The organism is Sedimenticola sp., assembly GCF_050289425.1.
Classification (GTDB): Bacteria; Pseudomonadota; Gammaproteobacteria; order Chromatiales; family Chromatiaceae; genus Sedimenticola.
Map to the genome: position 1 here is coordinate 1 of NZ_JBNKFS010000014.1, position 57,671 is coordinate 57,671.

The 57,671-nt window shown below is 53.5% G+C and carries 51 protein-coding genes (1 of these 51 running past the window's edge); 12 read left to right on the forward strand and 39 right to left on the reverse strand.

What is annotated here, in order from left to right:
- Nucleotides 1–510: 510 nt before the first annotated feature.
- Genes ACQY5R_RS11030 through ACQY5R_RS11040 form a run of 3 tightly spaced genes read left to right on the forward strand, consistent with a single transcriptional unit; the run spans nucleotide 511 to nucleotide 3,965 of the window.
- A complete protein-coding gene (locus ACQY5R_RS11030; protein WP_428608197.1) occupies nucleotides 511–1,686 on the forward strand; it encodes an ATP-binding protein in 1,176 nt (391 codons plus the stop codon).
- Nucleotides 1,683–2,705 carry a YecA family protein gene (locus ACQY5R_RS11035; protein ID WP_428608200.1) on the forward strand — a complete coding sequence of 341 codons (1,023 nt, stop codon included), beginning with the start codon at nucleotides 1,683–1,685 and terminating at the stop codon, nucleotides 2,703–2,705. The genes ACQY5R_RS11030 and ACQY5R_RS11035 overlap by 4 nt, the downstream gene beginning before the upstream one ends.
- A gap of 6 nt (nucleotides 2,706–2,711) precedes the next feature.
- Nucleotides 2,712–3,965, forward strand: a complete 1,254-nt coding sequence (locus tag ACQY5R_RS11040) for a hypothetical protein (protein ID WP_428608202.1) — start codon at nucleotides 2,712–2,714, stop codon at nucleotides 3,963–3,965.
- 447 nt (nucleotides 3,966–4,412) lie between these two features.
- Here the strand turns inward: ACQY5R_RS11040 and ACQY5R_RS11045 are convergent, their stop codons facing one another.
- Together ACQY5R_RS11045 and ACQY5R_RS11050 are read right to left on the reverse strand one after the other, a co-directional pair.
- Complete coding sequence (locus tag ACQY5R_RS11045; RefSeq protein WP_428608205.1) at nucleotides 4,413–4,616, reverse strand: hypothetical protein; 204 nt, start codon at nucleotides 4,614–4,616, stop codon at nucleotides 4,413–4,415.
- Between the two features lie 77 nt (nucleotides 4,617–4,693).
- Entirely contained in the window at nucleotides 4,694–5,098 is a 405-nt protein-coding gene (locus ACQY5R_RS11050) for a winged helix-turn-helix transcriptional regulator (RefSeq protein ID WP_428608207.1), read from the reverse strand.
- Nucleotides 5,099–5,230: 132 nt separating this feature from the next.
- On the opposite strand from ACQY5R_RS11050, the gene ACQY5R_RS11055 reads away from it, so the two are divergent.
- Both ACQY5R_RS11055 and ACQY5R_RS11060 read left to right on the forward strand, forming a co-directional pair.
- On the forward strand, nucleotides 5,231–5,845 hold the full coding sequence (locus ACQY5R_RS11055) for a glutathione S-transferase family protein (protein ID WP_428608210.1): 615 nt from the start codon (nucleotides 5,231–5,233) through the stop codon (nucleotides 5,843–5,845).
- Between the two features lie 17 nt (nucleotides 5,846–5,862).
- On the forward strand, nucleotides 5,863–6,405 hold the full coding sequence (locus tag ACQY5R_RS11060) for an SRPBCC family protein (protein ID WP_428608213.1): 543 nt from the start codon (nucleotides 5,863–5,865) through the stop codon (nucleotides 6,403–6,405).
- 173 nt (nucleotides 6,406–6,578) lie between these two features.
- Here the strand turns inward: ACQY5R_RS11060 and ACQY5R_RS11065 are convergent, their stop codons facing one another.
- Nucleotides 6,579–7,037, reverse strand: coding sequence for a cyclic GMP-AMP synthase DncV-like nucleotidyltransferase (locus ACQY5R_RS11065; RefSeq protein ID WP_428608216.1), 459 nt, complete (start codon nucleotides 7,035–7,037; stop codon nucleotides 6,579–6,581).
- 602 nt (nucleotides 7,038–7,639) lie between these two features.
- On the opposite strand from ACQY5R_RS11065, the gene ACQY5R_RS11070 reads away from it, so the two are divergent.
- On the forward strand, nucleotides 7,640–8,536 hold the full coding sequence (locus ACQY5R_RS11070; protein WP_428608219.1) for a helix-turn-helix domain-containing protein: 897 nt from the start codon (nucleotides 7,640–7,642) through the stop codon (nucleotides 8,534–8,536).
- 85 nt (nucleotides 8,537–8,621) lie between these two features.
- The gene (locus tag ACQY5R_RS11075; protein ID WP_428608221.1) at nucleotides 8,622–9,401 is read left to right on the forward strand and encodes an SDR family NAD(P)-dependent oxidoreductase; all 780 of its coding nucleotides are present in this window, start codon (nucleotides 8,622–8,624) and stop codon (nucleotides 9,399–9,401) included.
- A gap of 109 nt (nucleotides 9,402–9,510) precedes the next feature.
- Here ACQY5R_RS11075 and ACQY5R_RS11080 read toward each other — a convergent pair whose 3' ends face one another.
- The 10 genes from ACQY5R_RS11080 to guaB all read right to left on the reverse strand — a co-directional run bounded on the left by ACQY5R_RS11080 (nucleotide 9,511) and on the right by guaB (nucleotide 20,790).
- Nucleotides 9,511–10,095, reverse strand: a complete 585-nt coding sequence (locus tag ACQY5R_RS11080) for a LysR substrate-binding domain-containing protein (RefSeq protein WP_428608223.1) — start codon at nucleotides 10,093–10,095, stop codon at nucleotides 9,511–9,513.
- A gap of 25 nt (nucleotides 10,096–10,120) precedes the next feature.
- Nucleotides 10,121–10,513, reverse strand: a complete 393-nt coding sequence (locus ACQY5R_RS11085) for a sigma factor-like helix-turn-helix DNA-binding protein (RefSeq protein WP_428608226.1) — start codon at nucleotides 10,511–10,513, stop codon at nucleotides 10,121–10,123.
- 468 nt (nucleotides 10,514–10,981) lie between these two features.
- On the reverse strand, nucleotides 10,982–12,538 hold the full coding sequence (locus ACQY5R_RS11090; RefSeq protein ID WP_428608228.1) for a DUF6883 domain-containing protein: 1,557 nt from the start codon (nucleotides 12,536–12,538) through the stop codon (nucleotides 10,982–10,984).
- Complete coding sequence (locus tag ACQY5R_RS11095) at nucleotides 12,529–14,556, reverse strand: UvrD-helicase domain-containing protein (RefSeq protein WP_428608229.1); 2,028 nt, start codon at nucleotides 14,554–14,556, stop codon at nucleotides 12,529–12,531. Before ACQY5R_RS11095 ends, ACQY5R_RS11090 begins: the two co-directional genes overlap by 10 nt.
- 306 nt (nucleotides 14,557–14,862) lie before the next feature.
- Nucleotides 14,863–15,999: an ATP-dependent nuclease gene (locus ACQY5R_RS11100; protein WP_428608232.1), complete on the reverse strand. Its 1,137-nt coding sequence runs from the start codon at nucleotides 15,997–15,999 to the stop codon at nucleotides 14,863–14,865.
- A gap of 368 nt (nucleotides 16,000–16,367) precedes the next feature.
- A complete protein-coding gene (locus ACQY5R_RS11105) occupies nucleotides 16,368–16,571 on the reverse strand; it encodes an AAA family ATPase (RefSeq protein WP_428608234.1) in 204 nt (67 codons plus the stop codon).
- Nucleotides 16,572–16,634: 63 nt separating this feature from the next.
- A complete protein-coding gene (locus tag ACQY5R_RS11110) occupies nucleotides 16,635–16,916 on the reverse strand; it encodes a helix-turn-helix domain-containing protein (protein ID WP_428608237.1) in 282 nt (93 codons plus the stop codon).
- 1 nt (nucleotide 16,917) lies between these two features.
- The gene (locus ACQY5R_RS11115; RefSeq protein ID WP_428608239.1) at nucleotides 16,918–17,250 is read right to left on the reverse strand and encodes a type II toxin-antitoxin system RelE/ParE family toxin; all 333 of its coding nucleotides are present in this window, start codon (nucleotides 17,248–17,250) and stop codon (nucleotides 16,918–16,920) included.
- Nucleotides 17,251–17,643: 393 nt separating this feature from the next.
- Nucleotides 17,644–19,227 (reverse strand): glutamine-hydrolyzing GMP synthase, encoded by a 1,584-nt coding sequence (gene guaA / locus ACQY5R_RS11120; RefSeq protein ID WP_428608241.1) that lies wholly within the window; start codon nucleotides 19,225–19,227, stop codon nucleotides 17,644–17,646.
- 96 nt (nucleotides 19,228–19,323) lie between these two features.
- Nucleotides 19,324–20,790 (reverse strand): IMP dehydrogenase, encoded by a 1,467-nt coding sequence (gene guaB, locus ACQY5R_RS11125; protein WP_428608244.1) that lies wholly within the window; start codon nucleotides 20,788–20,790, stop codon nucleotides 19,324–19,326.
- Nucleotides 20,791–20,910: 120 nt separating this feature from the next.
- Here guaB and xseA point away from each other — a divergent pair, with 120 nt between their 5' ends.
- Both xseA and ACQY5R_RS11135 read left to right on the forward strand, forming a co-directional pair.
- The gene (gene xseA, locus ACQY5R_RS11130; RefSeq protein WP_428608246.1) at nucleotides 20,911–22,278 is read left to right on the forward strand and encodes an exodeoxyribonuclease VII large subunit; all 1,368 of its coding nucleotides are present in this window, start codon (nucleotides 20,911–20,913) and stop codon (nucleotides 22,276–22,278) included.
- Between the two features lie 140 nt (nucleotides 22,279–22,418).
- Nucleotides 22,419–23,654: a Bcr/CflA family multidrug efflux MFS transporter gene (locus tag ACQY5R_RS11135; protein WP_428608249.1), complete on the forward strand. Its 1,236-nt coding sequence runs from the start codon at nucleotides 22,419–22,421 to the stop codon at nucleotides 23,652–23,654.
- 125 nt (nucleotides 23,655–23,779) lie between these two features.
- Here ACQY5R_RS11135 and der read toward each other — a convergent pair whose 3' ends face one another.
- From der to ACQY5R_RS11205, 14 genes are all read right to left on the reverse strand, one after another.
- On the reverse strand, nucleotides 23,780–25,168 hold the full coding sequence (gene der, locus ACQY5R_RS11140) for a ribosome biogenesis GTPase Der (RefSeq protein WP_428608252.1): 1,389 nt from the start codon (nucleotides 25,166–25,168) through the stop codon (nucleotides 23,780–23,782).
- Between the two features lie 24 nt (nucleotides 25,169–25,192).
- Nucleotides 25,193–26,368: an outer membrane protein assembly factor BamB gene (bamB, locus tag ACQY5R_RS11145; RefSeq protein WP_428608254.1), complete on the reverse strand. Its 1,176-nt coding sequence runs from the start codon at nucleotides 26,366–26,368 to the stop codon at nucleotides 25,193–25,195.
- 15 nt (nucleotides 26,369–26,383) lie between these two features.
- Nucleotides 26,384–27,010, reverse strand: coding sequence for a YfgM family protein (locus ACQY5R_RS11150; protein WP_428608256.1), 627 nt, complete (start codon nucleotides 27,008–27,010; stop codon nucleotides 26,384–26,386).
- 69 nt (nucleotides 27,011–27,079) lie between these two features.
- Nucleotides 27,080–28,348 (reverse strand): histidine--tRNA ligase, encoded by a 1,269-nt coding sequence (gene hisS / locus ACQY5R_RS11155; RefSeq protein ID WP_428608259.1) that lies wholly within the window; start codon nucleotides 28,346–28,348, stop codon nucleotides 27,080–27,082.
- 96 nt (nucleotides 28,349–28,444) lie between these two features.
- Nucleotides 28,445–29,491 carry a RodZ domain-containing protein gene (locus ACQY5R_RS11160; protein ID WP_428608262.1) on the reverse strand — a complete coding sequence of 349 codons (1,047 nt, stop codon included), beginning with the start codon at nucleotides 29,489–29,491 and terminating at the stop codon, nucleotides 28,445–28,447.
- Nucleotides 29,491–30,291 (reverse strand): type IV pilus biogenesis/stability protein PilW, encoded by an 801-nt coding sequence (gene pilW, locus ACQY5R_RS11165; RefSeq protein ID WP_428608265.1) that lies wholly within the window; start codon nucleotides 30,289–30,291, stop codon nucleotides 29,491–29,493. The genes ACQY5R_RS11160 and pilW overlap by 1 nt, the downstream gene beginning before the upstream one ends.
- Complete coding sequence (gene rlmN, locus ACQY5R_RS11170) at nucleotides 30,288–31,370, reverse strand: 23S rRNA (adenine(2503)-C(2))-methyltransferase RlmN (RefSeq protein ID WP_428608267.1); 1,083 nt, start codon at nucleotides 31,368–31,370, stop codon at nucleotides 30,288–30,290. Before rlmN ends, pilW begins: the two co-directional genes overlap by 4 nt.
- A gap of 112 nt (nucleotides 31,371–31,482) precedes the next feature.
- Nucleotides 31,483–31,911: a nucleoside-diphosphate kinase gene (gene ndk / locus ACQY5R_RS11175; protein WP_428608269.1), complete on the reverse strand. Its 429-nt coding sequence runs from the start codon at nucleotides 31,909–31,911 to the stop codon at nucleotides 31,483–31,485.
- A 267-nt stretch (nucleotides 31,912–32,178) separates the two neighbouring features.
- Nucleotides 32,179–34,401, reverse strand: a complete 2,223-nt coding sequence (relA, locus tag ACQY5R_RS11180; RefSeq protein WP_428608272.1) for a GTP diphosphokinase — start codon at nucleotides 34,399–34,401, stop codon at nucleotides 32,179–32,181.
- A 573-nt stretch (nucleotides 34,402–34,974) separates the two neighbouring features.
- Complete coding sequence (locus ACQY5R_RS11185) at nucleotides 34,975–36,414, reverse strand: TolC family outer membrane protein (RefSeq protein ID WP_428608274.1); 1,440 nt, start codon at nucleotides 36,412–36,414, stop codon at nucleotides 34,975–34,977.
- A gap of 246 nt (nucleotides 36,415–36,660) precedes the next feature.
- On the reverse strand, nucleotides 36,661–41,295 hold the full coding sequence (locus ACQY5R_RS11190; protein WP_428608276.1) for a retention module-containing protein: 4,635 nt from the start codon (nucleotides 41,293–41,295) through the stop codon (nucleotides 36,661–36,663).
- Nucleotides 41,296–41,519: 224 nt separating this feature from the next.
- A complete protein-coding gene (locus tag ACQY5R_RS11195; protein ID WP_428608278.1) occupies nucleotides 41,520–42,176 on the reverse strand; it encodes a LuxR C-terminal-related transcriptional regulator in 657 nt (218 codons plus the stop codon).
- Nucleotides 42,166–43,548, reverse strand: a complete 1,383-nt coding sequence (locus ACQY5R_RS11200; protein ID WP_428608280.1) for an HlyD family type I secretion periplasmic adaptor subunit — start codon at nucleotides 43,546–43,548, stop codon at nucleotides 42,166–42,168. Before ACQY5R_RS11200 ends, ACQY5R_RS11195 begins: the two co-directional genes overlap by 11 nt.
- Nucleotides 43,549–43,584: 36 nt before the next feature.
- Complete coding sequence (locus tag ACQY5R_RS11205; protein ID WP_428608282.1) at nucleotides 43,585–45,762, reverse strand: type I secretion system permease/ATPase; 2,178 nt, start codon at nucleotides 45,760–45,762, stop codon at nucleotides 43,585–43,587.
- A gap of 107 nt (nucleotides 45,763–45,869) precedes the next feature.
- Between ACQY5R_RS11205 and ACQY5R_RS11210 the strand changes: the two genes are divergently transcribed.
- The gene (locus tag ACQY5R_RS11210; protein WP_428608285.1) at nucleotides 45,870–46,211 is read left to right on the forward strand and encodes a tryptophan synthase subunit beta like protein; all 342 of its coding nucleotides are present in this window, start codon (nucleotides 45,870–45,872) and stop codon (nucleotides 46,209–46,211) included.
- 227 nt (nucleotides 46,212–46,438) lie between these two features.
- Here the strand turns inward: ACQY5R_RS11210 and ACQY5R_RS11215 are convergent, their stop codons facing one another.
- The 11 genes from ACQY5R_RS11215 to ACQY5R_RS11265 form a co-directional block, all read right to left on the reverse strand.
- On the reverse strand, nucleotides 46,439–47,677 hold the full coding sequence (locus ACQY5R_RS11215; protein ID WP_428608287.1) for a DUF1015 domain-containing protein: 1,239 nt from the start codon (nucleotides 47,675–47,677) through the stop codon (nucleotides 46,439–46,441).
- A gap of 291 nt (nucleotides 47,678–47,968) precedes the next feature.
- Nucleotides 47,969–48,163 (reverse strand): Fe-S cluster assembly protein IscX, encoded by a 195-nt coding sequence (gene iscX / locus ACQY5R_RS11220; protein WP_428608427.1) that lies wholly within the window; start codon nucleotides 48,161–48,163, stop codon nucleotides 47,969–47,971.
- 20 nt (nucleotides 48,164–48,183) lie between these two features.
- Nucleotides 48,184–48,522 (reverse strand): ISC system 2Fe-2S type ferredoxin, encoded by a 339-nt coding sequence (gene fdx, locus ACQY5R_RS11225; protein WP_428608290.1) that lies wholly within the window; start codon nucleotides 48,520–48,522, stop codon nucleotides 48,184–48,186.
- 24 nt (nucleotides 48,523–48,546) lie between these two features.
- Nucleotides 48,547–50,418, reverse strand: coding sequence for a Fe-S protein assembly chaperone HscA (gene hscA / locus ACQY5R_RS11230; protein WP_428608292.1), 1,872 nt, complete (start codon nucleotides 50,416–50,418; stop codon nucleotides 48,547–48,549).
- Between the two features lie 60 nt (nucleotides 50,419–50,478).
- The gene (gene hscB / locus ACQY5R_RS11235; RefSeq protein ID WP_428608295.1) at nucleotides 50,479–51,024 is read right to left on the reverse strand and encodes a co-chaperone HscB; all 546 of its coding nucleotides are present in this window, start codon (nucleotides 51,022–51,024) and stop codon (nucleotides 50,479–50,481) included.
- A gap of 59 nt (nucleotides 51,025–51,083) precedes the next feature.
- Nucleotides 51,084–51,407: an iron-sulfur cluster assembly protein IscA gene (gene iscA, locus ACQY5R_RS11240; protein ID WP_428608297.1), complete on the reverse strand. Its 324-nt coding sequence runs from the start codon at nucleotides 51,405–51,407 to the stop codon at nucleotides 51,084–51,086.
- Between the two features lie 72 nt (nucleotides 51,408–51,479).
- The gene (iscU, locus tag ACQY5R_RS11245) at nucleotides 51,480–51,866 is read right to left on the reverse strand and encodes a Fe-S cluster assembly scaffold IscU (protein WP_428608300.1); all 387 of its coding nucleotides are present in this window, start codon (nucleotides 51,864–51,866) and stop codon (nucleotides 51,480–51,482) included.
- A 94-nt stretch (nucleotides 51,867–51,960) separates the two neighbouring features.
- Entirely contained in the window at nucleotides 51,961–53,175 is a 1,215-nt protein-coding gene (locus ACQY5R_RS11250; protein WP_428608302.1) for an IscS subfamily cysteine desulfurase, read from the reverse strand.
- Nucleotides 53,176–53,203: 28 nt separating this feature from the next.
- Nucleotides 53,204–53,722, reverse strand: coding sequence for a Fe-S cluster assembly transcriptional regulator IscR (gene iscR / locus ACQY5R_RS11255; protein WP_428608305.1), 519 nt, complete (start codon nucleotides 53,720–53,722; stop codon nucleotides 53,204–53,206).
- A gap of 60 nt (nucleotides 53,723–53,782) precedes the next feature.
- Nucleotides 53,783–54,610, reverse strand: coding sequence for a serine O-acetyltransferase (gene cysE / locus ACQY5R_RS11260; protein WP_428608308.1), 828 nt, complete (start codon nucleotides 54,608–54,610; stop codon nucleotides 53,783–53,785).
- Nucleotides 54,611–54,754: 144 nt separating this feature from the next.
- The gene (locus ACQY5R_RS11265; protein ID WP_428608311.1) at nucleotides 54,755–55,483 is read right to left on the reverse strand and encodes an RNA methyltransferase; all 729 of its coding nucleotides are present in this window, start codon (nucleotides 55,481–55,483) and stop codon (nucleotides 54,755–54,757) included.
- Between the two features lie 127 nt (nucleotides 55,484–55,610).
- On the opposite strand from ACQY5R_RS11265, the gene ACQY5R_RS11270 reads away from it, so the two are divergent.
- Both ACQY5R_RS11270 and ACQY5R_RS11275 read left to right on the forward strand, forming a co-directional pair.
- Entirely contained in the window at nucleotides 55,611–56,408 is a 798-nt protein-coding gene (locus ACQY5R_RS11270; RefSeq protein ID WP_428608313.1) for an inositol monophosphatase family protein, read from the forward strand.
- Between the two features lie 159 nt (nucleotides 56,409–56,567).
- On the forward strand, nucleotides 56,568–56,813 hold the full coding sequence (locus tag ACQY5R_RS11275; RefSeq protein WP_428608316.1) for a hypothetical protein: 246 nt from the start codon (nucleotides 56,568–56,570) through the stop codon (nucleotides 56,811–56,813).
- A 61-nt stretch (nucleotides 56,814–56,874) separates the two neighbouring features.
- On the opposite strand, the gene secF is transcribed toward ACQY5R_RS11275, so the two are convergent.
- Nucleotides 56,875–57,671 carry the 3' portion of a protein translocase subunit SecF gene (gene secF / locus ACQY5R_RS11280; protein ID WP_428608319.1) on the reverse strand. Its footprint extends 142 nt past the window's final position, so only the last 797 of its 939 coding nucleotides appear in the window; its start codon lies beyond the right edge, outside the window; it ends in the stop codon at nucleotides 56,875–56,877.

Genomic DNA, 57,671 nt, shown 5'->3' on the forward strand with positions numbered 1-57,671 from the left:
TACCAGTTTCTGATTGCTGTAGAGCGCCTATTGATCAAGCTCCCCGATACCATGCCAAGCTCAATTTCTATCTCATGGTATCGATGTCCGCTGCCTTGCTACACGCAAGATACACTATGAAAAATACCATTGATGATTCAGATTATATTATCAATTAGATTGTTTTTATTATTTATTTTCAATAGGTTACAAATTCTAGTCACTCCCACTCTATCATTAATAAGCCTTTTTTATCATTTATATTCAATGGCTTATTTTCCTGCTAAACGGTAATACCATGAAAAATACCATGTTCAGAAAATCCTTCAAAATACTCGAAAAATATTGCCGATTGAGCGTCATCACACAGCACCCTAGGCTACCTTCAGGACTTTGACTTCCAGCTGTACTCCATTACTCCTGCAGGTAATGGATCACCGCAAACAGGCCCTATTTGGCTAATTGTTAATTACATTGACAATTAGCCATTATTCCGCATAATGTGGGCATGTAACGCAACCAGAAACCACCGTGACCTACATCCCCCGAAACGCAGAATCCAGACTTAAGCACTTTGCCAACGGCTATCCGGTGCTTGTCGTCACGGGTCCTCGCCAATCCGGCAAGTCTACCCTGGTGCGGCATGCCTTTCCCGAACACCGCTATGTTTCGCTTGAGGATCTCGACCAGAGGGAGTTTGCCGAAACCGACCCTAGGGGGTTTTTAAACCGGTTTACCGAGGGAGCCATCTTGGATGAGGCGCAACGCTGCCCTGCCCTTTTTTCCTATCTTCAGACACGCGTCGATGAAAGGCAACAACCCGGCGAATTTATCCTAACGGATTCCCAGCAATTTGGCCTATTGTCAGGCATTACACAAAGTCTGGCAGGCAGAGCCGCATTGCTGACGCTGTTACCCCTGACCTACGACGAGTTACAGAGCGCAGAAAAAGTTGGCCGGAACCTCGATAAGATACTTTTTGATGGTGCTTTCCCCCCCATCTTCGACCGCAAACTTGAACCACATCCCTGGCAAGGAAACTATGTGCGCACATACCTGGAACGAGACGTCCGGCAATTAATTAAGGTACAGGATCTGAGCACCTTTCAACGCTTTCTGAAATTGTGCGCCGGACGAACTGGACAACTCCTCAATCTTTCCTCCCTCGCCAACGACTGTGGCATTACGCATAACACAGTCAAAGCCTGGATATCCGTATTGGAAGCCAGTTACATCGTGTATCTGTTGCCACCGCATCACCAGAATTTCAACAAGCGCCTGGTCAAAACGCCCAAACTCTATTTTCTGGATACCGGTCTTGCGACATGGCTACTCGGCATCCAAAACAGCGAACAACTGGCTACCCATGTTCAGCGAGGCGCATTATTCGAAACCTGGGTCATCAGTGAATTGCTTAAGGCCCGCTATAACTCGGGTGAAACCTCGAATCTTTACTTTTGGCGTGATCGTTCGGGACACGAAGTTGATCTGTTGATTGACAATGGAACTCATTTATCACCGTTGGAAATCAAATCTGGGCAAACCATCAACAAAGATTACTTCAAGGGACTTGAGTTCTGGCAAAAGCTCGCCGGTGATACTGCAGGAAAAGCATGGCTGGTTTATGGCGGTGACACCCGGCAGATACGTTCCGATGTCACTATTCTGCCGTGGCATGAGATCAATTCCGAGCAGATTGTGAAATGAAAACACCGGCCATCGGTCGTAATGACCCCTGCCCCTGCGGCAGCGGAAAAAAATTCAAGCACTGCTGCCTGGGCAAGGAGAACGGCAAGGCATCCAGCCATGGCACGGCGAGCATGTCCGAACGCTTGCGCGAAGCGCTCAAAGGCAGGCAATTCAACTCGCTGAAATCAGCGCAAGAATTTCTCGACCAGATTACCCAACAGCAAAACCGTCGGCGGCTGGACGAATTCCACGGTCTATCGCCCGAGCAGATGCATCAGATGCTGAATTTCCCGTTCGCATCGCCGGGACTGGCTCGCTTTTCGGAGGTGCTGGATGCCACTCCAGCCGCACCGATACTAACCCTGTTCCAGCAATTGACGGGCGCCATCGGCAATCAGGGACTCAAACCGACCGCCAAGGGCAATCTGCCACGCAACTTCTGCCGCGAAGCTGCGCTGGCCTATTGGGGTGAGCAGCGATATCAGGAAAAAACCCGTTATGGCGGCATCAATGGGGAAGAGGGTTTCGTGGATCTGCATATCACCCGTCTGGTGGCCGAACTGGCGGGGCTGATCCGTAAATACAAGGGGCGATTCATCCTCAGCCGCGACTGCCGCCGCCTGTTGGCCGATGACGGCTTGGCAGCGATCTATCCCAGGCTGTTCAGGGCCTATGTCGAGCAGTTCAACTGGGCGTACAGGGACGGCTATCCCGAACTGCGATTCATACAGAGCGCCTTCCTGTTCACGCTTTACCTGCTCATGCGCTACGGTGGCATTTCGCGGCCGCAGGTGTTTTATGAAGACGCCTTCTTACGCGCCTTTCCGATGCTGTTGGATGAAGTGCCCCCGAGCGAGGTAATTTCACCCGATGAGGCAGTGCGCCGCAGTTACACCTGGCGTGCGCTGGTGCATTTCGCGGGGTTCCTGGGACTGGCGACGGTGGAACCGGCTTCCGGCGAACTCCTGTGTCAGGAGTACCAAGTAAAAACCCTGCCATTGCTGGGCCAATTCGTTCAATTTCAGCTTCTCAAGTAAAGGTTCGTGGCGAGAAAAGGCAAACAGGATGATCCGTTGGCCGCTCTGCTGGAGACCGCGCCGAAAGCAAAGCTGGTCGATCTGATCGTAAGCGTGGCTGCCTCGCACCCCGCTGTCCGGCGTGAATGCCTCGCCTACCTGAACAGGCACATAGTTCTGTCACCCAACCAAAAGAAACAGTCCGAGGGCGAAAAACTGCTGGCCCTGTGGGCCGAACTCGCTCCTGACCTGGACGAACTGGATGCATACGGCGGTGGCGATTATGACGCCGACTCCCATGTTTCGAGCCTGCTGCAGGAGATCGCACAGGCGCTTTCCCGGAAAAAGACCCCAGCAGCCTACCGGCAACAACTTCTCGATAATGTCCTGCCCTATATCGAGAGTGGCAATGCCGGCCTTGACGACAATCTCTACGATGTGGCTTATGCGGCTTGTTATACAGACGACGATTGGGGGGCACTGGCGGAAGCTTTCGAGACCATGGGTGAAGACTGGAAACTCGACCATGCCCGCCGCATTTATCGCAAACTCGGTAACCGGGAAAAATATCTCGAACTACGCCAGCGCAAACTGGACACCGGCGCCGATTATTATGACCTAGCGGACTTCCACTGGAAGGCCGGTGAAAGGCAGAAGGCCATGGAGGTCGCGGAGGAAGGGCTACACCGGGGAAAGGGCCGCATGGATGAATTGCGCCAGTTCGTTGCCAAGCGGGCCAAATCCGCCGGCAATCGCGAACGCTACCTGGCACTACAGTTCGATCAGGCGATCGATCATCTGACCTGTGACAAGTACAAGGCGTTTCGGAAATTGTGCACGGCCGCCGAATGGAAGCATTACGAAGCGAAAATCCTTGCGCAGCTGGCGAACGCCCGGGACACGGAGCAACTCCGCATCCGCATGCACCGCAAGGAGTACGAGGACGCGGTGGCCGTGCTGACCCGATGCCGCCATCCCCTCTACGCTTGGGACAGCGCCTATGAGCTGCAGACCGCCAGGCGCCTCGAAAGCAGATATCCCGAAGCGATTCTTAAATACTATTTATCAGGACTGGGCAACCTCAAGAACAACGCCCCACGCAAGGAATACACCCGCAAGGCACAGGTGATGAAGAAGGTCCACCACGTGTTGGTTGACGTACTGCACGATGCGCCGCGCTGGCGTGATTTCGCCATCAAAGTCAAACAGAACAACATCAAACGTCCGGCTTTTCAAGAAGAGTTCGCCAAAGCCGTGCCGGGTTGGCGAGCATTGAAATAATACAACGAGAGGGGTTTCGGAACAGGATATGTAACTATCTCAACCACACCCATCAGAATAATCACGCCACGCTCGTTCGAGAAGCGAAACTTTGAACACCGTTAATACCATGGCAGCACCAGTTTACCACCCATGGTATCACCACTTTTTGCCCTGCTGTGCGCAACAAATACCATGAAAAATACCATTGGTGATGCAGTTTATATCATCAATAGATTAATTTAATCTTTATAAATCAATGCGTTAAAAATTCCAGTCACTCCCACTCTATTATCAATAGGTCATTTTTTACCTTTATATTCAATGGTATATTTTTTGCTAAAGCAGCTATCCATTCCACCCCTTATTGCTCGGGCTGTGTTTCCGAACGTACTGATTGCGACTATTTGATCGCTTTCAGTGATATTGATCCCAGTCACGGTCACCAGCTGTCCAAGTACCTGGGTCTTATAATGGAACGACAAAATTATCTTCGATCAAAGAAAAGAATCCACTAACCTGTTCCGATTCATTGTAGGCATCGGTGGTCGCCGCTTCGATGGGTTTATCAGGTATTTCGCGGTAAACTTCGCTGCCTTCTTCGGCTTTACTTCCTTCATTACGAGGATTTCTGCCAGAGACCCGCCTCAACGAGACACCGAACCAAGGCACCGCGTTCCCTATATCGGGCCAAAAACTTACCCAGCCTGCGGTCGAAGGCGGCTCGGGTCGCACACAACTTCAGCCATTCAATCAGTGTTAGAGATAGCAGGTATCTTTTGAGTCAAAAAACGATCAGATGGTGTCCATAGGCCTTGAACATGTTGGTGGCTCCACTTGGCAAGTGTCTGTAATACCGGTAAAAAGTCGGCGCCAGCCTGGGTAAGTAGATATTCAAACCGGGGCGGTCTCTCCTCATATTGGCGTCGTTGAATCAGGTCGAGCGCCACAAGGCGCTTTAAGCGTTCGTTAAGGATGTTTTTCTTGATGCCCTCCGGTGATTCAAGAAACTCCGAAAACTTCGATTTACCGCCAAGCATGTCCCGGATGATCACCAGGGTCCATTTATCACCCACGATATCCAGTGCTGTAGCAATTGGACAGAGGGATCGTGGCGGCTCATAGTTGATAGTCATCGTTGTCGGTTGGGTCATTTGATCGGTATTTTCAGTTTATCAAAATAGTATGTTGCAAAAAAGGACCTACTAAAGTATAAATAGTATGTCCTTTTTTGCAACATACTAAATTGAACTCAGTAAATTCAGTAGAACAATAGGAAATTAACCATGATTACACTGTATTGGCACCCTATGTCCCCCAACTCTAAACGTATTTTGGTGGCGGCAAAAGAATTAAACATAGAACTGGATACCCGGATGATTGATCTGCCTGGCGGTGAACAGCACACCGATGACTTCCTGAGTAAAAACCCCTACGGCAGGGTGCCGGTTATCGAGATTGACGGGGATTATTTGTGGGAATCCCCCGCCATTTTGTATCGCCTTGCCAGCGAATACCGGGAAGCTCAGCTCCTTCTGCCCGATTCCGAGGCCGAAGTCGCGGAAATGCTCAAGTGGATGTTCTGGCATGCCAACCACCAGGAGCCAGCAATCAACGCCATCGTTTTTGAGAAGCTTTATCGCAAACCACTCACCGGAAAAGAGCCCGTTCAGGAGAAAATCGATGAAAATATGCCCCTGTTCGAGCGTTGTACCAAGGTGCTCGACGATCACCTTCAAAACAAGCAATGGTTGATGGGCGATATGTTCACCATCGCGGATATTTGCGTGGGAACCTCGATGGAGATGGCGCAAAATGCCGGAATCTCCTTTGATGCGCTCCCTGGAATTAGGCAGTGGTTACAGCGGCTTACCAATCGACCCGGTTGGAATGTTAATTAGTTTTATCTGAGGTGAATATGAGTAAAGTAAAGAAAGGTATTGCCGTCGTAGCAGTTTTTCTGGTTGCACTTGTTTTCCTGTCATTCATAGGAGGCGGTATGACAACACTAGAACATCAAATTACGGTGAAAGCTCCCAAGGAAAAAGTCTTTGAAACATTGGCCGATCTCGAACAGGTGCAGCACTATAATCCCACCGTGCGGAGTGCCAAATATATTACCGATAAACATCGTGGCGAAGGTGCTGCACGCGAATGTGATCTCGGCAAGGACGGCACTGTCCGGGAACGGGTCATTGACTACAAAGAAGGTCAGTGGATAAAAATGGAGTTATATGAGCATAACTGGCCGATAGAAAAAATGGAATGGACTACCCGACTGCAATCTGTGGATGAGAAAACCACCCACATAAGCCAAACGATGACGTATCAGATGAAATTTGGCCTGCTCGGGGGTTTATTGAACAAACTTGTTATGAAAAATAAACTGGACAATACATTGACAAATGTTTTTGAATCAATGAAAACTTATGTGGAAGCTGATGCGTCCCGCACAGAATAAGGGCGTGTAGGTTTTCACAATTAGTCGAGCCTTACAAATCGACCCTGCTCAGAAGAAGACATTGAGATAACTCCTAAATTGATGAAATATACCCACAGCGTTTGAGATTTCGGTGTTCAGAGTGCGCCAAAATCTCAATCGCTTTGGGTATATAATTGTGGTAGGAACGCCGGTCACCCAGCGCCCCACACACAGATCCCCGCATGAAGTTTTCCCTCACGGGGCTCCTCAGTCATACTCGCTTCCGCGCCAGCTACGTTCACCATGAATAGCTCGACCTTTGCTTCCGGTCTATTTAAAACATACCACTCAAGTATATTTCGATTTAGCTGCTTTACTTCCAGTGCAGATAGTCCCTCATCTTCTGCGTTACACAAAACATATAACCCCACATCAATATCAAATTCATCACCCTTTTGTATAGGTCTAATAAGAGTGTGATTTTTATACGATCCTTGGAGCCAATGCTTAACCGGGGCATCTAGCGATGAGGCAAGTTCAGGTTTGATTAACTTGAGAAGCTTATCTTTCTTTGTTTTAGCATCTTCTAACTGTTCAGGCGTCAGTGAAATACATCTAAAAAGCGTTTCATTTTCATCATTGTCAAAAAAAAGTTTGGCACTTAAACCCATAAATTTATTTCCATATGCATACACCTATGCACCGGATAGTTAACAGTACATCATGTAAGTATTTGGGCCAAATAATATTAATCGGGTCGCAAGATAACGTGTAAACCCAGTAAGGGTGACCAGACTTATTTTGTTGATTTTTAATATAAAATTTCATATTTTTTAAATTGTGTATTTCTAATAAGTAGGCTGTCGGCCTGCTTATTTAAAATCTATCTGTTAATGGTGAGCGAGTCGATTAATAAAAATAAATAAAATATAAAGCCGTGTCTGCTTTATATTTTATTGTATGGCTAATGTTGCGAAGAACCTATCCATAATAGAGCACCAAAAAAATCAAGGAGTTTGTCTACTTGATTCTTGCTTTTACTCGTCATGCCGGAAGCACCCCGGGCTGGAACCAGAGCATTATCCGGTATCTCGATAAGTCTTTGATTATTTAGATTCTGGATATTGCTGTCGCTTGGCCTGTGTTGACAACGTTATGTTTTTAAGAGAGTGCAATGAAATTAGCTATTTACCAAATTGATGCATTTGAAGAAGAACAATTTGATAAGGTATCTTAAATCATATGTCCGTGCTTAGCAGAGAAGATCATAATCATGATTAAGTTACATCATCAGACATTGCAGGATTTCTACCGCTGGCATCAACGAGAGGAATCAGAGCATGATATCAACCCCGTTGCGGTTTACCGGCGAGAGGAGTTTTCGTGTAGTCGAAGCTTGGAAAGTGGGCGCTATAAGTTCTATAAGGTCTCACTCTGTGTGCAAGGTTCGGGTCGCCTGGGTTACGCGGATTGCGGCGTTGATATTACCCGAAGTGCACTGGCCTTTTCCGATCCTCATATTCCTTATTCCTGGGAGCCCTATTCGGCAGAACAGACCGGCTATTTCTGTTTGTTTACCGAAGACTTTCTCTCCCGGCGTAAACGCCACGGTGTGTTGCCGAGTTCACCGTTTTTTCAACTGGATGGTGATCCAGTCCGGTTTCCTGACGAAGAGCAAACCAGGCTGATTAGTTACTTTTTTGAGCGTATGTTGCTGGAGCAAAATAGTAATTATCCAGGCAAATATGCCGTTATCCATAATTACCTCGATCTGATCATTCACGAAGCACTGAAAATGCAGCCCAGCCATCTGTTGTTTCGCAATACTGCAGCGTTTCGGCTTTGTTCACAATTTATGATATTGCTCGATCAGCATTTTTCTGAACAGGGCGACTGGCGTAAGCCTGCGGATTTTGCCGGGCAACTTTATGTGCATGTGAACCACCTTAATCGCTCGGTCAGGGAGGTTACCGGCAAAACCACTACCACCCTGATTGCCGAGCGGGCTGTTCTGGAAGCGAAGCACCTGCTGTTGCAGCCCAGCCATACTATTGCGGAAATAGCCTATCGACTGGGTTTTAACCACCCCGGCAACTTCAATATTTTTTTTAAGAAACACACGGGGCTGACACCCACTGAATTTCGCCGCCAGACGGTTTGTTCCTCATAATCATTACTTTGATCGGCATAAGTCAGCGCACCGCCGCTTACGGCTTTCTTCGTTAGAATAGCCCTAATCTGAATGAGGGGCTCTTATGAAAAATGCAATTTTTACAGATAAAGTGGCATTGGTGACCGGTGGTTCCACCGGTATTGGTTTTGCGGCCGCAGAACTGTTTTTGCGGCGCGGTGCCAATGTGGTGATCGCCGGTCGGCGCGCTGATATGGGGCGACAGGCATTGGAGCGATTAAAACCCGCTGGCGGCCGGGTGCATTTTGTTCAGGCCGATGTCTCACAGACTGAATCCGTAAAGGCTTTACTGGAGGAGACAGTGCAACACTTTGGGCGCCTCGATATTGCTTTTAATAATGCCGGTATCGAGGGCAGTTTCGCGCCAGTGGGCGAAATTGAGGACGCCTCCATGCATGAGACAATCGATATCAATCTCAAAGGGGTCTGGCTATGTTGCAAATATGAGATGGCTTGTTTTGTCGAGCAACAGCGCCCTGGTGTGATCGTCAATACCTCGTCGTGGCTGGCCAAGGGCGTGCTTGTCGGCACTAGTGTTTATTCTGCCAGTAAAGCGGGACTCGACGGTATGACACATGCACTTGCCGTAGAAGGTGCGGAGCATGGTATTCGCGTCAATAATGTTTGTCCGGGCTATATCGACACACCCATGTTTCGCCGTTTTTTCGATCCAGAAAGTGAGGAGGCGGCACCTTTTAAAAAGCATGCTCCTCTCCAGCGTTTCGGTACGCCTGGTGAGGTGGCGGAATTAGTGGCATGGTTGAGCAGCGACAGCGCGTCCTTTGTGACGGGTGAGTGTATTGGTGTGGATGGTGGCCTTGCTATTGGTGGACAGCGATTATGATCACGATGCCGTCTTTGGCAATAGCAGATCAATATGGGCCGTAATATCCAGCACTTCCAGGTTCTGCATGGTTAAAGTGTCATGGTTTAACATCTGGAAAAACCGCAGATCACCCCGAAAGAACACCAGGCACTTGCTGAATCAAAAATTCCATTAGCGCTTTAACCGCAGGCATTACCCCATACCGTGAAGGCATCAGAATACTGAGTTCAGCATCGCCGGCTGTCCAATCGGGCAGTATTCGATGCAAAAATCCTGAGGCAATTTCCGTTCGGCATATATAGGCCGGCAACGCCACAATGCCTAGCCCCTGAATAGCGGCGTGCTTAAGCGTTTCCATATCATCACTACACAAGCGCGGACTAAAGGGTATCGATGCCTGCATGTCGCCAAACATCTCCTTGACGCACTGTGTCATCACGTCAAGTAACGACTGATCATAATCGACAACATGGGTTGTAATTTTCGCAACCTGGTTTGGTTTCGCACCGACAGCGTCAAGTGCCACACCCAGGTTCGTATAGGCCTGCCTTACCTGATCTTTGAATTGTGGCGACAACGCGCCCGTCCGGTCTTCACCGCCCTGCCCGGCAATAAAAGCGATTCGTACACCACCTTCGGCGACGACTGCATGGCTGTAGCCGTTTGGTACGGGGTCATAGAGACTGTCAGGGTTAACGATAGTCAATTGCATGGTAATGATCCTGTGGGTTGGTGTTTCACACGAAATAGCGCAATTTATCAGGGTTACGTATGGCGTAAATTTTGCCGATCAGACCCTGGTCGGCATCGAAGCTAAAGGCTGTAACAGGGTTTTGTTTCAGTGATAGTACATAGCCGGGAACGCCATTGAACCAGGTGCGGGTTAAATCCATGTCACCTTGCCTGATGGCATCGAAGAAGGCCGAGGACAATTGCTCCAACTCCCGCCTGTCGGCACTATTCGGCTGGGTTTTGCGTTGGATGTTGTCGCGGGCACGGCTCGCCAGTTTGCGGCAGGCCGGAGCGGACTTATCCAGCATCTGACCTATCTCGTCAAAGCCGTACCGGAATACATCGTGCAGGATAAATGCCGCTCGTTCGGCTGGTGAAAGCCGTTCCAGCGTCAACATGAGTGCAATTGAAATACTTTGGTCCAACTCGTACCGGCTATCCGGGCTTTCGCTTTTTTCGATGTAGGGTTCAGGAAGCCAGGGACCGACGTAGTGTTCGCGCTGATTTCTGGCGCTCTTCAGGTAGTCCAGCGCCAGATTGGTCGTAACCTTGGTTAGCCAGGCCGGAGGCGTGTCGATACGCTTGTGTATGGAAATAGCTGCTTGCCGATGCCCGCCAGTGCCAGATGTTGCCAGACAGAATTGCAGGTAAGTTATTGGATATGTGTGCTTACTGTGTCTTGATGCCTGCAGTTGCCAGTCTGTGCCAGATCCGGTCTACTCCCACTCTATTGTCAACAACCCATTTTTGTCTTTTATATTCAGTGGCTTATTTTCCTGCTAAACGGTAATACCATGAAAAATACCATGCTCAGAAAATCCTTCAAAATGTTCGAAAAATCACCGATTAAGCTCCCGGAAAACTAGTCAAGTGTAATAGATCTCGGACCTACAGGCGATGCCGTTGCGGCGCAGGACGCGCGCAAAGGCATCAGCATATGCCTCGGCGGATTCGGCGGACTGGCCGATGCGTTCAGCAGAAATCGCGTATCCGGATTTGTAGTGACGGTGGCCCCGCCCGTTCTTGCACAACCAGCGTGCGAGCGATGTGCGCCCGTCTTCTATAACGACGACTGCACCACCGCAATCACCCTCCATATAGACCTGGTTTTCGACCACTAGTGGCTTGGGCACACAGGCGTTCATGGCCTCCAGACCCACCGCATGTGCAAGGTCATACAGCGTCTGCCAGCGCTCATCACCTTTCAAACTGTCGGAGACGAGCTGCGGCGGTCTAGCCTGCTCTTCAAGTGCAGCGTCCTTCTTGCCTGGATAAGCGGTAATAAGTGAGGCACGCTCGCCGGGCCGCACAATCCAGCCTGTCTCGATTGTCGCGGTCTCCCCGTTCTTCCCGGTGACAGGCAGATTGGCCATAAAGCGGACGCCATAGTCATCAATGCGCACATTCTCATAGGTGACATGACCAAGGGCATCTACAAGTTGGCCGCGAAGATAGGTAGAGTCTGATTTTGTAATACCAAGATGCTCCGAAAAGAATTTCGCCTTGCCCTTGTTGTCCTTGTGGTCAGGATTGAGCAGATAGTCCGCAATTTTGGTTGCCTGTACATTGACCTCTTCCGGCGCATCCGGGAGCTGGGAAAGGTCCCATTCAAAGTCACGATCCAGATCGCGTAGTGACCGGCTGAAACTCAAATCACGCATGACCTTCTGATGAACATCGAGTGCCATGCGACGTTCCATACGCATTTCGCTGACGAGGCCATGGGCGCTTAGCTCTGCGGAAAGAACAAGTGGCGGCGCGACATTATCAAACTGATCGTAGGGCACGACCCCTATTCCAGCAGAAGAAAATGTGTCGGCGCCGATGAAAGAAGGATCGTCCGTACCCGGCATACCAGCGCGAATATACACGCGCCCACCACTAACAAAGGCGTCCTTGAACATCACCTCAATAAACAGGTAGCGGTGAAGCGGATTGCCCAGATCGGGCGAAACGGCTCCTATATAAAGCGGATGAGAACGCAACTCCTTGTCCATCCGCACGGCAATATCCGGCGCGAGAGTCGACACGAACGTGGCATCGAGTGAGCGACGACCGACATTTTCCCAAAAGATCGTCCGGTCTACCGTATGCCATCGCTCAAGACTTGACTCCACGAAATCTCCGACAAGCGTGGCATAGAGACCGCGATCTGAATGCTCGGTCCGGCTTGTCTGGTAGGTGACGGGGCCATCGGGTTTGCGGCGCTTTGCCGGTACAGCTTTGACAACTGCAGTCTTATAGGAAAGCTGCGCCAACAGGACGCCACCACGATAAATGCGTGTCTCCACTGTACCGTCTGGATCGGCAACTTTCAGTGCACGAAGAAATGCCTTGTCCAGCCACTCTCCTATTTCTTCAGGTCTGAGAGGAGCGACGAACAGGAAAGCAACAGGTATGGTTTCAGGTGAATCTACAGCCATGCTATACCACCGTCTTGCTGTGCTCGCCCTACACGCCAGTTTCTACCCTTAAGAACTTCGATATCTTGGACACTAAGATTGTCTCGCATCGCAATTGCCAGCAAGTGTGTTGGCCGTGTAAAAGCAACATAGTGCTGCTTGAGACGAGATTGCATGCGAGCACCTTCAGTGCCTTGGCCAACCTTCTGGCCTAACAGCCAAGGTCGGAGAGCATTTAAATGGTGGTCGTGGAAGTAAGTATCGAGAAGGAGCGTTGCCGTGTGAGTTTCGCCTTTCACCGAATGAATTGATCCGACACGGATCTCCACAGCCGGTGCATCCATAGGAAAGCGGTAAACATTGTCTTTCCGCTTAACCTTTCGCACCACTTCCTCATCCGGATCCTCGTCGGGCCAGACCAGGAACTCATCCAGATGAACAGGGTTGATCTCGCCCCCTGACAATAGCTCTGCAAGCTGAAGAATCACCGGCACCCAGGTTCCCTCCCACTCTTGGGCCTCAATGTCTGCTTCATCATCAATGACACGCATGACGAGAGCTAGATAACGCTCTTTCAAACCGTCAACACCTTCCAGCGATTCGAGGATTGAGCGATGCCTTCTCTTATGCTGTGTACGTTTCACTACAGGGTCGGCAATCTGTACAGCGCGATAAATGCCATCTGCTATACATTCCACAACAGAATGCGTATCACCGCCCGTGCCGGCAGTCTTCCAGCCAGCAGCAATATATTGATGAAATGTCTTGGGTCTGGGCTCGGCGTAGCTCAGTTCATGGTCATACTCAGGCCAATAATGTGCAACAAAACGTGGCGCGTGTGTATTTTCACCGGGACGATGAACACTACCGATAGCCGTAAATGTACCCTCTACCAGTTCATCGTCAGAGAATAGCGCACACAAATATCTGGCATAACATTCGAACACACAGGTGATACTGGCGTCGTCAAAAAGAATGACAGCATGCCTGCCGTGCGTTTCAGCCTGCACCTTATGCAACGGAGGCCCCAGCCCGATCAGGCCCTGTGGGTTCAGACCAAGCGGATTGGCAAGATCGGCAATTTGCTGACCGAAGCGGTGGCTATTTGGAATATCGCGTCTGATGGCGTCCACGGGGAACAGGTCACTCTGCGCACCGGTCGCCCCGGTGTGCGCATAGATCGCTTGATTAGAGTCTCCATAGCGCTGTCGAATGACAGGGTTCTCGCCATCGATAAAAATACGTTGAAGCAATCGTGATTGTGACTCACTGTTGTCCTGTACTTCATCAATGAAGAGCAGCGGAAATCGCTGCCGAATGGTCGCAACAGCTTCAGGATGATTGCCAAGAAAATCTTCTGCCCACATAAACAGCTCTTCGTACCGATAGTACCCGTCTTCAGTGCACTGACGAGCAAGCCGACAAAGTTGTTGTGCTGCTGGCTTATTAGGATCCTTAAATAACTGATTACCGTTTTCCTTGAGAACCAGGAAATCAGGCGACGCAACATGCCAGCTTCCGACAAAGTTTACGTTGGGGTACTTTTCCTTGTTATTGACAACGGTTCTGAGCGCCGCGTATTGAATGAATGACAGTAGGCGGCGCCTATGCTGTTCACAAAGAGCGTCGTCTATAACTGTAATGGGATAACCTAATGAACGCAGCCACGGAATAGCAAGAAATTCGTTCACAAAACCGTGAATCGTCCCAATATAGTGAGGATAGGAAAGCAGAGATGCTCCTGCGGCAGTACGACCGATACTGCGCTCGATTTCACGACGCGCCGCATTCGTGTGCGATAACACACAGATACCTGAACGCCGAGACTTCCACTTCCGCGCGAGGATCGCGAGCTTGGCGACAAGCAACGTCGTTTTTCCGCTACCAGGACACGCTTCAACATCAAGAGTTTCATTACTAAGCAGCACAGCTGCGCGCGGATCGTTGCCATCACCTCCATGAAACGCAGTCGTTGGTAGTCCAAGCACCTCGCATGCCCACCGGATATCATGATCATCAACAGGTGGCACTTCAAACATCTACTTAATCCTGCGGCTCATCTGGTGCGGCATGGTCGGCTTCCGCTGCCGATTGATCAACCGTTACATGCTCTATCGCATGGACGATATAATCTGGAAGAACAGCCTTCCATTGCGCTTGTGTGCGCATGTGACTATGACCAGTACGAGCTAGAATTCTTGCAAGATACTGGGCCGTAACAGACTTCGAGACTGAACCCTTGGCGAGGGGCGCATACACCCTTGCCGCCCTCTCGTCATCTGACATGGCCTCATCGGCGAACGTCTTCCAGTCTTTTAGTGCCTGGCGCGTAACACCAATAGACTTTACTGTCTCTGAGGCGATGTCGTCGTCCTTCTTCGCGAGAGCAATGGCCAAAAACAGTTCGCGGCCCAATCCGGCACGCGCGAGGTCGTATTCAAGTGTCCAGTGATCCGAAACGAATGTTTCGACACCTGGCCGCTTGCGCGAGCACGGATCGCCTGCTTGTGCTGGCCCACCCCCCCTTCTTCAAAGTCAGACTCGACCTTCCAACGACGCCCTTCAGGCCAGTCTTCGCCTGCTTTAACCTTGCCAATAATCTCGGGAGCACAGTCGGGCATCACATCCGTATCAGCGATACACGCCACCGGAATGTCGATCTCGCCATCCTCCGCAGGATTCTTTCTCTGGAATATCCGGGCATATCTACGAAAACCGGTACCTCCAACATTGACAATGGAAACCCCGCTCTTGGTCAGATCACGGTCAATCAACCCGGCAATCGTAGGTACAAGAATATTTTCAGCATCTCCTTCAACAATGATGACACCGCGTGCGAAAAATAGATTGGCCTTCGTTACATCGAGGAAGCGCTGCAGGAACCGGTAGTCGGAGGGACTCAGGTTTGTCTCTCCTGATGCGAGGGAAAACGCTTTACCTCCCTGAAGCAGGAGAAGATTGTCGAGGTCGATTGCGGATGCAAGATTGGGGCTATGGGTTGTGACCAGTATCTGAATGTCGTGACCACCACCGACTGGCTGCGCCTTGTCCTGTAGAAATCGCATAAGTCGAAGCTGCCGCTGCGGATGAAGATGTGCTTCGGGTTCCTCAATCAGCAGGAACGGGAAGCCATCCTCTTCAGAACCGAGCAGAAGCAGTTCGCAAGCCATGAACAGAAGATTGTTTGAGCCGAGCCCTCTGTTGCGTGGCAAATGATCTGCTCCAGCCTCTTGAAGCTGAAGTTCAAGTTTTTCCAGGAGTTGCCGCAATCTCGACGCCTCATCACCGGTCGCAACACCGATAGCTCCACTGAGATCGGATCCGGCAAAGGACAGGTTCTTTAGATAATCCTCATTCAGTCGATCGCGTGCGCCCGTGAGACCTACGTGACCTTTAAGGAGTGCGTTGGCAAAGTCCCCAATGCCCAGGATACTAAGCGTTGCTGGGTCAGCCGGCGGACCAACGGCATGATCGTATGGCAAACCGGTCGTTACGATATCGTCCGTGTACTGGAGAATTTGTGAAAGTCTTGATCCACGTCCGGCAGACAGCGCACGCTCTGCGTCACGCAGAGGACGAAGATAAGTTGCGCAAAGCAGGTTCGACTCTCCGGGTCGAAAACCGGCCCGTCATCGTCCATACCGGAGCGGACTTCAACAGAGACATATCGGCGGTGTCTTGCGCGCCTTTCGGTGGCAAGCGCTTTCCAGTTCAGGTAGATAACAGGTATGCGTCTGCCTTCCTGCTCTTCATATGTCAGATATTCGGCAAATGCACCGGTGTCAGAACGTGTAAGCCCAGCGAAACGGCAGCGTATGCGAATCTCTTTGCTCTGCCTGCCATCAGTGGATCAGTGGAAGTCATCATCATCGATGCGAAAATATTCCTGATCACGGGTACCGAGCGCGAGCCGCAGCGCGTCAACAATCACAGTCTTCCCGGAGTCGTTTTCACCAACGATTGCTGTTAGTCCCGGCCGCAATCTGAGCAGCGCGGCATTCTCGCCCTCTCCAAACAGGCGGAAGTTCTCGACTTTTAGTTCCGAAATATACATCGCCGCCTCCCGTACGTCATTCGTCAGCTATGCGTCACTTCCCAGATGGCTAAACCACACGTTCTAAGCAGCGATTTCAATCCTGATGTTCTTGCCTAGCGCTCTGGCCGCGCGTTCCAGGGTCAGCAGCGTCACCGAAGGATTATCGGGATCCAGCAACCGTTCCAATGCGGAACGGCTGGTATTCATCCGCCTGGCCAGTTGGGTCTTGTTGAGTTTCTGCGCCTTCATCAATTCCTCGAGTTGAAAGGCAAGCACACGTTTAACTGCGATAGCTTCCGCTTCCGCAAGCACACCTTCCTCTTCCAGAAAATCATCGAAGTTACTGCCAATGTGTTTGCTCATGTCACTTCTCCAGGTTGGCTTTGCGATCTCTAGCCAATTGCAAATCGGCTTGAGGTGTCTTCTGGGATTTCTTGATGAAGCCATGCAGCAAAATCATCTTTTCACCCTTTACCGTAAACAGAATTCGAGCAACACGCTGATCAAGCCGACATCTAACTTCCCATAGTCCGGGCTCCATTTTTCGAACCACTGGCATCCCGATAGGCCAGCCATATTGAACGGTTTTAATCTCGCCACCGATTATCCTTTTGTCCTGTTTGCTCAGCCCCTGCAACCACGCGCGAACCGGTTCATTTCCCGATTCCGTTCGGTAAAAAAACACTTCAAGAGGCATATCGGCATCCATACGAAAAAGTGTACCATATTTGGTACACTTTACAAGCCTTTGATCATGAAAGCTAGAAATCTGAGAACAAACAACTATGCCGTCCAGAGAAGGAGGAAAGTGATGCGGATAAGTTCATGGTCCTTCAGGCGCCTGATCCAGTGTGACTTGTACTTGGTCACTAATACCATGACGGACGCGGCATGTATGGCATGGTATAGGTGCGTCACGCTGATTGTGAGTGTGGCGATACCATGATCTATACCATTGGAAAATGGTACTAACTGCTTGCCAATGCCTGCCAGTGCCAGATGTTGCCAGGCAGAAATGCAGGCAAGTTACTGAATATGTTCGCTTACTGTGTCTTGTTGCCTGCAGGTGCCAGCCAGTGCCAGATCTGCGCTACTCCCACTCAATGGTAGCGGGGGGCTTGCTGGAGATATCGTAGGCCACCCGCGAGATACCGGTGACTTCATTGATAATGCGCCGCGACACCAGCTCTAGGAACTCGAACGGAAGATGAGCAAAGCGGGCGGTCATGAAGTCCACCGTCTCCACCGCGCGTAGCGACACCACGTATTCGTAGCGGCGGGCATCACCCACCACGCCGACCGATTTCACCGGCAGGAACACGGCAAAAGCCTGGCTCACCTGGTCGTAGAGGTCGTGATTGCGCAACTCCTGGATAAAGATGTGGTCCGCCTGGCGCAGCAGGTCAGCGTAGGGTTTCTTCACCTCGCCGAGGATACGCACACCCAGGCCGGGACCCGGGAACGGATGACGGTAGACCATCTCGGAGGGCAGACCGAGCTCGACGCCGATCTTGCGCACCTCATCCTTGAACAGTTCACGCAGTGGTTCCACCAGCTTCAGCTTCATGTAGTCGGGCAAACCACCCACGTTATGGTGCGATTTGATGACATGGGCCTTACCCGATTTGGCGCCGGCCGATTCGATCACATCCGGGTAAATAGTCCCCTGCGCCAGGTACTCAACCCCTTCGATCTTGGCCGCCTCTTCTTCGAAGATATCGATAAACAGGTTACCGATGATTTTGCGTTTCTTCTCCGGATCACTTTCACCAGCCAGGGCATCCAGAAAACGGGTTTCGGCATCCACTCGGATCACCTTCACGCCCATATGCTGGGCAAAGGTGGCCATCACTTGATCGCCCTCATGCAGCCGCAACAGGCCGTTATCGACAAAGATACAGGTGAGGCGGTCGCCGATCGCCTTGTGCAACATGGCGGCGACCACCGAGGAGTCGACGCCACCGGATAGCCCCAACAACACCTTGCCTTCGCTGCCGACCGTTTCACGCACCTGCTCGATGCTGTCCTGAATAATACTGGCCGGATTCCACAGTGCTTCACAACCGCAGATCTCAAACAGGAAGCGCTCCAGGATACGCCCACCCTGGCGGGTGTGGGTCACTTCCGGGTGGAACTGGATACCGTAGAAGCCCCGCACCTCGTCGGCCATACCGGCCAACGGGGCATTGTCGGTTTCGGCGATGACGACAAAGCCCTCGGGCAACGCCTCCACCCGGTCACCGTGGCTCATCCAGACATCTAATAGTCCGTAACCCTCTTCCGTGGTGTGGTCTTCGATATCCCGCAACAACCTGGAGTGCCCGCGAGCACGCACCTGGGCATAACCGTATTCATGCGCATCGGAACCAGCCACTTTACCACCCAGCTGCGCCGCCATGGTCTGCATGCCGTAGCAGATACCCAGCACCGGCACACCCAGTTCAAAGACCAGGGCCGGGGCACGCGGCGTATCCTCGGCGGTCACCGACTCCGGGCCACCCGAGAGGATGATACCGGCCGGATTCTGCTCCTTGATGGCATCTTCGCAGTTGTCATAGGGCCAGATCTCGCAATAGACGCCGGCCTCGCGCACCCGACGGGCGATCAGCTGTGTGTACTGGGACCCGAAGTCGAGAATGAGAATGCGATGAGCGTGGATATCCTGATTAGTCATAATCTCTATTCCAATCATGCTTAAATGAAAGAACCGCAGAAAGGTGGCGAGGCTTCACCACCGGACTGCGGCCTCCAACAGTATTTTGCGCGGCAATCAGCTCTGGCGGTAATTGGGCGCTTCCTTGGTAATGGCGACATCGTGTACATGGGATTCGCGCATACCGGCATTGGTCACCCGGACAAACTCCGGTTTGGTACGCATCTCTTCGATCGTGGCACAGCCGGTGTAACCCATGCTGGCACGAATACCGCCGGTAAGTTGGGTAATCACGTTGATCAGCGGCCCCTTGTAGGGGACACGACCTTCAATGCCTTCCGGCACCAACTTATCGGCATCCTTGGTATCTTCCTGGAAGTACCGGTCGCTGGAGCCGTTACGCGCCTGCATCGCGCCCAGGCTACCCATACCACGGTACGCCTTATAGGAGCGGCCCTGGAAGATCTCGACTTCACCCGGCGCCTCTTCGGTACCGGCTAACAGTCCACCGACCATGACAGAATAAGCCCCGGCCGCCAATACCTTGGCGATATCACCCGAATAGCGCAAACCGCCATCGGCGATGACCGGAATACCGGTTCCCTCCAGCGCCTCGGCCACATTGGCCACGGCGGTGATCTGGGGTACACCGACTCCGGCAACGATGCGGGTGGTACAGATAGACCCGGGACCAATACCTACTTTAACCGCATCGGCACCGGCTTCCGCCAAGGCACGCGCCGCGGCTCCGGTAGCGATGTTGCCACCGATCACCTGCACCTGGGGATAATGCTTCTTGACCCAGGCGACCCGGTTCAATACGCCCTGCGAGTGACCATGGGCAGTATCCACCACAATTACGTCGACACCGGCCCGCACCAGGGCATCCACCCTTTCTTCGGTACCTTCACCGACGCCGACCGCCGCACCGACTCGTAACCGTTCCTGGTCGTCCCGGCAGGCAAAAGGATAATCCTTCGCCTTTTGGATATCCTTCACGGTGATCATACCGCGCAGCTGGAAGGCGTCGTTGACCACCAGGATTTTTTCAATTCGGTTGGCTCGTAACTTGGTCATGACTTCATCCCGATCCGCCCCCTCGGGTACGGTGATCAGGCGCTCTTTGGGGGTCATGATGGCGGAAACCGGCTCGTTCATACGGGTTTCAAAACGGACATCACGGTTGGTGATAATGCCGACCAGGTTTTCACCCTCGACCACCGGTACACCGGAAATCTTGTTGGCCTGGGTAATCTTGACCAGCTCGCCGACCGTCATGTCGGGCCCAACAGTGATAGGATCAATAATCACACCGCTCTCATAGCGTTTGACGGTGCGTACTTCTGCGGCCTGCTGCTCGGCGGTCATGTTCTTGTGCATGATGCCGATGCCACCTTCCAGTGCCATGGAGATAGCCAAGCGGGCCTCGGTCACCGTGTCCATGGCGGCGGAAACCAGGGGAATATTGAGTCGAATTTCGCGGGTGAACTGGGTGCTCAGGTCCACATCCTTGGGCAGTACAGTGGAGTGGGCCGGCAGGAGCAAAACGTCATCAAAGGTAAGGGCTTCCTGAACGAGGCGCATAATCGGTTCCCAAGTGAAAGGTTTTTCGGTAAACAGAGTATTATAAAATCTTGATGAATCCAGGTAAACTCAAATTAGCATTTATTTATGGATAATATCGACCCGACTTAGCTACCTTTTATGCCCTCCAGCCAATCAGAAGCAAACTTCCAACGGGACATCTACAGCGTATCCCGCCTCAATAGCGAGGTGCGGGCGGTGCTGGAAGGCAGTTTTCCGCTGCTCTGGGTAGAGGGGGAGATCTCCAACCTGGCCCGCCCTGCCTCAGGCCACATCTACTTCACCCTCAAGGACCCCCAGGCCCAGGTACGTTGCGCCATGTTCAGGATGAAACGGCAATTACTGCGTTTTCAGCCAGAGAACGGCCTCAAGGTGCTCATCCGCGCCCGGGTCGGCCTCTACGAGGGACGCGGCGAATTTCAGCTGGTGGCGGAGCACATGGAACCGGCCGGCGCCGGCGACCTGCAGCAAGCCTTCGACACGTTGAAACTAAAGTTACAGCAAGAGGGGCTGTTTGATACGGCGCTTAAAAAGCCCTTGCCGTTGCTGCCGAAGCGGATCGGCCTCATCACTTCACCCAGCGGCGCCGCCATACGGGATGTGCTGAGCGTGTTGCAGCGACGCCTTCCCGCCGTGCCGGTACTGATCTATCCGGTTACCGTACAGGGAGAAGAGGCACCGCGCTCTATCCTCAACGCCCTGCGTCTGGCAGAGCAGCGGCACGAGTGCGATCTGTTGATACTGACCCGGGGAGGCGGTTCGCTGGAAGACCTAATGGCCTTTAACGACGAGGAGGTGGCCCGCACCATCCACCAACTCTCTATCCCCCTGATCTCCGCTGTGGGGCATGAAGTGGATTTCACCATCGCCGATTTTGTCGCCGACCGACGCGCTCCCACACCCTCGGTAGCCGCCGAACTGGCCACCCCGGACAAGCAGGAGATGCTTGATCGCATCACATCCCTGCAACGTCGCATCACCCTGGCCACACAACGCCATTTTAGCGGTGGCAGGCAGAACTTACAGAACATCTCCGACCGGCTTGAACGGGTCCATCCAGGCATTCGCCTGCAACAGCGACAACAGTACCTGGATGAACTGGGAGTGCAGCTGCAGCGTATCACCCGCATCAAGCTAGAGCAGGCCAGGGGAAAGATCCGTCTGCTGGAAAGCCGACTAGGTGGCGGCATCCCGACTCACCGAATCAACCGGCAACGGGAACAGTTCAGTCATCTGGCATACAGGCTGACCCAAGCCATCAATACCCACCTCAGCCTGCAACGACAACGTTTGGGATCGGCCGGCGGCAAACTCGACGCGCTGAGCCCCCTGGCCACGCTGCAGCGGGGCTACTCGATCACCCGCCTGCTACCCTCACGTGAGCTGCTGCATAACGCCAACCAGGTGCAACCCGGCGATCAACTGGAGACCCGCCTCGCCGTCGGCACGTTTATTTCCACCGTCGACAACCCGGTCACCGATCAGTAATTATTGTTTCCCACGCAACCATTTAGATTAAAAATAGCTGGCGAATTAAATAATATGGCAGCTATTCCACAGCAAAAATGCGCTTATTCGTTTCATATGAAACTATTGCGCCAGGATGTAAAACAGGATAAGAATGTTACATGATCTCACCTAAATCACTCCTTGCCACAGCTATCATCGCTTCCCTAGTGGCGATCGGTCCACTCTCGACCGACATGTATCTACCCGCCTTCCCGGTGTTGATGCAGAGCTTCGATGCCGATATCAATCAGGTCCAGCATACCCTGAGCATTTTTCTTATCGGCTTCGCCCTGGCCCAATTGATCTACGGCCCCCTATCCGACCGGTTCGGCAGAAAACCGGTATTGATGGCGGGCCTGCTGCTGTTCCTGCTGAGTAGTTTGGCTATTGTATTTGCCGAATCGATTGCCACGCTCTCTTCCCTGCGCCTGCTGCAGGCGATCGGCGGCAGCGCCGGTCCGGTATTGGGCCGTGCCATGGTTCGGGATATCCACGGCCCCAAGGAGTCTGCCAGACTGCTCTCCTATATCGGTACCGCCATGGCAGTCGCCCCCGCCGCCGCGCCAATTATCGGCGGCTACATGACGGTCTGGTTTGGTTGGCAATCCATCTTCCTGTTTCTCGCCGTCTACGGCGTCATCGGCGTGGTCCTGCTGGGATTGCGCATACCAGAAACCGCTCCGCCGGGCAGCCACCACATTATGTCCGTCGGTCATTTGCTGAAGAATTACGGCATCCTGGTCAAACACCCCACCTGGCGCTGGTACACCTTGACCTGCAGTTTCGTATTTGCCGGACTGTTTTCATTCCTGTCCGGTTCATCGTTTGTCATCATCGATTTTCTCGGCTTTAAAGAAGAGCAGTTCGGCCTCTTTTTCGCCCTGGTGGTCAGTGGCTTTATGATCGGTACGTTGATCGGGGGGCGCTTGGTACGCCGTGTCGGCATCAACCGCCTGCTGGCCTACGGCTCGGTCATCGCCGCGCTGGGGGGTATCAGCATGCTGATCTTTGCCCTGGCCGAAGTACACCATGTCGCGGCCATTGTGTTGCCGCAGATGATCTACATGATCGGTGTCGGCATCGTTATGCCGCAATCCATGGCCGGCGCGCTGGCGCCCTTCCCGCACATGGCCGGCACCTCTTCAGCGCTGCTCGGCTTCATCCAGATGTCGGTCGCGACAGGCGTCGGTGTGTTGGTGGGACATTATCACGACGGATCACCCCGCTCGATGGCGCTCTCCATCGCCCTGATGGGGGTACTCACCTTGATCAGTTTTCTGCGGCTGAATCGCATCGATCATTCGGAAGTGGATGATGATGAAGACGGCGGCGTGGAGCTGTCCGGCGTCCTGTAACAGCGATGAAGCCCTAGAAGACAATCCACCGCGGCTACCCCGTCCCTCGCGGTGACCGCGATCCGGACAGGCACGGGGGCCTGCCCCTACATTTGATCAACTGGTTGCCGCGAAATGGTTCGCGGCTACTTTTTCTTGCTAAAGGATTTGAGGCGTTGGCGTTTCTGCACCTGACGCGGGGTCAGTTTGTTTTTGCGATCCTTAAACGGGTTCTCGCCAGACTTAAACTCAATGCGAATGGGCGTGCCGGTCAGCTTCAAAACCTCCCGAAAACGGTTGATCAAATACCGTTTATAGGTGGTCGGCACCGCATCGGTCTGATTGCCGTGGATGACGATAATCGGTGGATTCTGTCCACCCTGATGCGCATAGCGTAATTTGATCCGCCGGCCGTGCACCATGGGTGGCTGATGCTCCTGAACCGTCCACTCCAGTATCCGTGTCAGCTCCGGAGTGGAAAGTTTGCGGGTAGCGTTGGCGTAGGCCGAATCCAGGGCCTGGTAGAGCTTGCCCACGCCCGAACCATGCAACGCTGAGATAAACCGTTTGGCGGCAAAATCCAGGAACGGCAGTTTCCGTTCGATATCGGCCTTGACCCGGTCACGTTGATCCGCTGGCAAGCCATCCCATTTGTTGATCACCACCACCAGGGCCCGGCCACTCTCCAGAATATGTCCGGCCAGGGTCGCATCCTGCTCACCGACACCTTGCTGGGCATCCAGCACCAACATGACCACGTTCGCTTGCTCAATCGCCTGCAGCGTCTTAATGACGCTGAATTTCTCTATCACCTCATTCACCCTGGCCCGGCGCCGAACGCCCGCCGTATCGATCAGGGTGTAGGGTTTTTCATCATGGGTGTAGCTGATAAAAACACTGTCACGGGTGGTGCCGGGCTGATCAAAAGCGACAACACGCTCCTCCCCCAGCATCCGGTTTACCAGGGTCGACTTCCCCACATTGGGGCGACCGACCACGGCGATCAGGGTACCTCGGTCAGTCTCGGCGGCCGGCTCATCCGGCAGCGGAAAACGATCGAGTAAATCGTTGATCAGAGAACGGACACCGCGACCATGGGCGGCAGAGATCGGTAACGGCTCGCCCAGTCCCAAGGCGAAGAAATCGGCACCCGCCATATCTCCGTCCAGGCTTTCGCTCTTATTCACGACGGCACTGATCGGCTTACCGGTACGCCTGAGCTGTCCCGCGATAATAGTATCGGCCGGCGTGCAGCCGACACGGGCATCCAGCAGGAAGAGGATATGGTCAGCCTCGGCAATGGCCGCCTGCACCTGCTGCTCCATCAGCTGGTCCACCCCTCCTTCCTCGCCGCTCAGGCCGCCGGTATCCACCACCACATAGGGCCGGTCACCCAGCTTGCCGACACCGTACTGGCGGTCACGGGTCAACCCGGGCTGATCCGCCACCAAGGCGTCTCGCGTTCGCGTCAACCGGTTAAACAAGGTGGATTTGCCCACATTGGGTCGGCCCACCAGGGCGATTACGGGCAGCATGTTTGGCACTTGTACGCTCAGTTCTTAGAGGTCAGAAGTAGTGAGAGCGGCCATTTCACCGCCATCGGCATAAACATAGACAGTACCGTCGATGACCAGGGGCGGCGTGGAAATAGCCGATTTAGCCACTCGCATCCGCCCTTCCAGGCGACCATCCTCGCGTGACAGGAAATGCAGGTAGCCTTCAAAATCGCCTACCAGGATATGCGAACCCAGCACCACGGGTGCGGTCAACTTACGGTACTGAAGTTTTTTATTCTTCCAAATAGCCGATCCGTTACCCGGATCCACCGACACCACGTGATCCGTGGCGTCCGAAACGTAAATCTGTGAATAGTCGGCTCCCATGCCGGCATAGGAGGAGAGTTTACGACGCCAAAGCACAATACCCGTATCCAGCGACACGGCCGCCATCTCCCCCTGGTAGGTCACCGCGTAAACTACATCGCCGATAATCAGCGGATCACCATCGATATCCACCATCCGCTCCAACTCTGAACGGCCACTGGGGGCAGAGACCGTCAACTCCCACAGCAGATCGCCATTCTGCAAATTGAGCATCACCAGTTTGCCGCTGGCAAAACCACAGATCACGCGCCCCCCGGTAATCACCGGCGAGCTACTGCCGTGCAGGGTCAGGACGGGAATAGAGCGGTCATAGATCCATTTCTGATCCCCCGACGTGGCATCCAGACCGAACAGTTTTCCATCGATGGTATGCACAACCACCACACCCCGTCCTGCCTTCGGCACTGAAAGCACTTCACTGCTGACGCGGGCGCGCCACTTTTCGGTGCCGCCAGCTTGATCCAGCGCGACCACCTCACCGTTACTGGTACCAAACAGCACCAAACCCTCTCCGGCTCCCGGTCCTCCCGATATCTCCAACTCGGTTTCTATCGACCAGAGCACACGTCCTGTGGAGGCATCCAGCGCACGCACCTCTCCACTGCGGCTGGCGGCATAGACCTTGCCGCCTTCAACAACGGGTACCAGCTTGACCCGTTGCTCATCCGAGCCATCGCTGATGGAAGAAGACCAAAGCAGACGGGTGGGAACCGATTCCTGCATTTCGACCAGTTCAGCCGGCGGTTCCGAATTGTCCTCATCGGCAAACCAGTCCACCGGGTTCATGGATTTCATGGAGCCACAGCCACTCAGGGCAAGCGCCAGCAGGACAATGGGAAGGGAGCGCATCATGGGTAATCCTCGCAACTATTCAGCCGCAGCCAGATCATCAAATTTCATCTGTACCAGCGCGCTATTGCTCACCTTGTACTCCAGCGCCTCCCCATACGCCTGACGTGCCGCCACCCGGTCGCCTTTTTTCAAAGCGATATCGCCCTTCAACTCGGCGATATCCCCCTTGAAATTATCATCCGGAGCCTGGGCAATCAGGCTGGCCGCTTCATCGACTGAACCTTGATCCAGCAACAGACGGCCCAATCGCAAGCGGGCTATCTGCTTTAGAGACGGGTCGTCGGCATTCGAAAGCACCCACTGCAGTTGGCTTTTTGCGCCATCCATGTCGCCCTGTTGAAACTTGACCTTGGCCAGCTCCAGGGCGGCAAACACCGCATAAGCGCTGCCCTTATACCCGCTCATCAGTGCTTTAGCCTGGACCTCGGCAGACTCAGACCCCGACACCACGCTTTCGCTCAATCGCTCAAATTGTAGTGAAGCCTGTTCCGCCACCTCACGCTGATGCTGAGTCCAATATTGCCAACCGAACACGCCGCCCAGGCCCATCACAATACCGGCAACGACCGATTTGCCATTCTCTTTCCACCACTTTTTAAGCGCTTCGACCTGCTCTTCTTCCGTCAGATTTACATCGACCATCTTGTCCTCTCTCTCCGCCGGCTGGCGGCTAAACCATTCACTGACAGAAACCCCAGGGTTTCTGGATAATCAGACTCTCTGTTTCAGATAAGCCGCCAGCTCATCCAACGCCACCTGCTTCTGCTCTCGCTCTTCGCGTAAGAACTTGACCCCGATAACACCCTGCGCCAACTCATCCTCACCCAGCACCAAAGCAACACGAGCGCCACTGCGGTCCGCCTTCTTGAACTGGCTCTTGAAGCTGCCACCGCCGCAATGGGTCATCAACCGCAACCCGGGAACTTCCCGGCGCAAACGATCCGCCAACAACACACCCTGCTGCTGCGATTTATCACCCACCAGAACCAAATAGGCATCCAGAACCTGCAGATCCAGGGGGATCTTCCGCTCTTCCAATAACACAATCAGGCGCTCGACACCCATAGCAAACCCTACCGCCGGCGTCGGCTTGCCACCCAACTGTTCAACCAATCCATCGTAACGGCCACCGGCACACACGGTTCCTTGAGCACCGAGTCGATCCGTCACCCACTCAAACACGGTACGTGCGTAGTAATCGAGGCCACGCACCAAACGGGTATTGACCACATACGGAACCGACGCTGCGTCGAGTCCTGCACAAAGCGAATCAAAATGGGCGCGTGACTCATCGCCCAGATAATCCATTAGCGACGGGGCACCGGCGATCAATTCGCACATAGCCGGATTCTTAGAGTCGAGAATGCGTAGCGGGTTGCTACCGAGGCGGCGCAGGCTGTCTTCATCCAACTGCGCTTGATGTTCAGTCAGATAAGCAACCAGTTGCTCACGATAAACCGAACGCTCCTCAGGGGTGCCCAGGGTGTTGATCTGCAACTCCAGGCCATCCAGACCGAGGCACTCCCAAAACCGGTTGGTCAGCAGGATCATCTCGATATCGATATCGGGACCGGCCAAGCCATAGGCCTCTGCTCCAATTTGATAGAACTGGCGGTAACGTCCCTTCTGGGGACGTTCATGACGAAACATAGGGCCGTAGTACCAGATGCGCTGCACCTGGTTGTGAAACAGGCCGTTCTCTATCCCGGCCCGGACACAACTGGCGGTACATTCAGGGCGCAGGGTCAAGCTGTCTCCATTGCGATCCTCGAAGGTATACATCTCCTTCTCCACAATGTCCGTCACCTCACCGATTGAGCGTTTGAACAGATCGGTCATCTCTACGACAGGCGTACGCAACTCCCGATAGCCGTAGCTGTCGAGAACGCTACTGATTTGCTGCTCCAGAAAATGCCAAAGGGGTGACTGGTCCGGCAGGATATCGTGCATACCACGAATAGCTTGAATGTTTTTTGCCATTACTCTTTATTCACTACTCTTGCTTATATCAACTTGGCGTGATGGTCGCGGTTCGTCGCACCCGCCTGCGCCCAGGCAGTGCGGTTCCAACTCCAATCACTCTGGCTTAAGGGTGAACTTGGCGACATTGCCACGGATATGGGGTGTCAGATCATAAGGGACACCATTCACTAGAACGGTTACGGCGGAAGCGTTACCGAACACCATTTTATACGGCGCTTCACCGGCCAGAACAATGCGATCACCCGCCGCCTTATTTCCGATCAACCGATAGTTGCCGGATGCATCGCTGATATCGGTCCAGCAAACATCGGAGAAGCTCACCTGAATGGCTGTCTCCGCTGCCACCTGACTCGCTTCGCCGGCCGCCGACTCATTCGCGGGTGCCACGTCCGACACACTATCCGTTACATCACTGCCGGTGGGGTCAGCATCATCCGTCATCGGCACTGGCGCCACCTCCGGTTCCGGCGCCGTCGGTTGTTCGACAACAGTCTCCTGTTCGGTCGATTCTGCCGGGGCAGAAGCCTCCGTTACAGGCGGTTCTGCAGCTGCTTCAGACTCAACGGTGGCTGGGGCATCCAGGATCTCCGGTTTATCAAGCGGTGCAGGCTGACTGGCGGTGTCAGGCGAATTGTCGGGTCCACCCTCCACCCTCGGCAAGGCGCTTTGGCTTTCCGACTGCGACATCGGCACACCCGAATCCAGACCCAGGTTGACCGGCCACTGCAGATATCCACGCCACCATGTGACCACCAGCGCGATAAGACCAATGACGATAAGCCATGTGATCAAGCGAATGACCGTATGACTGCTGCGCACCTCGCGCCTTATCTGCGCCGCCTTGAGGTCAGTTCCTTCATCATTCTTTGGCCGATACTGCTGAAACGCTTCTAAAATAGGATCAACGGGTATATCCAGTAACCGGGCATAATTGCGCAAATAGCCCTGAACAAACACGGTTCCGGGCAATTTGCTGTAGTCATCCGCCTCCAATGCTTCCAACAGCCCGGTATTCAGGTGCAGCAGATTGGCCACCCGATGAATATCCATCTCCTTTGCCAGACGGATGTCTCGTAGCTGTTTTCCGGGGCCCTCTACAACTGTCTCAAGCGCCTCTTCATTCTGATCGGCAGCACTCATTATTGTTTGCTATCCCTCAAAAGCAGCACCTCCCTGGAGTCAGGGAAGTTGTTTTTCAACATCAGCGCATAACTGGAAACGGCGTTTTGATCGCCCAGGATACGTTCGTTCTGAATGCCCAGCCAGAGCGACGCCGCGGTCGGTTTGGCGAGTTCCAGATAGCGCTGAAGATAGGCTCTAGAAGAGAGGTTTTCCCCTTGTTGAAAACTGATTTGGGCCATCTGAATCAGTGCCGAGGGGAATTTTGGATTGATGGTGAGCGCCCGACGCAGATACTCCTCGGCCTTTTGCGGGTTGGTATCCCGCGCCGCACAGATGCCGGCATTGGTCAACGCCACCTCTGGCGTCTTATAGAGCGGATTTTCTAACGCTCTGAGGAAATATTTATCGGCCTCTTCATAGCGCTGTTGATGGCAAAGAAAAGAGGCGTAGGCATTTAAGACGTAAGAGTTCCTGCTCTCGATCTTTATACTTTGCAGGAAGTGATTTTCCGCCAGGTCTTGCTCGCCCAAACGTTCATACAGCAACGCGATAACGTTATGACCCTCGGCATTCGCCGGCTCCACAGACAGCGCCTGCTTGGCTTTTTTCAAGGCCACGTCAAGATGGCCTTCCCGCATGTAGGCGATTGCCAGCTTGACGTAGACATCGCCGGCACCGGTGCGACGGTCCTTTCCAAATTGACCGGTATTATCGGTCATATCCGGCGAAGTACCATCCGGTCGGACTGTACCCTGCTGACAACCAGAGAGAAAAAGCAGTGCGAATAACCCCAGTACAGAGACCTGACTGATTTTCAACGTACAACCCCTCCTGAATGCTTCAGTTCTCGTCGACTCTGATCCTTTACCCGTCCGACCAACTGTCCGCAGGCGGCATCGATGTCCTCACCACGGGTCTTGCGAGTGGTGGTAACGATACCGGCTTTGACCAATCGTTGCCGGAAGGCGTCAATGCGTTCCGGCGGCGAACAGCGATAACCGGTTCCCGGGAAAGGATTGAACGGGATCAGATTGACCTTTGACGGTGTCCCTTCAAGCAACCTGATCAACTGCTTGGCCTGTTTGTCGCTGTCGTTAACGCCGTCCAGCATGACGTATTCCCAGGTGACTTTGCGTCGCTTATCGCCCCTAAGGTAATCCCGGCAAGCGGGGATCAACTCTTCCAGCGGATATTTTCGATTGATCGGTACCAACTGATCCCGCAGCTCATTGGTCGGTGCATGCAGCGACACTGCCAAACTCACTTCGGACAGCGCCTTGAGCTGCTTTAAGGCTGGCACGATACCGGAGGTACTGATAGTGACCCGATATTTTGACAGCATGTAAGCCAGATCATCCTGCATGATGTTGGTCGCCGTCACCACCGGATCAAAATTGGCCAATGGCTCGCCCATACCCATCAGCACCACATTAGTGAGCGACTTGCCCAGCTCCCGCTCCGCGACCCACACCTGGCCAATGATCTCCGCCGCGGTCAGGTTCCGATTAAAGCCCTGCTGCGCGGTGGAGCAAAAGCTGCAGTCCAGCGCACAACCCACCTGGGATGAGATACAGAGCGTGCTGCGATTGGGTTCGGGTATAAAAACCGATTCAATTCGGTTATTGCAATCGAGCTCCAGTACCCACTTGTGGGTGCCGTCCAACGCCGGCTGCTCGAATACGATCTCTGGTACCCTCACTTCCGCGATGGCCTTAAGTTGCCCGCGTAACGGTTTGGACAAATCAGTCATGGCATCAAAGTCGGTGACGCCATGCTTATGAATCCACTTTAATACGTTTCGACCATTGAAGGCCTTTGCACCCAGCCCCTCAAAGAAGGACTCCATGCCCCGGCGGTCAAAATCCAGCAGATTGATTTTCTGTTCCGTGCACTGCATTACCCCACCTCTTCACACAATCTTGAAGTATGGCCGACCCGGCTCCCCGAAGCGGGAACAAAAAGGCAATTAGCCAGTAGGCGAAGGTAATGCAGATAGGTCAAGTTCAACCTCAACGCTGCCTTTCGCAGACACCTTCGGGAAAGAAGAAGGCGATTTCAACCGCCGCAGTCTCCGGTGCATCCGAACCATGTACGGCGTTTTCATCCACAGTTTCGGCAAAATCGGCGCGAATGGTGCCGGGCGCTGCCTCTTGAGGATTGGTCGCCCCCATCACCTCACGGTTCTTGGCGATGGCATTTTCACCTTCCAGCACCTGAACCATAACCGGGCCGGAGGTCATGAAATCGATCAAGTCATTGTAGAAGGGGCGCTCTTTGTGAACCGCATAGAATTCTCCCGCCTGCTCACGTGTCAACTGCAGCATTTTTGAGGCAACAATTCTGAGACCCGCATCTTCAAAACGGCTATAGATTTTTCCAATGATGTTCTTCGCTACCGCATCCGGTTTAACAATTGAGAATGTACGCTCGATCGCCATCAAAAACTCCAATAATTTCAAACAATAAAAAAACCATGCCCAGCCAAAAGGCTACGCAGGAAATGAGAATTCAGCTCCCTGAAATAACCGCACACCCATTTGCGGACTGAACCTAGTGAGAGAAATCGGACCGTTTTGCCGAATGCGCCAGAGAGAATCTGTTTTCTATTAACAAAATCAAGCCGTAGTTTACCTTGCAGCGGGGGAAACAGGCAATTTATCATTCTGTTACGGACGCGGGAACGGTGAGATCCGGCACGCGGACCGTCACACGTCGCGTTGGACCGTTAACACATCGGGCAGTTGGGCGATCTTTTCCAGCAGGCGACTAAGCTGCCGCATATTGTTGATTTCAACGGTAAAACGCATATTGGCCCGATCCATCTTCCGATTTGACTGCGTATTCACCCCTACCACATCCACCTCTTCATTGGTCAGAATGGCCGAGATGTCACGCAGCAATCCCTTCCGATCTGTGGCGGTAATCTTGATATCCACCTGATAAGAACCGGTGACACCCTCTCCGGCCCAGGCCACATCAATCAGGCGGTCACGCTCATCCGCATCCAGATGCCTGACCATGCTGCAATCACTGCGGTGAACCGTAACCCCCCGACCTCGGGTGATGAAACCCACTATCTCGTCATTCGGCACCGGCTTGCAGCAGCGTGCAATATGGGTCATGAGATCATCCACGCCCTCAACAACCACTTCACCTCGACCGCTTTTCTTCGGTCGGCCCGGTTTACGCTGGGTTAACGGTTCAACCGGTGCCGTTTTTTGTACTGGAACGGCATGCACCCCACCCATTCCAGCCACCTGGATAGGCGACACCTCACCCCGTCCTATGGCGGCCAGCAGGTCATCGGTCTTCTTGAAGTTGAATCGTCTGGCGGCGATCGTCAAATCCGGTTTGGGCACGCTCAAACGGCTGATCTCACGTTCCAGACTGATTTTCCCCGCATGCAAATGCTGCTCATAATCTTGCTGCTTGAACCACTGCCGCACCCGATTGCGCGCACGGCTGGTTTTGATATATCCGAGATGGGGGCTGAGCCAGTCCCGACTCGGTCCACCTTCTTTAACCGTTAGTATCTCTACCAGTTGTCCACTCTCAAGTGGGCGTGTAAGCGGCCGGATTTTCCCATCAATCTTGGCACCACGACAGCGATGCCCGACATCGGAGTGAATGGCATAGGCAAAATCCACCGCCGTCGCCCCTTTCGGTAATTCCACCACCTTGCCCTGCGGGGTCAACACATAGACCTGGCGCGATTCGAACTCACTCTTGAGATTATCGACAAAATCATCCGAACCAGCCGGATCATCCTTGACCTCAATCCAGTTACGCATCAAAGAGATACGCCGTTCAAACTCGGCATCTCCCTTGCTGCCACCCTCTTTATAGCGCCAGTGGGCCGCCACACCGAGCTCGGCATGCTCATGCATATCGTGGGTGCGGATCTGAATCTCCAGAGTCTTGTCTTCCGGGCCGATTACGGCTGTGTGGATGGAGCGGTACATATTGGCCTTGGGGGTAGCGATGTAGTCATCAAACTCACCCGGAATATGTCGCCACAGCCCGTGCACCACACCAATAGCGGCGTAACAGTCGGCCACCGAGTCCACCAATACCCGCACCGCCCTCAGATCAAAAATCTGCTCAAAGGGGACGGCCTTACGCTTCATCTTTTTCCAGATACTGTAAATATGCTTGGGACGGCCGGTAATCTCGGCGTTTATGTGTAATTCGGCAAATTTTTCCTGCAGGATATCGATCACATCATCGATATAATCTTCCCTATCTGCACGCCGGCCATCCAGCTTTTTAGCGATGTCCATATAGGTGTCCGGCTCAAGATAGCGCAGACAGAGATCCTCTAACTCCCACTTGATCTGCCAGATACCCAGTCGGTTGGCAAGCGGGGCATAAATCTGCTGGGTTTCGCGCGCCTCTTTGATCCGCATCGTTTCGGGCAGCGATTTCAGGATTCGCATGATGTGCAGCCGCTCCGCCAACACGATCAATACCACGCGAATATCGTCAGCAATGCTCAACAGCATGCGCCGCAAATTCTCGGTGTGTTCAATCTCTGTATCGTGTTGGCTGGCCGCTCTATCCCGGGAAACAAACCCGATTCGCGCCATATCGTTAACCATGCGCGCAACGCTTTTGCCGAACTGCTTTTCCAACCGGGCTAAATTGACCTGATCGCCCGGTAACACATCATGCAAGATAGCCGCCGCCAGTGTTTCCCAGTCAAGATCCATCTCGGCCAGGATCTCGGCCACGGCCAGGGCATGGCGCAAGGTCGTCTCACCCGTCACCTCAACCCCTTCACGGTGGATTTCGAAGGCTAGATCACACGCCTCATGCAGCTTTTCCATCTCTTCGGCACTACGTTTGACTGCCAGCCCGGCCAACCAGACACGGATATCCCGCTCATCAAGCGCATCGTTTTCAGGAAGGTTGGTTGTGATGCTAACCATCTGAAGTCCTTATGGAATTTCTAACAAAGCCATACTGAACCCGGGCAGATTCAGTGCCTAAACAGTGTATTTATTATTCTTGTCGCGCCTAATATGGGGCCATCGTGGGAAATTTCTAGCGACGGGAAATAAGCCCTATGCCACCCATTCAGCCGCCTCCCAACCATTCAGCTGCGCATTATTCAGCAAAACCGATGCGATGCCAAACCGTTATACTGAGTCTAGTCGAGCCTATCGGTCAGCTAAATGAACAGGATCAATGAAATGCGCCCATAGCAATGAGATCAGCTACTTTTTCTCATTCAGGACAGAAAAACCAACTACGCAACCGCCACGGCAGTAGGCAACACTGGCGACGGACCTGTTAAGTCTTTCGTATGGAGAGCATCCTTCTCGGCTGCATTTGGGAATTTAGATAGAGAATCCGATCATCCATCGGCTGTCATGTTGCGGTTCCGGTCATGCCAGGCCTCTGGCCCGTCCAATCTGTAACATGACTGAAAATCATAATCTCAGGCATTGTCGACAACCGATGCTCAGTCGGTCAACGCAACAGCCCAAGAGATATATCTTTTAATTATTTTTGCGTCCTGCATCCTGTCCTGCGTCCGATCCATCATCGCGGCGGTCGACCATAAATTCACTCGCCAACGCAGATTTAGGTGCCAGCTCGGCATAAGGCTTGAGATTATCGTCGCCACTCCCCGGGCCCTTTGGAACCGACACACCGAGTTCGCTAAGAAGCCGCCCCATACCAACCAGGATACGATATTCAGCATAGCGATTATCCGACAAAGCAGTCTCATAAGCGCGCTTTGCTTCAAAAACCTCATTCTCCGTATTGAGCAGATCGATCAAGGTTCGTTTCCCGATATTGAACTGTTTGGCATAGGCCTCACGGGTTTTCTGGCTGGAAACCAGGTGCTGCTTCAATGAAACCAGTTGTGCCTGGGTCGCCTCATAAGCAGTCCAGGAGAGCCGCAGACTCTCGACTACTTGACGATAAGTCCGGTTACGGACCTCTTTGGCTTCATTGATCAGATGGGCGGTCTGCCTTTGACGAGCCTTATCTTTACCACCGGAAAACAGGTTGTAACGCATCCTGACCATTGCCGTCAGATCCTTATCGACGCCGGCGACACCATCCTGATCCTCCCCCCAGGTACTGCCAACTTCAAGGTCAAAGTGGGGATAAAAGCTGTTTTCAGCTGCCGATTTCTGAGCGACGGCCGATTGAACATCAGCTTGGGCCGATAGTAGGGTGGGATGCTCTGCCAGGGCAGCCTGTATCGCCGCATCAAGACTATCTGGCAGTCTGGATTTCAATGAAGGGACCGGTTGTAGATCCCGCGGCAGATCACCGACCAGTGACAGGTAGGCCGATTCCGCATCCCTAAGATTAGCCAAATCCGCCAATCGGCTTGCATCGGCAGAAGCACGACGGCCACGTACCTGCTCGAGATCGGAACTGCGACCGATACCAGCTTCGCTTCTTAGCTTGACTTGCTCATAGATCCGCTTGTGCGCCTCGAGGTTTTCCCCGGACAATTGCAACAACTTCTGTTGTTGCAGAACAGTGAGATAGGCATTGACGGTTTCCAGTGCCGTATTCTGACTGACCCCAGCCACTCGATAACCGGCAGACGCCTGGCGGGCATTATGGCGCGCCACTTCACTATCCGTTGCGTAACCATCGAACAGCATCTGTTGAAGATTGATGGCTGCCTCTTTTCGCGTCAAATCGCGGTGGTTATATCCAGCGGATCGGGTAGAACTGTTGTCACTCCGTTCATAGCCGATTCCCGCGGTAATATCGATATTTGGCAGATATCCCGCTTTGGCTTGCTCAACATCTTCCATGCGCGAAAGCAGTTCATTGGTCTCAACACGAACATTGGGATTGCCACTCAATGCCTGCTGGATGGCTTCGTCCAGGGTAGTGGCAGAGACTTGTGCAGAGACAAGGCCCCACAGTGATGCCATCAGCACGAGATTGACGCTCTTCTTATTCATAGTAGATTCCAAGACCATGACCTATGCCATAAAAAACTGTCAGAATTCTATCAGGTACCAGAAAAATAAAACACAGGATGGAGTAGTTGGTTAACAAGAATTTGTTACTTTGCTGTTACTTCGCCGGATAAAATCGGTAAAAAAATCAAATTCACAATTAAAGCACCCCCTCACATCGGCTTGATGGAGGGGGCATTTACCTAATGATGGTGATCAAGGACGGGGGATCCGTCTCACTTATCCCCCTCAGATGATGACGTTGACATGATCCTCGATTAACAGGGTTACGGTATCCCCTGCATCCTTATACTCGGCAAACATATGCCCATCCTGGGTGACGATATTTCCGGTGGCCTGCCAATCCGAGCTCAGGCTGACGCTGTCCGTATCCCCACCCAGTATCTCAAGCAAGTTATTACCGCCATTTATGTCCAGCACATCCGCAACGTCCAGATTCGACAGAGTATGACTCCCGGAAGTCAGGTCAATCTGTTCAATATTTTGCAGCGTACCGCTCGAGACGGCGCTGAAATCCAGACTGTCGTTATCCGGGATGAGCAGTGTATCTGTACCGACTCCACCATCAATAAGAGTGTCTGCCGAGTCATAGACCAGAACATCATCGCCGGCACCCGCTGAGATCGCATCAGCACCTGCATTTCCATCTATATAATCATCCAGATTGGTACCCACCAGAATATCGTTTGCATCGGTACCATCAACGCTGTTGTAACCGCCGATATTGATAGTCAAGGTTCCTGCCGATGAATCGCCATCTTGATCGGTAATGGTGTAGTCGAATGTTTCATTAAGGGTCTGCCCCTCCAGCAGGGTATCCTTGACATCCCGATCCACCACAAAGGTATAGCTGCCGTCCGAGTTAACCGTCAGGGTACCGTAATCGCTGGTGGTATCACCCCATACCACGCCGGCTACCGAACCATCCGCACCCACCTGGTCACAAACATTTCCGCTCGCGGTAGGCAATGGGTCGGTAGAAACAATGCTACCCATAATTTCAAACGGATTGGTGCTGTTTTCATCGGTATAGATAGTCGAGACAATATCACCGTTACTATCCCGGAAACCGTCAAGACTGACCTCGTACTCCTGCCCACCGATAGTGACGGTCACCGCCTGTGACGGTAAGGTGATGATGTCGCGAGGATCTGCACCACCATTGTCCGTCTCATTATGATCGACCAGTACATCGAACTGAACCGGCGACACATAACCGTTGATCACTACATCCATGCTCAGCGTTAGCGTGACTTGCTGTAAAATCGATGAGTTGCTGTAAATAGGCCAGTTCAAATGGGAAAATTCGGCAATTTTGAAACTGTTTCCTGCCTGTATTGCCGACCCCGTCGAACTGGTGAAATCGACATTATCCACCAAGGTGTAACCGGATTGGCCACTACCTGAACCCGGGGTACCCCAGGTAATCTGATCAATCAACGGATCGCCGTCATTGTCGGTTTGGGTGACCTGATTGGTGCCGTTAAGGAAAACAGGATCGACCCAGCCAACGGCCAGATTCTGGATAGTGATACTGTCCACACCAACCGGAATATTAGTGATGGCGTCACAGACCATGGGGGAATCATCTTCTACCACCACAGTCAGCGTATTATTACTGGTCAGATTGCCATCGCTAACCTGCACGCCAATACCGATAGTCAACGTATCCTCGACACCTGTGCCAGAATGATCAAGCGGCCCCGAAAGGGTGACGGTATAGTTTCCGGCTGAATCAACCGTTGCCCGCAAGACTTCACTCCCATTCGCTGTGCCGATCAGCGGATTGGCAGCACTGCCATCCCCCGCCCAACTGAGCGCCACGCCATTTGAATAAAGCGTTGCGACCGGTGCGGTTAGGGTAACACTGAGTACATCCCCATCCACATCGTCTATAGCGAGTTGCCCGCTGAACACCGTGTCATCGGTTGTATCGGTGGTACCCAGTGTGTCGGCAACACCTCCGGTCAAACCCTCTTCGGAGAGGTGGATAGTAGCAGACCCGACTTGCGGTGCATCATTCACCGGTGTAACAGAAACCGTTACCGTGTTGGGCACCGGATCATACAATCCGGAGCTGTCACGCACGCTAAAATCATACTGCGCATAGTTGCTGCCATTGCCATCCGCGTCTGGCGTAAACAAAAGGAAGCCACTGGAAATATCCGCGGCACTGATCACTTGCCCAATGGATACCGCGACACCGTCCAGAGTCAATTCACCCTGCGCCGGTAAGCTATCAATCCTTACGTCAGTCGGATCGGCGGGATCGCCATCCTCTTGGTCATGCATCTGGAAGTTGGCCAGTGAGAATGTATAAGGTACATCTTCAGCGGTGGTGACCAGCTCATCCTGCCCAAGGGGTAATCCGGTCGTACTCAACAGGATATCAAACGTCTGCGTTGTGGCCGTCGGATCACCATCGACATCAATGCCGGTCACGCCCAATTGAATTGTCTGCTCAATTAAGGCTGTTTCACCGGTAATGCTGCTTGGGCCGATTCGGTAACTGCTACCGGCAGCAGCTTCAAATTCAAGCCTGCTGAACTCACCACCCGTTAAGTCACTCGAACTGATATTTAACGGAATGTCGGTATTACCGGCTCCGGCACCGTCTAGCGTTCCGGACCCTATTTCAGTCCCATCGCTGTCAAATGCCCGCCAGATGACTGTTTCACCGCTGGATAGTCCATCCACGTTAAATGAAATAGCGGTCATCGTATTGTCGAACGTCAGCGACAGCTGCTCATCATCATTAATCCAGTTATTGGCCACTCCAAAGTAACCATTATTGGTATTCACGGTTGAAGCTAAGCCGGAAGCTGTACCTTCGACTTCAACCGAGAAAATATTATTGCTATCACTCCAGAGATAGACATTCGGCGTGTTACCGGCCGTCAGAGAGCCAAACGTGGTGGCGGTATAACTTGTCAAATCCAGGGTAGCCAACATGGTCACTTCGTATTGGCCCGTAGCCACATCCGGGACAACACTGAACACCTCGGTGTCATCTGTCGCCACCGCCACCAGTGAGCCCGGTGTTGCCCCATCCTGATAACTCAGCTTCATGCCTTGATAGGTGAGATAGGTAGTCACTGGGGTACCATTTTCACCTACATGCGTCGCGGTAATATATCCGTCGCCATCCACCGAGACGCCGGAAATATCAATCCGTGCCAAAGAGCCATCATCGGCTCCCAGGTTCACGCCCAGATCACCCGTTGCGGTCTCGCCGACAGACACCGGCACCGCGGTATCGGTAGTGGGACCATCAAAGATCGGGCTATCATCTTCCACGGTGACGTTCAACGTAGTAGTGCCCGCTGCACCTTGATCATCGGTCACCTTTACGGTGACATCAAAGTCCAATACATCTTCGACGCCCGTCAACGCATGATCCAGGGGGCCGGACAGCGTCACGGTATAAGCGCCCAGGTTATCGATAACTATACGAATGACCTCATTACCATCCGCCGTACCGATCAGCACGGACGTGTCATCACCCGCCCAGACAATCGATTTACCATTTGAACTGAGCGTGTCAACAGGCGCATTCAAGGTCACGGTGAAGTTGCTGCTGTCTGCGTCCGTGATTGTGACATTGCCACTGACAATGCGCTGATCTGTGGTATCCGTAGAGCCTGAGGAATCGGCATTGGCGCCGGAGAGCCCCTCTTCCGACAACACTACGGCAGAAGGCGAAGGAACCGGCGCGTCATTCACCGCGACGATGGTCAGATTGACCGTGGCGGTATCCGTGCCACCCTGGCCATCGCTGATGGTGTAGGTGAAGCTGTCGCTGGTGGTCTCGCTACCGTCATGGGTGTAGCTGAAGGTACCGTCTGAGTTGACCGTGACCGTGCCGTTGGCCGGCTGGGTAAAGCTGGTCACCGTCAACGGGTTGCCTTCGGCATCGGTGTCGTTGGCCAGGACGCTGGTGGCACCGCCGGTCAGGACGGTGATGGTGCTGCCTTCGTTGCCGCTGGCTGCATCGTTCACGGCGTCCGGGGCGTCATTGACCGGTGTCACCACCGGCGTGTCACTGCCCGTGCCAAATAGAGTCGGGTCGCTGTCCTGGGTAACGGTCAGATCAATCGGATCGAGCGCTCCGCCCTCGTTGACCTGATTAACCCCCGCCGGGGTCAGAACAACCTGACCACCTACCAATGCATAGTGCCCATTGATATTGGTGCCTGGGGTGAAGCTCACCGTGACGGCATCACCTTCTGCATCAGAGGTGACATAGTTGCCCGCCGTATCACCCGCCGCAACCTCATCGCCTTCGGTAAAATCAACAGCCGTAACAGAAATGGTCGGTGCCGTGTCAACCGGAGACCCGCTGGTTGTACTCCCGGTAGTGGCGACACCCGCGCCCTGATCTGTTGGTGAATCCTGTCCACCTTGGTTCAAACCGCTGGTTTCAAAACCACTTTCCGGCGTGGTTTCAGCACCGGTCCGCTCAACCGACACCTGCCCCTGATTCCCGTCACCGGTAGCTTCTCCGGCTCCCGCAGCAGTCGCATCCAGAACCTGAGTCGGGTCAGCACCGGCCAGAATCGCCTGTTGAATGGCATCAATAGTAGTGGCACGATCGCTAATCTCCTGCGCCACCGCAGGATCATACACCTCATCATTCAACAGCGTTTCGCTACCCCCGCCCATGCTGAGATTAGTACCATCACGCAATTCAATCACGACACCGGCATGACTGCTGGTAACGACCACGTCATCCGCATAAACGGTATCCCCAAGCTGCAGAACCCGTTCAATACCGCTACTGTCAACAGCGGTAACCTGTCCGGTGATCAGTTTCACGTAGCCTATGGCACTGCCTTGGTTCGGAGCGGTGATTGAATCAGCCATAATTTCCTCTTCGAGTTATACGCTGGCGCTAAAAAGATGGACCCAGCATGGGTAGCTTGAGAGAAAGCTTGAACTATAGCGGGCTTGATTTCTATTGGACCCTGGTACTAGGCGCCGGCAATTAACCAGAACACTCGAACTAAAGCCCCCGACCTCATCCCATTGGGGTCGAGGCACTCTAAGGTGCCGTGAAATTCATTTGGCCTATCAGGAAAAACGGAGAGTTAGACACCGTGTCCATTCGCCAACAAGGCGAGCTGAAGACGGTTTTTGGTACCTGACTTTTGGAAAATGTTGCCCAGGTGTGCCTTTACGGTACGTTCGGTAATACCCAATTCGTAGGCGATCAACTTATTGCTTTGACCATTTGCAACCCGCTGGGCAATCTCCTGCTCGCGTGCAGTCAACTCCGCCAATCGATCCGACTGCGACGGTTCCTGCTCTGTTTCTGCCGGCGCACCTACCGCCACCCCCTTTATCAGGTGCTGGATAACTTCTTGCCCCAACCAAACCTCACCGGACTGTATCAAACTGGTGGATTGGCTTAACGTGCTGGGATGCATCCAACAGTTTCCATAGCCATGCACGCCTGCGCATGCCATCGCCACTCCCTGGGTGGGGTTTGGTTTAGTAGTCATCGAGAAGATTCTTATCGACGGATACCGTACAAGAAGAGCAGAGACCACCTCGATGGCATCCATCCCGAGCATATCCAGGTCCAGGATTACCAGTTGGTCACGACTCTCTTTCAGGCTTTGTTTCAACTGATTCAGGTCCGCAACCGACTCTATTGCAATTTGAGACTCGCTGAGGCCATTGAGCCAATGATCCGCCACCTGTTTATTGTTACTGCATAACAGAATCATTTTACTACCGCTCACGTAATGCCCGCTCCTTAGCACGAAGTACCGGTTTCAACAGGTAACTGAGAACCGTCTTCTTTCCGGTTAAAATATCCACCTCGGCTTGCATACCAGGAATAATATTAAGTGGTTTGCTTTCACTCCCCAACTGATTGTGCTCTGTTCTCACCCGAACCAGATAAAAACTTTTTCCTTCATCATCCTTGATGGTATCGGCACTGATATGCTCCAGCCTGCCTTCCAATCCACCGAATATGGCAAAATCGAAAGCGCTGAACTTAACCACAGTCTTCTGACCCGGGCGTAAAAAACCGATATCTTCTGGACGAATCCGCGCCTCCACCAGCAAACTATCTTCTAGCGGTACGATTTCCACCAGTTCCATACCCGGCTGAATGACCCCCCCCACCGTGTTGACCATCAGCTGTTTTATGGTGCCTTTGACAGGTGAGCGCACGGCAGTGCGTTTCACTCGATCTTCCAGTGCCACACTGGATGCCGTCAGGCCAGACATCTCCGCATTGACATCATTCCACTCTTCCCGCGCCTTGCTCTTGAAACGAAGATCCAGCTCTTCCAGTTTCCGGCGGGATTCATCGAGTGTTGACTGGATACGCGGAATGGACAACGCAGTAGATTCAAGTTCTCCCGCCAATTCGTTGACCTCGCGCTCAAGTCGCAGCACCTCCACCTGAGAGATAGCACCCGCCTTTACCAACGGCTTGGTCATATTCAACTCACGCTGCACTAGTGCCAGACTGCGTTTGAGTTGACTCTTTTTTGCCGCCAGCTCTTCTAACTCCTGCTTACGCTGCGCAGTCTGTTCCTCAAGGATACTGCGATTGTTGTCCAGTTCAGAACGCCTCGCCTTGTACAGGCTCTGCTCTAACTGAGCGAGGTGCGGACTCTCTTCTAACACCTCCGGTGGCGGCACATACTCACTCAACTCCGCCTCAGCCTGAAGGCGTGCCGCCTTGGCCTTGAGCGCCAGATACTGCGTGCGAGTTTCACGTAGCGATGCCGCGAAACGGGTGTCGTCTATCTGCAACAGTATCTGCCCTTTTTCCACCGTCTGGCCTTCAGATACGAGCAATCCCCCCACAATGCCGCCTTCAAGATTCTGCACGATCTGAACTTGGCTGGAGGGTATGACCTGCCCCGTCCCCTTGGTCACCTCATCCAGTTCAGCCCAATCGGCCCAGACAACCGCCGCCAGGACAAACAACACCGCAATCCATAAGATGAGGCGCCCGCCTTTGGGAGTCCGGATTAACTGGGCCGCAGCCACATCGGTCATATACTCCATATCATCAGCATGACGCTGATGATTAGAGGTGACATTGCGCATGACCGGTACCAGGCGGACGGAACTGTTCTGTTGTTCACTCATGATTCAAAACAATCTTTCTGTTTCTCATTACGTTGATCATTGATCGCCACGCAGTGCCCCTTCTCGCAGCGACTGCAGCACCTGGTCCTTCGGACCGTCCGCCATAACGCGACCGCCATCCAGGACGATTAGCCGGTCGACCAACTGCAGCAAGGAGGCACGGTGCGTCACCAACACCATGGTTTTGTCTTTCACATAATCAACCAGGTTACGTTTCAAGCGATCCTCGGAGGTATGATCCATGGAGTTGGTGGGTTCATCCATCAAGAGGAAGGGGGGATCATTCACCAGGGCACGGGCTATGGCGATACTCTGTCGCTGACCGCCAGACAGGTTGTCACCGCGTTCACCGACCTGCAGATCGAATCCCAGAGGATGGCGATTGACGAATTCGGACGTCCCTGACAAATCAGCCACACGCAAAATATCCGCATCATCGGCATGTGGGGCACCCATCAGAATATTCTCTTTTACCGAGCCGAAAAACAGCATGATATCCTGCGGTACATAACCCATATTCCTTCGCAGGTCAGCCGGATCGATCTGTCGCATGTCGGTACCGTCAATGCGCACGGCGCCTTCCGTCGGCTCAAACAGACCCTGCATCAGTTTCTCAATAGTTGTCTTACCGGAACCGACTCTACCGATGATCGCCACATGCTCACCGGGACGGATAACAAACGAGACACTGTTGAGCGCCCGGTTCTCTTCACCCGAATATTGGAAACTGACATTGTCGAATTCAACACCCCCTGCCAGGCTGGGCCGGCTGACAAAAGAGTGCCCTTCCGGACGTTCAACCGGCATCGCCATAATGTCGTTGAGACTGTGCAGGGCGGTTTTCGCCTGAAAATACCGTACGGCCAGGTTGGCGTATTGACTCATTGGTCCCAACGCACGCCCCGTCAACATCACTGAAGCGATCAAACCGCCCATGCTGAGCTCACCCTCTGTCACCAGGTAAACGCCCGTTATCACCACGGCAACCTGGGCAAACTGCTGAAAGAACACGGCCACATTGACGGCCGACGAGGAGATCAAACGCGAGCGCACACCCCATTGGGCGATATGTGCCGTCAATTGCTCCCATTTACGCTGAATGGCACTCTCGGCGCCCAGGTGTTTGATCGTCTCTATACCGGTCAAGGTTTCGATCAGGGTTGCCCCTTTCTGCGCACTGGCACGAAACGAGCTCTCCACCGCTTTACGCAGGGGAACCTGGATCAGCCAACCGTAGATCACCACCACCGGTATGATGATCAGCGGGACCAGGACCACCGGGCCACCGATAAACCAGATAACAAACAGGAAAAAGATAATGAACGGCAGATCCACCAATGTGGTAATGGTCGCCGAGGTGATGAAGTCACGAATACTTTCAAACTCACGCAGGTTATTGGCAAAAGCACCGACAGAAGGGGGACGGGCATTCATCTTCATCCCCATAACCTGCTCAAAGATTCGCGCAGACAGCAGTACGTCGGCTTTTTTCCCTGCCAGATCGATGAAATAACCCCGCAACAGACGCATCAGGAAATCGAACGCGTAAACCACCGATACGCCGATAGCCAACACCCAGAGGGTCTCCACCGCATTATTCGGCACCACCCTGTCATACACATTCATCACGAACAGCGGGCTTGCCAACGCAAAAAGATTGATCAGGAAAGAAGCCACCAGGACATCACGATAGATGCGCCAGGAGCTGGACAAGGTACCCCAGAACCAGTGTCTGGCACGCAGTTTGAGCACCTCCGGCGCCCGCTCATCGAACTGATGCTGGGCCTGAATAAAAATCGCATAACCGCTATATTCAGCCTCCAACTCAGCCAGTGGCAACTGTTTCTCACCCAGACCACTCTCGGGCTGGATCACCTTTGCCATACCCGCATCGACATCTACCGAAACCAGGATACAGACCTGACGCTGCTTCATCAGCAGGAGCGCTGGCAGTACATAATCGGAGATACGCGTCAGCGCGCGCTTCACCACCCGGGATGAGAGTCCTGCACGGGCGGCAGCACGAGGAAATAACTCTGGCGTTAGGCAATTATCTTCCAAAGGCAGCCCCGCGCTGAGGGACTCGGCGGAAAAACTTCTGCCGGAAAGTTTGGCGACGATGACAAGCGCAGCCAGAAGGGGATCGTCATGGGTAGACCCATCACGAGGGTGACTCCAGGTGCTGTCTAATTGTGCCTCTGCTGAAACGTTCATCTTGTTAAATCAAGTTCCTGTCGATTTTTTTTGCCCAGTATACTAACTTGTCAGTTACCCAACGTGGATCGTATCCATACCATTTTCTTGACAGTGAAAATAACACCATGCCTTTTGCTCAACGCGACAAACAGGGCCGGATCATTGCACTATTCAGTGAACCCCGGGCCGAGGCCCAGGAAGAGATCCCGGCCAGTGACGAAGCCGTGCTGGCATTTCTCCTCTCTGGCAATGCAGACCGGCAAGAGACCAAGAGCTATCTGTCGCAGACTGACGACGAGATGATCCGGGTTGTTGAGGATGTGATTGACCTGTTAATCAAGAAGAACCTCATCCTACTCACCGACCTGCCAGACGCCGCGCAACGAAAACTGATTATGCGCAAGCGGCTGCGGGCCAAATTCTTACTGGATGACACCGTTTTGGTCGAGGATGACCATATCCTCTAAGAGCAATCCACTGCCGTAACCACCCAGTATCTGATACAGGGTAGCGGCACGATTATGAGAATATGAAGAGCTTTGAGTGATAATTATCAGTCACGACGGGGGGGGCTGCGGCCAAGCAAATCCTGGCCGCTATACAGGCAGCGCCCCGATTCAGGATGAATCACACCTCAAAGGCCTATCCGGATAATCCAGCAAGGGGAGTGTCTGTTCAAGCTATTCGGTAAGAACTAAAGTAGATGACTAATCAACCCATCCGCCAGCTTCGGCTCAAACCAGGTGGATTTGGGCGGCATGATCTGCCCGGCATCCGATACCGCCATCAGGGCCGTCATCGAGGTGGGATAGAGAGCGAAAGCGACAGCCCAGTCGCCACTGTCCACCCGCTGTTCCAAGGCTTTCAGCCCGCGGATACCACCGACAAAATCAATTCGGCTGTCGGTCCGCTGATCAATAATACCGAGCATCGGGTCGAGCAATTCGTTAGCCAGCAAACTCACATCAAGGCTCGCTACCGGGTCGGTGGAAGGAATGCGCTGAGGTGCCAGCACCAATCGATACCAACATCCCTCCAGGTACATGCCAAACTGCCCGGTCTGTTCCGGTTTAACCGGCTGATCCACCGCCTCGACCTTAAAACGCTCGCTCACCGCCTGCAAAAATTGCTGGCCGGTCATGCCATTCAAGTCTTTTACCACCCGGTTATAGTCCAGGATTCGGGTCTGCTTATGCGGGAAAATTACCGATAAAAAGTAGTTATACGGCTCTTCCCCGGTGTGTTGTGGATTCGCTGCCCGACGCTCAGCCGCCACGCGTGACGCCGCTGCAGAACGGTGATGACCATCCGCTACATACAGCGCCGGCAACTGTTCAAACAAGAGCGTCAGGGCGGTGATACGGGTCTTGTCTGACAATACCCATATCTGGTGGCGTACCCCGTCACTGCCTGTTACATCCATTGCGGCATCACCCTCGGCAGCGTTGCTCAGCAGGTCATCAATTCGATCATCACTGGGGTAAACCAGGAATACCGGACCGGTCTGCGCATTCAGTGCCGAAACCTGATTGACGCGGTCCTGCTCCTTGGTCAGGCGGGTCAACTCATGGCGTTTGATACGGCCATTGTCATAGGCCTCGACAGAAGCCACGGCCACCACACCCAGTTGCGTATGGGACCCCATGGTGAGTCGGTAAATGTAGTAACTGTCACTACTATCTTCAACCAGCACCCCTTCTCGACGCATGGTAGCGAGGTTCTCAGCCGCCTTGGCATAGACTTCGGGGGCATAAGGATCCACCGAGAGAGGCAGATCGACCTCAGAGCGGGATATATGCAGGAAACTCCAGGGCCGATCTTTGACCATCTCCCGGGCCTCGGTACCACTCATGACGTCGTATGGCGGCGCGGCGACTTCCTCCGCCCGGCCAGCTGCCGGCCGCAGTCCAGGAAATGCTCTGATCAGTGACATATCGGTCCTCGAAGGGTGTGCCGGGAACGGCGGGGTTAATCTGCCCGCATTGTTCCAAAGCGCGGATGCCCTGTCCAGATAGTGATCCTTATTGTGACATTAGTATCTGTTTCGACGGACGGGAACATCGTCCCGGCGTCAATCCATTCGTCCAGGCGCCGCAAGGGCACCAGGTGACGTGACACATCCGTTATACCGGGCGGCACAAAGCGGGGGGATTATCTTGATAATGCGGTGATGCGGGTGTCGATTTAAGAATCCAAGCACCCGGTCCAGGGAGCGATACAGCGTCTATTCGCGTTCTTCTATCCAGGCCATTTGAATGGCTTCCAGGATCCGCTCACCCGTGTGTTTCGGGTCATCCTCAAAGTCAGGCAGCGCCGTCACCCAGTTGTTCAGATCCACAAAATTGACATGCCGGGGATCAACATCCGGATAGGTTTCGTCCAGCTCGATCGCGATATCGAGAGAATCGGTCCATTTCAAGCCCATAGTCTGTTCGCCCCTCAATGATTTTCTGAAACCATATTGATGGTATATTTCGGTATCTCAATCACCAAATCCTCATCACCCACCAGCGCCTGGCAACTAAGACGTGATTCCGGTTCCAACCCCCACGCCTTGTCCAACAGATCCTCTTCCACCTCGTCCGCTTCACCCAGGGAATCGAATCCTTCCCGAACGATGACATGGCAAGTGGTGCAGGCACAGGACTTTTCACAGGCGTGCTCAATCTCTATACCATGCTGATTGGCCGCATCACAAATAGAGACACCGGGCTCCACATCAATCACCGCCCCTTCGGGGCAGATCTCTTCATGTGGAAGAAAAATAAGTTGAGTCATGATCAATCCTAATGGCTTCTGCTGCTATTCAAAATCATCGACGCGATGGCCGGACATGGCCTTGCGTACACTGACGTTCATACGTCTTTCGACATAAAACTCGCAGGTTTTCTCCAGTGCTTCCACCGCCGCTTTGATGGCGGCCTGATCGCCATCTCGGGTAATTTGTGTCAGCGCCTGCAACGCCGATTCCACACGCCCCCGCTCTTCCACATCCAACAACTCATCGCCATCGTCGCTAAGTGCCGCGGTCAATGCCTCGATTACCCGTTCGGCCTCGACCTGCTGTTCGCGCAGCTTGCGCGCCTCCATATCCTCTTGGGCGTGGTCAATGGATTCACGCAACATGGATTCGATCTCACTGTCGGTCAGGCCGTAGGAAGGCTTCACCTCCACGCTTGCCTTGACGCCGCTGCTCTGCTCCTGCGCCTCTACACTGAGCAGACCATCGGCATCCACCGAAAAAGTCACCCGTATCCGCGCGGCACCCGCTACCATCGGCGGTATGCCGCGCAATTCGAAACGCGCCAGGGAACGATTATCGACAACCAGCTCACGCTCGCCCTGCAAGACATGCACGGCCATAGCCGTCTGGCCATCCTTGAAGGTGGTGAACTCCTGCGCCCGCGCCACCGGGATAGTGGTGTTGCGTGGAATAAGCTTTTCCACCAACCCGCCCATGGTTTCGATACCGAGCGAGAGCGGATTCACATCCAGCAGCAGCATCTCGTTGTCCGACTTATTGCCGACCAGAATATCCGCCTGGATGGCGGCGCCAATGGCGACCACACGGTCCGGATCGATATCCACGAGCGGATCGGTGCGGAAAAATTCACCCACCAACTCCCGCACCCGGGGTACCCGGGTGGAGCCGCCCACCATGACGACATCCTCGATATCCTCCTGCGTCAATCCGGCATCGCGTAACGCACGGCGGCAAGGTGCCAGGGTTTTGCGTATCAACGGATCGACAAGCGTATTGAACTGTTCGCGGCTCAATTCGCCCTGCCAGACCGTACCGTTCGCCAGGGAAACAGAGATAGCGGCACTATCGGCTTCGCTCAACGCCTCTTTGGCTTGGCAAGCAACCTGCATCAATTGCCGAAGGATGGCGTGATCGGCATCCCGGTCGATACCGGCTTCGGACATGATCCACTCGGCGATCGCATGATCTAGATCATCCCCTCCCAAGGCGGAGTCGCCGCCGGTGGAGAGGACTTCAAACACACCTTTGTTGAGGCGCAGGATAGAGATATCGAAGGTTCCGCCACCCAGATCATAGATGGCATGAACACCATCCGAACCGGTATCCAGGCCATATGCCACAGCGGCGGCTGTCGGCTCGTTCAACAGTCGCAACACCTTGAGGCCGGCAATGGTTGCCGCATCTTTGGTGGCCTGCCGCTGGGCATCGTCAAAATAGGCCGGAACGGTGATCACGATGCCTTCCAACTCACCGCCCAATGAACGCTCCGCCCGTTTGACCAGACTCTTGAGGATTTCGGAGGAGACTTCTACGGAGCTGACATCACCGCGTGCGGTCTGGATCCGGGGCACGGCGGCCTCGGTATCATGAAACCGATAGGGCAGTTTGTTACCGAGCGATTTGATATCGGCCAGTCCCCGTCCGATCAACCGCTTAACGGAAACAATGGTGTTCAACGGATCCTTGGCGGCCATCGCTTTAGCTTGACGGCCCACTTCGATACCTTCTGTGGAATAGCGCACGACCGACGGCAACAGATGCTCACCGTCGTCATCCGGCAGGGTCACGGCCTTGCCGCTACGCACCGCGGCAACCAGTGAATTGGTGGTACCCAGGTCGATCCCGACAGCCAACCTGTGTTGATGCGGCGCGGCGGATTGTCCGGGTTCAGAAAGTTGTAGTAAGGCCATAATCCAGGAAATCCTCTATTGATCGCTGACTGTCACAGCTAATCAAGGCGGCTTAATTTATTATAGGGCGTCATCTAATTCCGCTTCGAGTGATTCAGCTTCATAGCGAAGTTTTTTTAGAAACTGCATCTTGAGCAAATTCTCTTTGGCCGCTTCGAGTTGATCGGGCGTTGCCGCTTCAAACTGAACCGCCATCTGCGCAATCAAGGCGTTGATCCGGCGATTGACATCCGACATGAAATCCGCAATCACCTGATAGGGATTGGGCTTGTCCCGAGCGGCCTCCAGTTCTTCACGCAGCTCCATCTGCTCCATCAGGAACACGGCATCCCGGGTGGTCTCCTGACCATGCTCCATATTGATGCCATTCAGACTCAGGAGATAACCGGCTCGAAGTACCGGATCCTTTAGCGTCTCATACGCCTCATTGATGCGCACAGACCCCTGCATTGAGAGGCGGCGCTCCTGTTCAGTCGAATTGGCAAACCGGTCAGGATGCACCGCCCGCTGTAACTCACGATAATGAGTCGAAAGCTGATCAGTATCTACGATATAACCCACCGGCAAGCCAAACAACTCAAAGTAGTTCTTTGAGAAATCCAGCATCGCTTTGCGTTAACAGCTATTGGATAAATTGAAATCTATTCTGATATCGGGCAAACCGATCAGACGTTAAAGCTTTCGCCACAGCCACAAGCGTCCTTCACGTTGGGGTTGTTGAATTTAAACCCCTCGTTGAGTCCCTCTTTGGTGTAGTCCAGCTCGGTACCGTCCAGATAGAGCAGGCTCTTGGGATCGACCAGCACTTTCACGCCGTGCTGTTCAAAAATCTGGTCATCCGCCTCACTCTCATCCGCGAACTCCAGCACATAGGCCATGCCAGAGCAACCGGAAGTCCGTACACCCAGCCGTATACCCAGGCCTGACCCGCGATTCTCTAAAAAAGTGCGAACATGCTTGGCAGCCGCTTCAGTGATGGTAATGGTCATATCGTCTCACTCCGGGCACCCAATCGGCAGCCCGATTACAACAAATACAGAGGCAATATAATGCCTTAACGGCTAGCTCTTTGCATTCTTGGATGTGTAATCCTGCACCGCGGCCTTAATCGCATCCTCTGCCAGTACCGAACAGTGGACCTTGACCGGTGGCAGGGCCAACTCCTCAGCAATCTGAGTATTCTTGATCTGCTGTGCCTCCTCCAGGGTTTTGCCCTTAACCCACTCGGTCAACAGACTGCTGGAAGCGATAGCGGACCCACAGCCATAAGTCTTGAACTTGGCATCTTCAATGACGCCTTGATCATTGACCTGGATCTGTAACCGCATCACGTCACCGCAAGCCGGGGCACCGACCATACCGGTGCCGACATTCTTGGCATCCTTGTCCATCACGCCCACGTTGCGGGGGTTCTCATAGTGGTCCAAGACCTTATCACTGTATGCCATACTCAATTCTCCGGATTCAGCGCACGGCCCGATTTATGCCGCTGACACTGGTAAACTGCAAATAGATTAACCCTATACCTTCATCAGACAGTGGCTAGTGAGCGGCCCACTGTACCGAATTGAGATCAATCCCTTCCTTGAACATATCCCACAGGGGTGACAGCTCACGCAGACGGTTGACCTGCTGACTGATCTGGCTGACGACGTAGTCAACCTCTTCCTCTGTGGTAAAACGGCCAATGGTAAAACGAATCGAGCTATGCGCCAGCTCATCTTCCCGACCGAGCGCACGCAGTACATAACTGGGTTCCAAACTGGCCGAGGTACAGGCCGAACCGGAGGATACGGCAAAATCCTTCAGCGCCATGATCAATGATTCACCTTCCACATAGGCAAAACTGACATTCAGGTTACCGGCCACCCGCCGCTCCAGGTCGCCATTGAGATAGATCTCATCCATTCCCTTCATGCCATTCCAGAGCCGGTCACGCAGTTGCATGATGCGCTCATTGTCCTGTGCCATTTCCGCTTTGGCGAGCCGAAATGCCTCACCCATACCGACAATCTGGTGGGTAGCCAGGGTTCCGGAACGCATGCCGCGCTCATGTCCACCGCCGTGCATCTGGGCTTCGAGACGAACCCGTGGCTTACGCCGTACATAGAGTGCACCAATCCCTTTCGGACCATAAATCTTGTGCGCGGAGAGCGACAGTAAATCCACCTTCATGCGCTCCATATCCAACGGCACTTTGCCCGCACTTTGCGCGGCATCCACATGGAACAGGATCTTGCGTGAACGGGTCAGTTCGCCAATGGCTTCGATATCCTGAATCACGCCAATTTCATTGTTCACGTGCATGATGGAGACCAATATGGTGTCATCACGCATCGCTGCTTCCAACTTACCCAAGTCGATCAACCCATTTGGCTCGGGATCCAAATAAGTGACTTCAAATCCCTCACGTTCCAGCTGACGACAGGTATCCAAAACCGCTTTATGCTCGGTTTTGCAGGTAATGATGTGCTTACCCTGCTTCTGGTAGAAATGGGCGGCACCCTTGATGGCCAGGTTATCGGATTCCGTAGCCCCCGATGTCCAGACAATCTCTTTGGGATTGGCATTCAGCAATGCGGCCACATCGTTGCGCGCCTGTTCCACCGCGTCATCTGCATCCCAACCAAACTTATGCGAGCGGGAAGCTGGATTTCCAAACATACCGTCCGGTGTCAGGTATTGGCACATTTTCTCGGCAACCCGGGGATCAACCGGTGTGGTGGCCGAATAGTCCATGTAGATGGGTAATTTCATCATCACTCCAAAATGTTATCGACGGAATTCAGGCTCTGGCGCCCGTTCCTACCGCAGTCGTTGCAAATTTCACATCCGCAGATGCGGTGGCCTTTTCAGCGGCACGCCGCAACTCCTCATCCTGTCGCTGGGCTACCTTCTTAACTCCGCGCCTTTCCATCAGATCATGCAGGCTGATGCGGTTAAGATAGTCATAAATCTGATCACTGAGATCGTGCCAAAGGTCATGGGTCAAACAGCGCTCATTGTCCTGGCAGTTATGACTGCCACCACAACGTGTCGTATCGACTTTCTCATCCACTGCCGTAATCACCGAGGCGATAAAAATCTCATTCGCCTCCTTGCCCAGCACATAACCACCGCCGGGGCCCCTGACACTGGCCACCAGCAGTTTTTTACGCAGACGGGAGAACAGCTGTTCTAGGTAAGAAAGGGAGATGCCCTGTCGCTCGGCAATGTCCGCCAGCGTGATGGGACCCTGCCCCTGATGGAAAGCCAGGTCCAACATGGCGGTTACTGCATAGCGTCCTTTTGTGGTTAACCTCACAGCAAATACTCCTGAAATATTTGATGACGCTAATATATAATACCTGACTGAATCAGTCAACTATTCAGGAGTACTATTTTCCGTAACTTGAGGTGTCGAGATCGAGTCTGCAGCTCTTTGTATTTTAAGCAATTCTTCCGCAGTTGAGGCAATCTCACAGGAATCGATCTCAGGTATATCCAGATCAGGCTGCTCTTCGCTGACCCGGCGAAGAATTTGACACATGGTCTGCATACGCTGATCCATGACATGGATATGGTCAAGCATGCAGTTGATGGCATGCGCGACCGGATCCGGTGCATCGCTGGTAGCACCGTAGGCATCGAAACCCATCTTCTCAGCCATTTCCGAACGCCTGGATGCGGTGGCCCCTGAAGAGGCCTCAATCAGGCGTCCAGGAACCCCCACAACCGTTGTGCCCGGTGGCACCGCCTTCAGCACGACCGCATTGGAACCGATCCGCGCCCCGTCTCCCACCTCAATGGGCCCCAGCACTTTGGCGCCTGCACCCACTACCACATTGTTACCCAGGGTCGGATGTCGCTTCCCCTTTTGCCAACTGGTACCACCCAATGTGACACCGTGATAGAGAGTACAATCATCCCCGATCACCGCTGTCTCACCGATCACCACGCCCATACCATGATCGATAAAGAATCGCCTGCCAATTGATGCGCCTGGGTGGATCTCAATACCGGTAATCCATCTAGCAAAGGTGGACAACACCCGAGCAAGCCAACAGAGGCCGATATTCCACAGCCAATGGGTCAGGCGATGCATCAACAAGGCGTGTAGACCCGGGTAGGTAGTCAGCACATCAAAGGCGTTACGGGCCGCCGGGTCACGGTCAAAAACGCTAGCAATATCTTCTTTTAGACGAGAGAACATTCGGGATCCCATTTACTCCAAGTACGGCACCTGAGAGAGCTATTCCCGACTATTCTACTCGATTATTTTACCTACTGACCAGCACCCGTCATTGCAACGCATATAGAGATAGTGAGGAACCGGGTACGCGCCGGTCAACTTCACTCACTCGCGGCGCATGGATTTACGACCCTGCGCGGCACTCAGAATACCGCGCAAGATATTGACCTCTTCGGTGTCAGGGCGGGCGCGCAGGAACAAGCGGCGCAATCGACGCTGCAGCTTCTCCGATTGTCGGGGGTTACTGAAACCAATATCCTGCATCGCCTGCTGCAAATGTTGGAAAAATCCTTCCAGGGACGCCATGTCCGCGACAGCCACCGGGTCGGCCACCGGCGTTTGCACCTCGGGCAGAGACTGGATATAGATCTCATAAGCAATCACCTGCAGCGCTTGTGCGATATTCAGCGAGCTGTATTCAGGATTGGCAGGGATATGCACCAGATAGTGGCAGCGATCCAGCTCGCTGTTACGCAATCCGGAGCTCTCCCGGCCGAACAAAATCGCCACCTCACCCTGGGCGGCCTCGGCCCACAGTTGCTCGGCACAGGCACGGGGCAATAACTGTGGCCACTCCACCGTCCTGAGCCGGGCGCTCGCCCCCACGACCAACCGACAACCGGCCAGCGCCTGATCCAGCGTCTCGTACACTTGGCACTGTTCCAGGATACTGTCAGCACCGGCGGCGCGAGCCGTCGCTTCGGCGCTGGGATAGGTTCGCGGGGAGACCAGACAAAGCTGCGACAGGCACATGTTCTTCATCGCCCTCGCTGCCGCTCCGATATTGCCCGGATGGGTGGTCTCTATCAGAATAATTTTGATGTTCTTCAGCATAGCCGTAAAGCGTACAGGATTCGGTGCCTTTTCTCAGCCACCCTGAATCCCTGCATGGCAAAAAAATCCGCCTCTAACAGCGATTTCTCCTTTATAAGATGCGCCGCTTCATGTATCTTCCACGCCCATGCACCCAATGATGAATATTGCTGTCCGCGCCGCCCGTAGCGCCGGTAACATCCTCCTCCGTTATTACGAGCGATCCGACACCCTGACGGTCACCCAGAAGGGGTTGAATGATTTTGTATCCGAGGTGGATAGGGCTTCTGAAAACGCCATTATCGACACCCTGCGGGGCGCTTACCCCAACCACTCCATCCTGGCAGAGGAGAGTGGCAGCAAAAGCGGCAATGAGTTCCAGTGGATTATCGATCCGCTGGATGGCACCACCAATTACCTGCATGGCTTCCCCCAGTTCTCCATCTCCATCGCCCTGAAACACAAAGGTGTCCTGGAACACGGGCTGGTCTACGATCCGCTGCGCGATGAAATGTTTACCGCCAGTCGTGGCGACGGCGCACTGTTAAATGATCGCCGAATCCGCGTCACCAATAGGAAAAGCCTGGAAGGCGCCCTGCTGGGAACCGGCTTTCCCTATCGCGACCAATCTAACCTGGATGCCTACCTGGGCATGTTCCGGGCACTGATCAAGGATACCGCCGGCATTCGCCGCCCGGGATCAGCGGCGTTGGATCTCGCCTATGTAGCGGCCGGTCGCCTGGACGGATTTTGGGAGTTGGGGCTCTCCGAGTGGGATTTCGCCGCCGGAGCACTACTGGTGAAAGAGGCAGGTGGAACCGTATCGGATATCAACGGTGGTGGTCGCTTTTTCGAAACCGGCAATATCATCGCTGGAGGCCTGCGGCTCCACTCCGCCATGTCCAATGTCATTCGCCCACATCTCACAGAACAACTGCGCGCTTAATCCAGCCAATCTTCTGACATTTATCACGATACCTATTCGTATCAGTTCGAACGAATCACATTTTCCGATCACATCCTTAAGTTTTTCCAGCCCCTACCGATAACCGGTTTAAGTTCATCGGACAGACTATGTTCCATGAGGTTTTGGAGGCCGGGTGGCATGAAGGACAACTCAGATTTAACGACAACGGTCAGCGACCGGGCGCTTGAAATGATCATGCGCGATGTACTGGATGGTCTGTATGAGCTGTCACTGGCATACTCATTGAGTGCCGACAGCGGGGATTTCGAGATCCTGGAAATTCGTCCCGCCAGTGAGTCCCAACGAAATCGCATACCCTCCAAGAGCAACTCCAGAGACGCAGAGATCATCGATTTTCCAAACCTGAAACGCGCCTGCGGATAGAAGCACTAGGCACAAAAAAGCCCGGCGGGTGTCGTCACCCGCCGGGCTTTTTTCATTTGCCTCAAGGCTCCGCATCCACCCCGGCGCCTTCTTTAGGTATCGGCATCAAATCGGCCTTGCTGATACCCAGCATCAGTACCGCGGTACTGGCCACATAGATCGACGAGTAAGTACCCACTACAATGCCGATAATCAGGGCAAAGGCAAAGCCGTGAATGATCTCGCCACCAAACACAAACAGAGCCACCAACACCAACAACGTGGTCAGCGATGTCATCAGGGTACGGGACAAGGTCTGGTTCAGCGAGCTGTTGACAATCTCCACCGCACTCCCTTTGCGCATCTTGCGGAAGTTTTCTCGGATCCGATCAAACACCACGATGGTATCGTTCAACGAGTAGCCGATTACCGCCAGCACCGCCGCCAACACCGTGAGGTCAAACTCGATCTGAAAAATAGAAAATATGCCCAACGTGATCAGCACGTCATGGATCAGCGCAATAACCGAACCCAACGCAAAGCGGTATTCGAAGCGTAACGCCACATAGACCAGAATACCGATCAAGGCATAAAGCATCGCCAACCCGCCATCCTCGGTCAACTCATCCCCCACTTGCGGACCGACAAACTCGACCCGGCGCAGGGATGCTTCTCCCGCTTCCGCCTGTTTCAAAGCGGCGAAGGCGCGGTCACTCAACTCTGCACTACCCAACTCTGCCTGAGGCGGCAAACGGACCAACACATCTTTCGAGGTACCAAAGTGCTGTACCGTTGCTTCGCCAAACCCGCCGGCCGCCAGCACCTCCCTTACCTTGGCCAGTTCTACGGCATCTTGGTAGCCAACCTCGACCAGGGTAC

Excerpts from the sequence above, each read along its gene's own strand:
- ACQY5R_RS11110 (WP_428608237.1), bottom strand. The coding sequence starts at position 16,916 with ATGAGCAAACACATTGGCAGTAACTTCGATGATTTTCTGGAAGAGGAA.
- guaB (WP_428608244.1), bottom strand. The coding sequence starts at position 20,790 with ATGCGCCTCGTTCAGGAAGCCCTTACCTTTGATGACGTTTTGCTCCTG.
- ACQY5R_RS11160 (WP_428608262.1), bottom strand. The coding sequence starts at position 29,491 with ATGAGTGCTGCCGATCAGAATGAAGAGGCGCTTGAGACAGTTGTAGAG.
- hscB (WP_428608295.1), bottom strand. The coding sequence starts at position 51,024 with ATGCTGGATTTCTCAAAGAACTACTTTGAGTTGTTTGGCTTGCCGGTG.
- bamB (WP_428608254.1), bottom strand. The coding sequence starts at position 26,368 with ATGATGCGCTCCCTTCCCATTGTCCTGCTGGCGCTTGCCCTGAGTGGC.
- ACQY5R_RS11055 (WP_428608210.1), top strand. The coding sequence starts at position 5,231 with ATGATTACACTGTATTGGCACCCTATGTCCCCCAACTCTAAACGTATT.
- ACQY5R_RS11215 (WP_428608287.1), bottom strand. The coding sequence starts at position 47,677 with ATGTCACTGATCAGAGCATTTCCTGGACTGCGGCCGGCAGCTGGCCGG.
- relA (WP_428608272.1), bottom strand. The coding sequence starts at position 34,401 with ATGGTTAGCATCACAACCAACCTTCCTGAAAACGATGCGCTTGATGAG.
- ACQY5R_RS11085 (WP_428608226.1), bottom strand. The coding sequence starts at position 10,513 with ATGTTGACGCTGGAACGGCTTTCACCAGCCGAACGAGCGGCATTTATC.
- ACQY5R_RS11250 (WP_428608302.1), bottom strand. The coding sequence starts at position 53,175 with ATGAAATTACCCATCTACATGGACTATTCGGCCACCACACCGGTTGAT.
- fdx (WP_428608290.1), bottom strand. The coding sequence starts at position 48,522 with ATGACTCAACTTATTTTTCTTCCACATGAAGAGATCTGCCCCGAAGGG.
- ACQY5R_RS11075 (WP_428608221.1), top strand. The coding sequence starts at position 8,622 with ATGAAAAATGCAATTTTTACAGATAAAGTGGCATTGGTGACCGGTGGT.
- iscU (WP_428608300.1), bottom strand. The coding sequence starts at position 51,866 with ATGGCATACAGTGATAAGGTCTTGGACCACTATGAGAACCCCCGCAAC.
- ACQY5R_RS11095 (WP_428608229.1), bottom strand. The coding sequence starts at position 14,556 with ATGTTTGAAGTGCCACCTGTTGATGATCATGATATCCGGTGGGCATGC.
- cysE (WP_428608308.1), bottom strand. The coding sequence starts at position 54,610 with ATGTTCTCTCGTCTAAAAGAAGATATTGCTAGCGTTTTTGACCGTGAC.
- ACQY5R_RS11035 (WP_428608200.1), top strand. The coding sequence starts at position 1,683 with ATGAAAACACCGGCCATCGGTCGTAATGACCCCTGCCCCTGCGGCAGC.
- ACQY5R_RS11115 (WP_428608239.1), bottom strand. The coding sequence starts at position 17,250 with ATGCCTCTTGAAGTGTTTTTTTACCGAACGGAATCGGGAAATGAACCG.
- ACQY5R_RS11270 (WP_428608313.1), top strand. The coding sequence starts at position 55,611 with ATGCACCCAATGATGAATATTGCTGTCCGCGCCGCCCGTAGCGCCGGT.
- ACQY5R_RS11190 (WP_428608276.1), bottom strand. The coding sequence starts at position 41,295 with ATGGCTGATTCAATCACCGCTCCGAACCAAGGCAGTGCCATAGGCTAC.
- xseA (WP_428608246.1), top strand. The coding sequence starts at position 20,911 with ATGCCCTCCAGCCAATCAGAAGCAAACTTCCAACGGGACATCTACAGC.
- ACQY5R_RS11135 (WP_428608249.1), top strand. The coding sequence starts at position 22,419 with ATGATCTCACCTAAATCACTCCTTGCCACAGCTATCATCGCTTCCCTA.
- ACQY5R_RS11265 (WP_428608311.1), bottom strand. The coding sequence starts at position 55,483 with ATGCTGAAGAACATCAAAATTATTCTGATAGAGACCACCCATCCGGGC.
- ACQY5R_RS11205 (WP_428608282.1), bottom strand. The coding sequence starts at position 45,762 with ATGAACGTTTCAGCAGAGGCACAATTAGACAGCACCTGGAGTCACCCT.
- ACQY5R_RS11210 (WP_428608285.1), top strand. The coding sequence starts at position 45,870 with ATGCCTTTTGCTCAACGCGACAAACAGGGCCGGATCATTGCACTATTC.
- ACQY5R_RS11185 (WP_428608274.1), bottom strand. The coding sequence starts at position 36,414 with ATGAATAAGAAGAGCGTCAATCTCGTGCTGATGGCATCACTGTGGGGC.
- ACQY5R_RS11090 (WP_428608228.1), bottom strand. The coding sequence starts at position 12,538 with ATGGCTGTAGATTCACCTGAAACCATACCTGTTGCTTTCCTGTTCGTC.
- guaA (WP_428608241.1), bottom strand. The coding sequence starts at position 19,227 with ATGACTAATCAGGATATCCACGCTCATCGCATTCTCATTCTCGACTTC.
- ACQY5R_RS11150 (WP_428608256.1), bottom strand. The coding sequence starts at position 27,010 with ATGGTCGATGTAAATCTGACGGAAGAAGAGCAGGTCGAAGCGCTTAAA.
- der (WP_428608252.1), bottom strand. The coding sequence starts at position 25,168 with ATGCTGCCCGTAATCGCCCTGGTGGGCCGACCCAATGTGGGCAAATCC.
- ACQY5R_RS11105 (WP_428608234.1), bottom strand. The coding sequence starts at position 16,571 with ATGTATATTTCGGAACTAAAAGTCGAGAACTTCCGCCTGTTTGGAGAG.
- ACQY5R_RS11065 (WP_428608216.1), bottom strand. The coding sequence starts at position 7,037 with ATGGGTTTAAGTGCCAAACTTTTTTTTGACAATGATGAAAATGAAACG.
- ndk (WP_428608269.1), bottom strand. The coding sequence starts at position 31,911 with ATGGCGATCGAGCGTACATTCTCAATTGTTAAACCGGATGCGGTAGCG.
- iscA (WP_428608297.1), bottom strand. The coding sequence starts at position 51,407 with ATGACCATTACCATCACTGAAGCGGCTGCCAAGCATGTTCGCACTTTT.
- ACQY5R_RS11060 (WP_428608213.1), top strand. The coding sequence starts at position 5,863 with ATGAGTAAAGTAAAGAAAGGTATTGCCGTCGTAGCAGTTTTTCTGGTT.
- ACQY5R_RS11070 (WP_428608219.1), top strand. The coding sequence starts at position 7,640 with ATGATTAAGTTACATCATCAGACATTGCAGGATTTCTACCGCTGGCAT.
- ACQY5R_RS11200 (WP_428608280.1), bottom strand. The coding sequence starts at position 43,548 with ATGAGTGAACAACAGAACAGTTCCGTCCGCCTGGTACCGGTCATGCGC.
- ACQY5R_RS11050 (WP_428608207.1), bottom strand. The coding sequence starts at position 5,098 with ATGACCCAACCGACAACGATGACTATCAACTATGAGCCGCCACGATCC.
- ACQY5R_RS11080 (WP_428608223.1), bottom strand. The coding sequence starts at position 10,095 with ATGCAATTGACTATCGTTAACCCTGACAGTCTCTATGACCCCGTACCA.
- hscA (WP_428608292.1), bottom strand. The coding sequence starts at position 50,418 with ATGGCCTTACTACAACTTTCTGAACCCGGACAATCCGCCGCGCCGCAT.
- rlmN (WP_428608267.1), bottom strand. The coding sequence starts at position 31,370 with ATGCAGTGCACGGAACAGAAAATCAATCTGCTGGATTTTGACCGCCGG.
- ACQY5R_RS11275 (WP_428608316.1), top strand. The coding sequence starts at position 56,568 with ATGAAGGACAACTCAGATTTAACGACAACGGTCAGCGACCGGGCGCTT.
- hisS (WP_428608259.1), bottom strand. The coding sequence starts at position 28,348 with ATGGCAAAAAACATTCAAGCTATTCGTGGTATGCACGATATCCTGCCG.